At 41.0% G+C, this 46,621-nt stretch carries 40 protein-coding genes, 1 tRNA gene and 1 riboswitch (1 of these 42 running past the window's edge); of the genes, 4 read left to right on the forward strand and 37 right to left on the reverse strand.

From position 1 onward, the window contains the following. A protein-coding gene (locus ACYQ5K_RS01465) for an NBR1-Ig-like domain-containing protein (RefSeq protein WP_459777208.1) crosses the window boundary here: on the reverse strand, nucleotides 1-496 show its beginning. Its footprint begins 770 nt before the window's first position; 496 of the gene's 1,266 nt are visible here — the first part of the coding sequence; the start codon lies at nucleotides 494-496; its stop codon lies off the left edge, out of view. A gap of 365 nt (nucleotides 497-861) precedes the next feature. Here ACYQ5K_RS01465 and ACYQ5K_RS01470 point away from each other — a divergent pair, with 365 nt between their 5' ends. Next, entirely contained in the window at nucleotides 862-1,782 is a 921-nt protein-coding gene (locus ACYQ5K_RS01470) for an aldo/keto reductase (protein ID WP_173689234.1), read from the forward strand. Between the two features lie 100 nt (nucleotides 1,783-1,882). Here the strand turns inward: ACYQ5K_RS01470 and ACYQ5K_RS01475 are convergent, their stop codons facing one another. From ACYQ5K_RS01475 to ilvD, 4 genes are all read right to left on the reverse strand, one after another. Then, nucleotides 1,883-3,226 (reverse strand): MATE family efflux transporter, encoded by a 1,344-nt coding sequence (locus tag ACYQ5K_RS01475; protein ID WP_173689233.1) that lies wholly within the window; start codon nucleotides 3,224-3,226, stop codon nucleotides 1,883-1,885. Beyond that, entirely contained in the window at nucleotides 3,213-4,625 is a 1,413-nt protein-coding gene (locus ACYQ5K_RS01480; protein ID WP_173689232.1) for an alanine/glycine:cation symporter family protein, read from the reverse strand. Before ACYQ5K_RS01480 ends, ACYQ5K_RS01475 begins: the two co-directional genes overlap by 14 nt. A gap of 119 nt (nucleotides 4,626-4,744) precedes the next feature. Continuing rightward, the gene (locus tag ACYQ5K_RS01485) at nucleotides 4,745-5,731 is read right to left on the reverse strand and encodes an ornithine cyclodeaminase family protein (RefSeq protein ID WP_173689231.1); all 987 of its coding nucleotides are present in this window, start codon (nucleotides 5,729-5,731) and stop codon (nucleotides 4,745-4,747) included. A 31-nt stretch (nucleotides 5,732-5,762) separates the two neighbouring features. After that, a complete protein-coding gene (ilvD, locus tag ACYQ5K_RS01490; protein WP_173689230.1) occupies nucleotides 5,763-7,445 on the reverse strand; it encodes a dihydroxy-acid dehydratase in 1,683 nt (560 codons plus the stop codon). 286 nt (nucleotides 7,446-7,731) lie between these two features. On the opposite strand from ilvD, the gene ACYQ5K_RS01495 reads away from it, so the two are divergent. Continuing rightward, entirely contained in the window at nucleotides 7,732-8,607 is an 876-nt protein-coding gene (locus ACYQ5K_RS01495; protein ID WP_008368761.1) for a LysR family transcriptional regulator, read from the forward strand. A gap of 107 nt (nucleotides 8,608-8,714) precedes the next feature. Here ACYQ5K_RS01495 and ACYQ5K_RS01500 read toward each other — a convergent pair whose 3' ends face one another. The 23 genes from ACYQ5K_RS01500 to ACYQ5K_RS01610 all read right to left on the reverse strand — a co-directional run bounded on the left by ACYQ5K_RS01500 (nucleotide 8,715) and on the right by ACYQ5K_RS01610 (nucleotide 35,954). Beyond that, nucleotides 8,715-9,965 (reverse strand): saccharopine dehydrogenase family protein, encoded by a 1,251-nt coding sequence (locus tag ACYQ5K_RS01500; RefSeq protein WP_173689229.1) that lies wholly within the window; start codon nucleotides 9,963-9,965, stop codon nucleotides 8,715-8,717. Nucleotides 9,966-10,378: 413 nt separating this feature from the next. After that, nucleotides 10,379-11,299, reverse strand: coding sequence for a TDT family transporter (locus tag ACYQ5K_RS01505; RefSeq protein WP_173689228.1), 921 nt, complete (start codon nucleotides 11,297-11,299; stop codon nucleotides 10,379-10,381). A gap of 47 nt (nucleotides 11,300-11,346) precedes the next feature. Beyond that, on the reverse strand, nucleotides 11,347-11,871 hold the full coding sequence (locus ACYQ5K_RS01510; protein WP_022220060.1) for a C-GCAxxG-C-C family protein: 525 nt from the start codon (nucleotides 11,869-11,871) through the stop codon (nucleotides 11,347-11,349). Between the two features lie 259 nt (nucleotides 11,872-12,130). Next, nucleotides 12,131-13,039, reverse strand: coding sequence for a LysR family transcriptional regulator (locus tag ACYQ5K_RS01515; protein ID WP_459777209.1), 909 nt, complete (start codon nucleotides 13,037-13,039; stop codon nucleotides 12,131-12,133). Nucleotides 13,040-13,099: 60 nt separating this feature from the next. Then, nucleotides 13,100-13,369, reverse strand: coding sequence for an FmdB family zinc ribbon protein (locus tag ACYQ5K_RS01520; RefSeq protein ID WP_173689225.1), 270 nt, complete (start codon nucleotides 13,367-13,369; stop codon nucleotides 13,100-13,102). A gap of 245 nt (nucleotides 13,370-13,614) precedes the next feature. After that, nucleotides 13,615-14,145, reverse strand: a complete 531-nt coding sequence (locus tag ACYQ5K_RS01525; RefSeq protein WP_173689224.1) for a hypothetical protein — start codon at nucleotides 14,143-14,145, stop codon at nucleotides 13,615-13,617. 21 nt (nucleotides 14,146-14,166) lie between these two features. Next, on the reverse strand, nucleotides 14,167-15,366 hold the full coding sequence (locus tag ACYQ5K_RS01530; protein WP_195231602.1) for a sirohydrochlorin cobaltochelatase: 1,200 nt from the start codon (nucleotides 15,364-15,366) through the stop codon (nucleotides 14,167-14,169). Between the two features lie 203 nt (nucleotides 15,367-15,569). After that, a riboswitch (cobalamin riboswitch) is annotated at nucleotides 15,570-15,762 on the reverse strand. Nucleotides 15,763-15,886: 124 nt separating this feature from the next. Next, nucleotides 15,887-17,221, reverse strand: a complete 1,335-nt coding sequence (locus ACYQ5K_RS01535; RefSeq protein ID WP_459777210.1) for an MATE family efflux transporter — start codon at nucleotides 17,219-17,221, stop codon at nucleotides 15,887-15,889. A 19-nt stretch (nucleotides 17,222-17,240) separates the two neighbouring features. After that, the gene (locus ACYQ5K_RS01540) at nucleotides 17,241-18,548 is read right to left on the reverse strand and encodes a Na+/H+ antiporter NhaC family protein (protein WP_173689221.1); all 1,308 of its coding nucleotides are present in this window, start codon (nucleotides 18,546-18,548) and stop codon (nucleotides 17,241-17,243) included. A 29-nt stretch (nucleotides 18,549-18,577) separates the two neighbouring features. After that, complete coding sequence (locus tag ACYQ5K_RS01545) at nucleotides 18,578-19,768, reverse strand: MalY/PatB family protein (RefSeq protein ID WP_459777211.1); 1,191 nt, start codon at nucleotides 19,766-19,768, stop codon at nucleotides 18,578-18,580. A gap of 287 nt (nucleotides 19,769-20,055) precedes the next feature. Next, entirely contained in the window at nucleotides 20,056-21,030 is a 975-nt protein-coding gene (locus ACYQ5K_RS01550) for a calcium/sodium antiporter (RefSeq protein ID WP_459777212.1), read from the reverse strand. A gap of 137 nt (nucleotides 21,031-21,167) precedes the next feature. Next, nucleotides 21,168-22,064, reverse strand: a complete 897-nt coding sequence (locus tag ACYQ5K_RS01555; RefSeq protein WP_173689511.1) for a putative ABC transporter permease — start codon at nucleotides 22,062-22,064, stop codon at nucleotides 21,168-21,170. A 36-nt stretch (nucleotides 22,065-22,100) separates the two neighbouring features. Then, nucleotides 22,101-22,730, reverse strand: coding sequence for a flavodoxin family protein (locus ACYQ5K_RS01560; protein ID WP_173689510.1), 630 nt, complete (start codon nucleotides 22,728-22,730; stop codon nucleotides 22,101-22,103). A gap of 230 nt (nucleotides 22,731-22,960) precedes the next feature. Next, a complete protein-coding gene (locus tag ACYQ5K_RS01565; protein WP_334298987.1) occupies nucleotides 22,961-23,521 on the reverse strand; it encodes a GtrA family protein in 561 nt (186 codons plus the stop codon). Between the two features lie 27 nt (nucleotides 23,522-23,548). Then, nucleotides 23,549-26,449, reverse strand: coding sequence for a glycoside hydrolase family 3 C-terminal domain-containing protein (locus ACYQ5K_RS01570; RefSeq protein ID WP_459777213.1), 2,901 nt, complete (start codon nucleotides 26,447-26,449; stop codon nucleotides 23,549-23,551). A gap of 206 nt (nucleotides 26,450-26,655) precedes the next feature. Then, nucleotides 26,656-27,978, reverse strand: coding sequence for a GHKL domain-containing protein (locus tag ACYQ5K_RS01575; RefSeq protein ID WP_459777214.1), 1,323 nt, complete (start codon nucleotides 27,976-27,978; stop codon nucleotides 26,656-26,658). Beyond that, nucleotides 27,978-28,688: a LytR/AlgR family response regulator transcription factor gene (locus tag ACYQ5K_RS01580; protein ID WP_195231613.1), complete on the reverse strand. Its 711-nt coding sequence runs from the start codon at nucleotides 28,686-28,688 to the stop codon at nucleotides 27,978-27,980. Before ACYQ5K_RS01580 ends, ACYQ5K_RS01575 begins: the two co-directional genes overlap by 1 nt. An 88-nt stretch (nucleotides 28,689-28,776) precedes the next feature. Next, nucleotides 28,777-31,173: a glycoside hydrolase family 3 C-terminal domain-containing protein gene (locus tag ACYQ5K_RS01585; protein WP_195231614.1), complete on the reverse strand. Its 2,397-nt coding sequence runs from the start codon at nucleotides 31,171-31,173 to the stop codon at nucleotides 28,777-28,779. A 94-nt stretch (nucleotides 31,174-31,267) separates the two neighbouring features. Next, nucleotides 31,268-31,438 carry a hypothetical protein gene (locus ACYQ5K_RS01590; RefSeq protein WP_173689490.1) on the reverse strand — a complete coding sequence of 57 codons (171 nt, stop codon included), beginning with the start codon at nucleotides 31,436-31,438 and terminating at the stop codon, nucleotides 31,268-31,270. A 391-nt stretch (nucleotides 31,439-31,829) separates the two neighbouring features. Continuing rightward, a tRNA-Ala gene (locus ACYQ5K_RS01595) sits at nucleotides 31,830-31,902 on the reverse strand. Nucleotides 31,903-31,982: 80 nt separating this feature from the next. Beyond that, nucleotides 31,983-34,070 carry a polyphosphate kinase 1 gene (ppk1, locus tag ACYQ5K_RS01600; RefSeq protein WP_195231615.1) on the reverse strand — a complete coding sequence of 696 codons (2,088 nt, stop codon included), beginning with the start codon at nucleotides 34,068-34,070 and terminating at the stop codon, nucleotides 31,983-31,985. A gap of 112 nt (nucleotides 34,071-34,182) precedes the next feature. Continuing rightward, nucleotides 34,183-34,992 carry a helix-turn-helix domain-containing protein gene (locus ACYQ5K_RS01605; RefSeq protein ID WP_195231616.1) on the reverse strand — a complete coding sequence of 270 codons (810 nt, stop codon included), beginning with the start codon at nucleotides 34,990-34,992 and terminating at the stop codon, nucleotides 34,183-34,185. Between the two features lie 455 nt (nucleotides 34,993-35,447). Then, nucleotides 35,448-35,954, reverse strand: coding sequence for a phosphatase PAP2 family protein (locus tag ACYQ5K_RS01610; protein WP_195231617.1), 507 nt, complete (start codon nucleotides 35,952-35,954; stop codon nucleotides 35,448-35,450). A gap of 181 nt (nucleotides 35,955-36,135) precedes the next feature. Here ACYQ5K_RS01610 and ACYQ5K_RS01615 point away from each other — a divergent pair, with 181 nt between their 5' ends. Further along, nucleotides 36,136-36,771, forward strand: a complete 636-nt coding sequence (locus tag ACYQ5K_RS01615; protein ID WP_173689496.1) for a hypothetical protein — start codon at nucleotides 36,136-36,138, stop codon at nucleotides 36,769-36,771. A 305-nt stretch (nucleotides 36,772-37,076) separates the two neighbouring features. Here the strand turns inward: ACYQ5K_RS01615 and ACYQ5K_RS01620 are convergent, their stop codons facing one another. Both ACYQ5K_RS01620 and ACYQ5K_RS01625 read right to left on the reverse strand, forming a co-directional pair. After that, nucleotides 37,077-37,520, reverse strand: coding sequence for a GNAT family N-acetyltransferase (locus ACYQ5K_RS01620; RefSeq protein WP_173689495.1), 444 nt, complete (start codon nucleotides 37,518-37,520; stop codon nucleotides 37,077-37,079). 51 nt (nucleotides 37,521-37,571) lie between these two features. Then, nucleotides 37,572-37,748: a YccF domain-containing protein gene (locus ACYQ5K_RS01625; RefSeq protein WP_173689494.1), complete on the reverse strand. Its 177-nt coding sequence runs from the start codon at nucleotides 37,746-37,748 to the stop codon at nucleotides 37,572-37,574. Between the two features lie 113 nt (nucleotides 37,749-37,861). Here ACYQ5K_RS01625 and ACYQ5K_RS01630 point away from each other — a divergent pair, with 113 nt between their 5' ends. Beyond that, the gene (locus tag ACYQ5K_RS01630) at nucleotides 37,862-38,014 is read left to right on the forward strand and encodes a hypothetical protein (protein ID WP_459777219.1); all 153 of its coding nucleotides are present in this window, start codon (nucleotides 37,862-37,864) and stop codon (nucleotides 38,012-38,014) included. Here ACYQ5K_RS01630 and ACYQ5K_RS01635 read toward each other — a convergent pair. The 7 genes from ACYQ5K_RS01635 to ACYQ5K_RS01665 form a co-directional block, all read right to left on the reverse strand. Further along, complete coding sequence (locus tag ACYQ5K_RS01635; protein ID WP_201856680.1) at nucleotides 37,952-38,320, reverse strand: virulence RhuM family protein; 369 nt, start codon at nucleotides 38,318-38,320, stop codon at nucleotides 37,952-37,954. The genes ACYQ5K_RS01630 and ACYQ5K_RS01635 overlap by 63 nt on opposite strands. A gap of 634 nt (nucleotides 38,321-38,954) precedes the next feature. Next, nucleotides 38,955-40,049 carry an ABC transporter permease gene (locus tag ACYQ5K_RS01640; RefSeq protein WP_459777215.1) on the reverse strand — a complete coding sequence of 365 codons (1,095 nt, stop codon included), beginning with the start codon at nucleotides 40,047-40,049 and terminating at the stop codon, nucleotides 38,955-38,957. A 62-nt stretch (nucleotides 40,050-40,111) separates the two neighbouring features. Then, complete coding sequence (locus ACYQ5K_RS01645) at nucleotides 40,112-41,398, reverse strand: ABC transporter permease (protein WP_459777216.1); 1,287 nt, start codon at nucleotides 41,396-41,398, stop codon at nucleotides 40,112-40,114. Further along, on the reverse strand, nucleotides 41,395-42,069 hold the full coding sequence (locus tag ACYQ5K_RS01650; protein ID WP_006426335.1) for an ABC transporter ATP-binding protein: 675 nt from the start codon (nucleotides 42,067-42,069) through the stop codon (nucleotides 41,395-41,397). Before ACYQ5K_RS01650 ends, ACYQ5K_RS01645 begins: the two co-directional genes overlap by 4 nt. Nucleotides 42,070-42,246: 177 nt before the next feature. After that, on the reverse strand, nucleotides 42,247-43,512 hold the full coding sequence (locus ACYQ5K_RS01655) for a sensor histidine kinase (protein ID WP_459777217.1): 1,266 nt from the start codon (nucleotides 43,510-43,512) through the stop codon (nucleotides 42,247-42,249). Continuing rightward, a complete protein-coding gene (locus tag ACYQ5K_RS01660) occupies nucleotides 43,488-44,177 on the reverse strand; it encodes a response regulator transcription factor (RefSeq protein ID WP_117494501.1) in 690 nt (229 codons plus the stop codon). Before ACYQ5K_RS01660 ends, ACYQ5K_RS01655 begins: the two co-directional genes overlap by 25 nt. Nucleotides 44,178-44,439: 262 nt before the next feature. After that, a partial coding sequence (locus ACYQ5K_RS01665; RefSeq protein WP_459777218.1) for a hypothetical protein occupies nucleotides 44,440-46,621 on the reverse strand: 2,182 nt, incomplete at its 5' end.

A 46,621-nucleotide genomic window follows, 5' to 3' on the forward strand; every position in this document is an offset into this window, starting at 1 on the left:
ACAAATACTGTACGTAAATCTGATTAATTTCTTCCGGTAAAATAGCCAGTAGAACATAAAACATCAGTACGTTCCCCATTTTTGTTTTCAACTGATTTGTCTCGTCATCAAACAAATATGATCTAAGCTTCCTCGAAATCTCGATTCCTTCTTTCTCTACAATTTGTAAAAAGCTTTCATTCATAGCCTTTTCAGAAATCTGACCACTCAAAAGCTCATTCGCTTTTCCTTCTATCCTCGAAATAGTCCATGGTTGTTCGAATAAAAATGTGCGCAATGATGCAATATATCGGGTTTCTCCTTTACAATCCGAAAAAAATCTGCTTCTTCGCGCTTTATCATTCCAGATTTTACAATTGATCCATCGTATTTCCATCGGGAGAAGTTCTTCAAAAAAATCTTTTTTCGAACGGTATTTTGGGGGAACATTCCACACAGATGGATTTTCTTTACATTTGCCCGGATAAAAAATCTCGTAAACTTCTTTTAAATTCATTCCGGCTGTCCCTCCTTTATTCAAGCACCATTATTTTTCAACAAATTTGTTGAATATGCATATTTATTTTAACATTATAAGGTTGTATTTACATTGATTTTCAGGTTGTAATTTTTTCCAAAAAAATTCCTACAAACTGCTTAACTTCACAGTTCGTAGGAATTTCGTTTTTATCACTTTTTCATTGACTCTCAAGTGCGCTTCTATGATATGATGATACCATGGTCAAAAGGTCAGAAAACCGATGCAAGCTTGCTTGTGTCAAAAGTATAACAATTATTATTTCTTTACTTCCGGACTTCTTCCATACTTGCTTTACGGAAAAATTCCGCGAATATCAAATCATTACAAAGGAGATTTTTATCATGAGAGAAACTATTTTAGGCAATCATTTGCAAAAAATTCCTTCCATTGCAGTCGGATGCATGCGACTTTCTGAGAAATCGAAAGAGGAAATGAACCATTTCATTCACTCTGCGTTGGAACAGGGCGCATATTTCTTCGATCATGCGGATATCTACGGCGGCGGTATGAGCGAGACCGTGTTCGGCGAAGCCTTTGCCGGCGATCCATCCCTGAAACGGGAAGATATTTTCCTGCAGTCAAAATGCGGCATCCGTCAAGGTTATTATGACCTCTCAAAAGAGCACATTTTGAAATCTGTCGATGGTATTTTAAAACGGCTTCAGACAGATTATCTCGATCTTCTGCTGCTCCACCGTCCGGATGCACTCGTAGAACCGGAAGAGGTTGCTGCCGCATTTGATACTCTGTTTGAGAGCGGAAAGGTTCGCCATTTTGGTGTTTCAAACCACAAACCGATGCAGATTGCACTGCTACAGAAGTATGTCCGCCAACCGCTCGTTGTCAACCAGGTTCAATTCAGCATTCCGGTTTCCAATCTTGTTGCAAATGGCATGGAAGTCAATATGGAAACCCCTGGTTCAATTGACCACGACGGAAGTCTGCTCGACTACTGCCGCCTCCACGATATCACCCTCCAGGCCTGGTCACCATTTCAGATGCCGGCATGGAAAGGATGCTTTCTCGGAAGTGACCAATACCCGGAACTGAATCAAAAGCTTCATGTACTGGCTGAAAAATATAATGTCAGCGACACTACCATTGCGGCTGCGTGGATTTTACGCCACCCGGCAAATATGCAAATCATTACCGGAACCGCAAGCGAAAGTCGCCTGAAAGAAATTATTGCAGCATGCGAGATAACACTGACTCGCGAAGAATGGTATGAGCTGTACCTGGCTGCAGGTCATCCGCTTCCATAAGGATTTTCGGCATTATATTTCTGATTTTATATTCTTGCTAACTTATGCTATTACCCGCACCGTTGGTGCGGGTAATTCTATTTCCGGAATAAACAGACAGTTAACAAACTGAAGCTGCTTTATCAGTTGGCCACGATTTTCTAAGTGCCACATAGGAAATCACAAAATTGGCAAACCAGCCAGCCGGTACGGCAAGCCAGACAAATGCGATACCAAAACGAGGTGCAAAAATCAAAGCAACTGCCAGGCGGATCGCAAGGTTTACCATATTGGCGACGAGAAACGGGCGCATGACTCCCAGTCCACGGAGGACTCCATCTGTTGCCATTTTGATACCCATAAAGATGAAAAAGAAACCAAGCCATCTCATATAATCCCCGGACACCTGATATGCCAGAGCGGTTCCGTCTTTCCCCAGGAATAACGAGGAAATCTGCGTATGAAGCGTTTCAATGACTATAAAAGCAAGAATTGCAAAACATAAATCCAACACCAGTGCCGCATGATATCCTTTTTTGATACGTTCCAATTTCTTTGCGCCAAGATTCTGGGAAACATACGGTGAAACTGCATTTCCAATGGATACAAAGATCAGTGAAAAAACGTTCTCTACCCGCATCGTTGCCGAATAACCGGCAAGTGCCTGTGTACCGAACGGATTTACAACTGCCTGTACGATCATCATGCCAATCGACACTGTAGACTGCTGAAGAACAGATGGTACAGCGATCCGAAGCATGGAATGCAATTCCTTCCCATCAAACCAGTCAAAGCGACTTTTATATCGGCGCATCCGGCTAAAGAAAATGAAAAGTGAAAACACTGCTGAAATCCCCTGTGCAATGAGGGTTGCAAGGGCTGCACCAAATACCCCCAAACCAAGTCCGGCCACCATCCAGAGATCCATAATAATATTCAAAATAGAAGAAAATATCAACAGTCCCAACGGAATCTTTGACTCACCGATCGAGGTAAACATCGTTGAAAGGATGTTATACATAAACAAAAACGGAAATCCCACAAAATAAACACGAAGGTACAGTACTGCTTCCTCCAGTATATCAGCAGGTGTCTGCAATAAACTCATCATCGAATGGGAAAAACAAAAGCCAAATACACCCAGAAGTACGCTTAGAATCAGGAAGCTGATCAGTGATGTTGACACAATTGTTTTCATTTTACTATAATCTCTGGCTCCAAAATAACGGCTCACGAGCACTCCTGCACCGACACCGGCACCCAATGCTATACAAATGAAGACATTCGTAAGTGCAGCACAGGCACCGACTGCCGCCAGCGCAGACGAACCAACAAACTGACCCACAATAATAGAATCAGCCATATTATATACTTGTTGAAAAAAGCTGCCTAAAATCATAGGCATTGCAAAAACAGTCAACGCTTTAAGCGGCGCATCTGTAATTAAATATTCATCTTTTGACATCCTCCAGTTCCTCCTGCTGTTTATTTTTTTCGTACTTCCTCAATTCTTCCAATGCCTCTCCACCCATAGGATACAAAGTCACAATATTAAAAATCGTCATAAGTCCGATTCCCACATCACCAAGATCCCATACAATATGGTAAGCCGCAATTCCTCCGATAAAGAGCATCACAAGTGCGAGGATTTTATATGCTGTCTGCCAGCACCACTTATCCCCTAAAAGATATGCCACATTTCCTCTTGCATAAAACAGGATTCCAAGAAACGTTGAAAAGCTGAAAAGGAACAACGTAACCGCAATAAAGATCACGCCAAATTTACCGAGATGATAATTCATTGCTGTCTGCAAAAGCTCCATTCCTTCCAGTCCTGCTATCATCTTTTCCGGCACAAGAAGCATGATCATCGCCGTACAGCTGCAGATCACAATTGTATCTATAAATACACCAAGTGCCTGTATAAGTCCTGCTTTTACAGGCGTATCACATTCTGCAGCTGCAGCTGCGCACGGAGCAGATCCGGAACCTGCCTCATTTGAAAATAACCCTCTTTTTACACCATTCATAAGAACTGCGCCGAACCCACCGGCGGCTGCCTGACGGATCCCAAACGCTTCCTGGATAATCCGCTCAAATACCCCCGGCAGGCTTCGGATATTCAACAAGATAATGACTATCGTAATCACAAAATAGCAGACTGCCATGATTGGGACCAGAATATCCAGCACCTTTACTGTGGCATTTTTTCGCAGTACGATCACTGCCGCAACGGCTACCAGAATCACCGTCGTAAAAATTGGCGGAATCCCAAATGCATTTTCAAAAGAAGATGCAACCGAATTACTGATCACCTGACTGATCCCGGCCCAGCAGATGAGCCCTGAGATTGCAAAGAGCACCGCAATACAGACATGTTTCTTTGTCTTTCCTGTCCGTCTCTCTGCATAATGATGCATATAGTATGCCGGACCTCCGCGGTAGCCTCCGTAAAGCGGATCTTTCTCTTTATAAAGCTGTGCAAGCGTTGCCTCGATAAATGCGGTTGAAGAACCGATAATCGCTGTGATCCACATCCAAAAAACCGCACCGGCACCACCTGCGGAAACGGCAGCAACTACTCCAACCAGATTCCCCATTCCGACTCTTGTTGCAGTTGAGACGATCAATGTCTGAAAGGTTGACAAACTGTCATCCTCCTTCTTTTTCCCGGTAAGTGCGCGAACCATATCGCCAAAAAGACGAACCGGCAAAAATCTTGTTCTGATCGTGAAATAAATTCCTGTGGGGATCAGCAAAATAATAAGCAGTGATACACCAAAAGAGGAGTCTCCCGGAAGTGGTATCCTCAAAAGATCTCCCCATAAAAATTGGTATACTGCCTGAATCCATGTAGTTATCATTTCTCTCGTTTCCTTTTCTTTAAATTAATGTTCTCGTCTATTTTATCACAAAGCTATTCTTTAGAATACAAAAAACACGGAAAATTCCGTGTTTTTTGTACTTACATCCTCTTCTTGGATTATTCTCCCCAACGAAGTCCTTTTCCGGCTTCTACCGCTTTATCATAAATCACCTTCGCTGCTACCAGATCCTGTGCAGCAACTCCTACGGTTTCATATACGATAATTTCTTCGTCATTTTCACGTCCTTTGATCTTTCCATTGATCACATCTCCAAGGCTTCCAAGCACATCCTCTTCTGTAATGATTCCGTCTGCGATCGGAATCAGAAGGTCCCCCGTCTCTGAAAGTGCTGCCTCTTTTGAATCACAGATGATCTTAGATGCTCTCGGTAAAACCGCCGGATCCAGCTCATGCTTATGAGGTTCATAAGTACCTACGCAGCTGATAGTTGCACCGGCCTTTACCTTTGTTCCGTCAAATACCGGTTTTGCGGAAGGAGTAACAGTAATAATAAGATCTGCATCTTCGATACAGTCATCTGAATCCTTAGCCGGTATGATTTTCGCGCCATATTTTGCCAGTTCCTTCTGCATTTCTTCGGCAAATGCTTTGCATCTTTCTTCATTCAGGTCAAAGATCTTTACTTCTTCCAGCTTTCTTGCTGCGAGCATTGCCTCAAGCTGAGCTGCTGCCTGTCCCCCTGTACCGATCATTGCACCTTTTTTACATTCCTTTTTCCCAAGCAGATCAAATGCTGCACCGGAAGACGCCCCCGTACGAAGCTGTGTCACATAAGTTCCATCCAGCATCGCAATCACATATCCTGTCTTTCCGTCGATCAGCATAGTCTGCGCCGGTGATGTCATCAGATTGTTATCGATATTGTGTGGAAAAATGTTGATCACCTTCATGGCTGCTGCATCTAATTCCGGAGCATAGGCCGGCATAAACAGAAATGCACCGTCATACTTTCCGTTGATGACTGTACGAAGCGGTGTATCTACCGTACCATCGACAACCATTTTAAATGCCTGCTTGTCCGCTTCGATCATGTCTTTCATTGTAATTACACTTTTAATATCCTCTTTTGAAAGCAATAACATACCCGTTCTCTCCTTATCCTTATCAATACTTTTATTCGTGATGATATCCGTAATCTGCATCCAGTGCCCATGGCTGCATTGCACCGCCTTCTTCTGCCGGTCTGCAGTTCTGTGCGTAAATATTTAAAACACCCTTCTGCTGCTTAAGTGGCGGACGTACCCAGGATTTTCTTCTTTCTGCTAAAATCTCATCGGATACGAGAAGATTGACGGTTCCCCCTGCAATGTCCATCTCAATTTCATCACCATTTTCGATCAAAGCGATCACACCGCCGTCATAGGCTTCCGGAGAAACATGTCCGACGATTGCTCCGTAGTTGAATCCGGAGAAACGTGCGTCTGTGATAAGCCCGACCTTTTTATCAAGTCCAAGTCCGATCAGAGCATCGATACTAAGCATCAGCTCTTTCATACCCGGTGCTCCTTTACAGCCTTCATAGCGGATAACAAGAATGTCCCCCGCGACAATCTCGCCTGCCATAATGGCTTTATACGCATCCTGATCGCATTCATACACTTTTGCCGCACCTTTGATGTATTTTACTTCTTCATATACTGCTGTCGGACGTACAATCGCTCCTGCCGGTGAAATATTTCCCCGCATGATTTTAAGTCCCGGTTCTTTTGCTACAGGATCTTCCAGCGAATGAATGACTTTATTTGGCGCGCTTTTCACAGAATCGAGGAGTTCACCCCAAGTTGTATCCCCGTAAATCGTCGGCGCGTCAGTGTGGATTTTACCGGCAAGCTGCTTCATGACCTGCTTTACACCGCCGGCATAATGAAAATCTACAACTGTATACGGTCCGCTTGGAATCACTGCATTGATGCAGTAAATTTCCTTCGCATACTTTTCAAACTCTGCCAGTGTAAGCTTAATACCAAGTTCATATGCGTATGCCAGGATATGAAGTACCGCATTGGTAGATCCTGCAACTGCCATATCAAACATGATCGCATTTTCCAGAACATCTTTGGTGATCAGATCTTTTGGTGTCTTTCCGGACCTGGCAAGCTGTACCATGTATTTTCCTGCTGTTCTTGCAGCACGAAGTCTTGCATTATCTGATGCAGGAATCGTAGATGTTCCCGGCATAACAAGGTTCAATACCTCACCTAACATCTGCATCGTGTTCGCTGTTCCCATGGAAGGGCAGGCACCAAATGAAGGGCAGACACTTTCTTCCATTTCAAATAATTCTGCCTCAGAAGCATCTGAGAATCTTGCTGCATCCAGATCTGCCTCTACAACTGTCTTACCGCAGTAATTTCCGGCCTGCATTGATCCCCCGGTCACTACCAGGGCCGGAATATCCAGTCTGCATGCTGCCAGATAACATCCGGCAATAATCAGATCACAGGATGCCACACAGCAGATCGCATCGAAATTATGTATTCTGGATACAAATTCGATGGACATTGCCACGATATCTCTTCCTACCTGCTCATACTTCATCTCATCCGCACCATTTGCCACATTTCCGCAAGTAGCCGGGATTCCGAATTCTACCGGGATTCCTCCTGCTGCCCAGATTCCCTCTTTTACAGCCTCTGTCACCTGGCGAAGATGCGCAGTTCCGGGAGAACCTGCCATGTAAGAATTCGGTATTCCGATATGCGGTTTCTGGCGGATATCCTCATCCGAATATCCTGCCGCCTTCATCATAACACGGCGGTGTGCCGCTTCTGTTCCGTTCCAGTAATCGTATCCCATTATTCTTCTCCTTTAATTCATGATACATGTTAAAAGCCTTTGAATTTCATTCCCCTCCTCTATGCTATTCCAGTTTCCGGTCATTGAAAAGTCTGTAAAACTGATATCAGATTTCACTTTTTCTTAATACAATATTAACTCTTTGATTTGCGCTTATATTTTCACTTTTTCTTATGTTTGATTTTAAAAAAATTTATAATAAAATCCCGCGGATATTGATTATCTTCCTTATATTAAGTAAGATAGTAAAAGAGCATTGTTTATCAACACCACGGGAGGTTACATCATGTCTAAATACGATGTGATTCTTGATGTCTATGAGAATCAGAGCATCTCAAAAGCTGCTCAAAAACACAACTACACACAGTCAGCTGTCAGCCAGACCATTCGCAATTATGAAAAAGAGATTGGTCTCAAGCTGTTCAAGCGTTCAAAAAACGGAATGGAAGCACTTCCCGGGACAGAACCCATCTTTGAAGAACTTATGCATATCCGCTCCGCCAATACACGGATCGATCAGATTGTCTCAAATATCAACAATCTGGACAGTGGCTTTATCCGCATCGGAACGGTGCAAAGCATTGCCTATAACTGGCTCCCCGGAGTACTGAAAAATTTTTCCGCCGAATACCCGAATATCACCTTTCGGCTCTATGTTGACGGATTTCAGAACCTGACGGAAAAACTTCGAAAAAAAGAACTGGACTGTATTTTTGTTTCGCAATATGTTGCAAAGGATTTTCCAAATCTGCCTGTCGGCACCGATGAACTGGTTCTGGTTACTTCCCTGGACCATCCTCTTGCCGATCAGCTGACGGTATCTTTTGCCGATATTGACGGACAGGATTTTGTTCTCTCCGCCGATGATTTTGATTATGAAACCGGAAAATTATTCCGCTTAAACCATATCACCCCTAACGTAAGATTCCGGATCAATGAGGACTATACTGCGATTAAAATGGTGGAACAGGGCTTTGGCATCACTGTACTTCCCAAACTTCTGCTCCATAATATTCCATTCAATGTCTGTGTCCGTTCCTTTACCGAACACTTCCGCAGGAATCTGTCCGTGGCCTATCTGGATACACCTGAACTCTCTCCTGCACTTGATAAGTTTCTTACCTTTGTTACTAAATGGGCCAAAGAATGTAAGCTGATCTGATTTCCTGTCACACGCAAAACGGCACAAAGTTCTGCTATGACTTTGTGCCGTTTTGCGCGTAACTTTATTTTGTTTATTTTCTCAGACCATCTCTGAGCGCATCCAGATTATTTCTCTATAATTCCGTATTTATAACCACTTTCTTTCATTAATTCAAGGTATGGTTTCGGATCAAAATATTCCGGTGCATAGACCCCAGCTTCTTTCCAGATTCCTCTTCCGATCAGCTCCAGTGCAAGTGCTGCTCCAAATCCTGTCTGGGCGGTAACAGCCTGGGTTCCCCATCTTTCGATAGACTCCTGATTATCAAATGGCTGATACAGGAAATATTCTTTTTCCTTTCCATCTTTCTTTCCGATACACTGTACTCCGACCAGCATTTTTCCAGTCATCTCATCTCCGATATCTTTTGGCTGCGGCGCACACGCTGCAACCACATCTCGTGGAACTACTTTCACATCCCCTACCTGCATCGGCTTGATACTGCGAAGTCCCAGCTTATCCAGCACCTTAAGTGCCGTGATCAGATTCTCATCAAGACTGATCTTGAAGGTTGCCTTTTTCAATCCATACTGGCTTAAGTAGCGTGCCATCGTCACGACTTCCTCATGCTCAACTTTGACCAGCGTATTTGCGCCAACTCCTTCCGGCATCTCATATACTTCCTGTCCGGCAAACGCTTTTTCTACGATAAATCCGCCCTTTTCCTCATCATACTCAACATTCGGGTTCATTACCTCATCCAGCACAGTCCACACGTTGAATCCAAACATGATATCATCCGGATCTGCGCCCGGAACAGACAGATTTCCGCCGTCTTTTACATGAACCTCTGTAATCTCATCCAAAAGTTCTGTCGCTGCGTATTTTGCAAATACATTTACAACACCCGGATCTATCCCCATACAGATCACAGCCATATTCCCCTGCTTCTTCCAGGCTTCATGGCGGTCAAAATTATATTTTGTCATTGGTTCTGTATAGCTGTTCTCGATTCCGAGACCATACGCAGGATGTTCCATCGGAACAGACCAGGTTCCCATACTTCCGTAGTCTGCACCTGTTTTAAACGCAGCGTCAAAAATCATATTACTTGCAAAGGGCGGCGCCGCATCCATCACAAAATCAATTTTATGCTCCCGGATCATTTCTGCCATTTCCTCTGTATTTGTCGCATCGATCTTAGAGGCTTCAAAACGGGTATCCCCCTTCATCATAGTAACAACTTCTTCTGCCCTTTTTAGATCATAATCACAGACCAGGACATATTCCAGCCATTCTCCCTTCGGATCTCTCCACTGCATTACTTTTAAAATACTTTCACCGACAGCACCGGCTCCTACAAGCATCATTCTCATCTTTTTTCCTCCTGCTTTTCCTTTTCTTCTGTCAAATTTTTTTCAAAAAATGCCCTTTCCTTTCTTCCTCAGATAATACTTTTGTATACCACCACATACCGCCTGCTAACAGTCTCATCTCATATAAGTGCCCATATAAAAAGGACAGAAAAAAACAGATGCACGAAAAAATCGTTCATCTGTTTTCTCTGTCCTTTTACCAGTTGGTTCTAGCCTCGTAGGTGGTGCTTTCTTTGCACACTCTCCAAAGATTCGTCAGGTCGCCTTCCTTTTTGCCTGTCAGTTTCCACGAAAGGAAGATGTTTACCTTACGCTTTGCTTCTTCGGCCCCTTGCGGTGTCTAGGACGTCCCTCATCCGACATATTCTTGATAAACTTAAGTTTACCCTTTTTTGTCCATCCGGTCAAATCTTTTATTTCTTTCCTCCGAAAATAGCTCCCATGAAACGGATATATGTGTAAACAACAAGTGCTACCGCAATGATCGTCTCGATCAGAACTACATACTGAAGGAACGGCATTGGATGTCCCATATTTGCTGCGCATGCCATCGTCTGTTTACTTGCGATTGCGCTGATAACAAATGGGAATGTGAATGCTGCATAGCTTGGGAAGAATGGCATCTTCAGATAGCCAACTGCTTTTACCAGTGCGAAAATGTAAATAACAGTTGCCACTACAAACATTGCCATCAAAAATCCGTATGATTTCGGTGTTACGGACTGTACATAACCTGCAATACACAGGCTGGTCGGTGCTGCGTAGATACAGATCAGCGGTTTTGCCGGATCCGGCACTTCTTTAAACTTCACATAACGATAGGTTACAAGTACAAGAAGTACGATCAGTGTTACAAATCCAAACCAGAATGCTGCGGTTCCGATTCCAAGCTGCTCATAAGCCGGTGCTGTAACAGCCGCTACAGCGATTCCTACATATACAATATAATAGCTTGCAAATACTTTCGGCATCTGAAGTTTCAGAACAAACTTCACCGTAAAGTATATGATCAGAATGATGTGAAGAATGATTGCCAGAAGCCATATGTAATAAGCTGCCTTTCCGATAAACGGTTTTACATAAGTACTGAGAATCATAAGTGCCATCGGAAATGTTCCGGATACGCTTGCCATGATCGGATTTCCCATATCTTCTTTCACTGCTCCCGGGAACATGATCAGCTTCAAAAGCACCAGTATCAGAAGAAATGCTGCGAATATACCGCATACATAACGGATTCCTTCTGAATAGCTCTGAAGTAAATTTCCAAGTGCTGCCGCGCCAAGCATGACTCCACAAAGCGGAATCGGTACTTTCTTAATTACGTCTTTCATTGTTTCTTTCCCTTTCTCTCATCAAGCGGCTGTCGTTACCACTTCATTTAGATATCTGCAATTTTTCTTCTTTCGCACGGTTCATCAATTTCATCCAGATTCTTGATGCCGAGCTCACGACAGACGATCTGTGCTACCTTCCAAGCACAAAGTCCTGTGAAATAAATGCACTGTTCTTTGTGTTCGCCCTGTCCCATATTGAATTCCTTTGTCAGAACTCTGCAGCAGATCGCATTTTTACCATTTGCCTTCTTGAACCAGTCATGAAGTTCGTGTGTAAGCTCCATACATTTGATACTCTTCGGGTTAGTCGGTCCATCCTGCTCGGTACGTCCAAAGAACATTCCAAGTGCAAGAATTCCTCCATTAAATGCACCACAGACACATCCGGATTTTCCTGCTCCTACTGCCATTCCGGATGCCATAGCTACAACTTCTTTCGGCACATCCAGTTTGAATTCATCACGGATTGTGCTGACCAGAGCTTCACAGCAGTAATATCCATCTTTAAAACATTTTTCTGCCTTTCTCTGTACCTCTCTTGGACTGATTTCTGTTACCCCAATATTCATTTTCAAAACCTCCTGTAAAATTATATTTGTGCCGGCGCGATTATTTGTATATTCTGCCAGCATCCATGTATTATTATTATATTCTTTTGTGCATTTTATTCAAATTCATTTTTTCTATAAATATTCCATTATTATAGTTACTTTCTATTTAAGCGAAAATGTCGACAAAAAAATCACAAACTATACTCTGCTTTTTCATGCATTCTGTATAGTTTGTGACTCGCCTGCAACTTTTCGTTACTTCTTAGCAACTTTTTTCTTATCGTATAATCTCTCCGGAGCGGATCTTCTGCAGCCATTCCTGCACATGCTTCCGAAAACACTGTACGCCTTCGTTCTCTTCTTCATCCCGTCTGGTAAGCATGCAGGCCTTCCACTCATAATTTCCATCCGAAAACGGAATCAGTTTCAAACCATCTTCCCGCATATCATCAAAGACAAAATCTACCGCAACCGAGATTCCTTTGTTTGCTTTCACCATCTTATGGCACAAACTGAAACCGCTGGTCTGGAAAATAATATCCGGTTCAAATCCTGCCTCCTCACATCTTTCCGTGATCAAGTGATAGATATGGAACTGACTGCTCTCAATAAACATCGGCTCTCCCTGCAGATCTTCAATTGTGACACTTTCTCGCTGTGCAAGAGGATGCTTTTCATTAACCAGAAGCTTGATTGGAAATGTTTCCAGCGGCACAACCTGATATAAATGCTCATCAAAATCTCCGATGGAAAATGCCACATTTCCTTCATTACCGGCAAAAAGCTGTTCGACTGGAAGATCCGGATATTCCCGGTAATGGAATTCGATATCCGAATACTTTTCCCTAAATGCCACAAGACAGTCCGGCGTAAGCAGACGCAAGATTCCATATGCTGACAGAAGATCAACAACCTTCTTCTGCCTCTGCTCGATATGCAGGATATCTTTCTTTACCTGATAGTAATCGTCTACATCCTTCAGCGCATACTCGCGAAATCTTTCTCCGCTCTCTGTAAGCTTCATCCCTGACTTATCCCGGATAAACAGCTGGCATCCCATTTCTGTTTCAAGGTTTTTCAGTACCTTACTTGTTCCCTGCGGTGTCATATAAAGAAGTTTGGATGCTTTGGAAACACTGCCTTCCTGCGCGATCGTCAGAAATATTTTCAAATCATGAATATCCATCTATTTTCTTCCTCTTTTACTATTCATCCTGACCACCATTCAACAATTTTACCTAAAAAATTAAATCCAGTTGCAATCTCCATCGGTAATCGCAAGACTGAGAAGTCCGTCCATCTTCTCAACCTCTTCTTCACCAACGATCTTTTCCAGTAATTCTGCCGTATCAAAAACATCTTCCATGGATTCGTCCGGTCCGATTTCATAGTCGATCTCTGCCTCACATTCCGGACAAGGGATTCTTTTCATTGTCTGTAAAGACAAAAAACGATTGCCACATTTCTTACATTCATAAAATCCGCACTCTTTCGTGCCGTCTGGTACATAGTACATTGTATTTTAACTTCCTTTCTGTGTCTTATTTCCTTTACGATATACAAAATGTTTTGCCTCTTTCGCATTCCCCTTCACCGCTTAGTATACACTATTTGACATATAAAAGTATAGATTTGTCCTGATTCATATACAAACTCATAATGTTCTCTGGCACATTCCTGATTTCCGTGAAAAATACCTTATAAAAATAAAAAGAAAGAACTATTTTCCATTTCAGGAAAACAGTCCTTTCACTCATCCATTTATTCTTCAACTTTCACCGGATCTGTCACACTTACTTTGTGATCATACCAGACACCTTTGGTTCCGATAAGAGCAACATCAAACTCTTTGTCCAACTCCGGAACCGGAATATCAAATCCATAGACCTCTTCGGTATCACCATTACTGTATGTCACCGTATCTGTGGTAGGTTCCAGCAGCTCTGCTCCGTCTTTTTTCGCATCCTTTGCTTTTCCAACAAACAGATTTACGATATGTTTGGAATGAAGACTGACATGAATCGTCATTTTACCGTCTTTTACCGTAAGTGTTCCTTTTCCGTCATTCGCTTCATTTACATGAAACATTCCACTGTCAGTCTTGAACTCTGCTGTGTAAGTTCCATCTTCCAGTTCACACTTTGGTGTCTCTTCCTTTTTGTCTTCCTTTGAAGAAGCTTCCTGTTCCACCTTTGCTTCCCCATCCGATGTGTCTGACTTCGCACCGCATCCACTCATCATTCCCACTGCCATTACAGCAGAAAGTACCAATACTAACAGTTTTTTCTTCATATTCTAATTCCCTCTTTTATATTATTCTGCATCAATTGCAGCCTGTGTATGTGCTACATAGATCTGCTGGATTGCATCGATTCCACCAAGACCTGCGATCTGTGTATCAATGCTGTTAAATGCTCCCGATGCTTCAAACTGGCTCTTCCAGGAATCGTCATCATCGCCTGCCATATCGTTGTTTGCATGGTCTCCTGCTACAACCATCAGAGGACGAAGGATTACTTTCTTGTATCCTGCAGCTTTAAGCTTTCCGATGACTGCTTCACAAGATGTATCTTCCGGTTCACCTTCTACAGTTCCGATAAATACATTGTCATAACCAAGATCATTCATCTGGGTCTGCATCTGAGAGTAACTGATCTTTGCTGTATGAGAAGTTCCATGTCCCATGAATACAAAAGCTGTTCCATCTTCCTTAGCTGCATCGAGGCTGTCAAATCCAGCTGTCTTAACAGCTTCTGAAGTGATTGCTTCTGCAACTTCTGCTTTATCTTCATTAACTGCTGTCTCATCTGTTCCTACTTCACCAAGAAGCGGTTCTGCAATTTTTACAGATTCAAATTTATCTTTGTAACTCTCAACTGCTTCTGTCAGCTCATCATACTCTGCGCCATGCATCAGATGTGTCGGCTGTACGACCAGGTTCTTAACCCCGTTGTCGATTGCTCTTTCCAGTGCCTGATCCATGTTATCGATCTTTTCATCATCACGGGCCTGTACATGATTGATGATGATCTGTGCTGTAAATGCTCTTCTTACAGACCAGTCCGGATATGCTGCCTGAAGTGCTTTTTCGATACCGCCGATATCCTTTGCACGGCTGTCATTGAAGGATGTACCAAAGCTTACAACCAGAATTTCATTTTCTCCAATATTATCTTCGTTCAGCGGATCATCTTTCGATGCATCACCTGTATCTCTTCCGAAATAATCCGGGTCAGCGTTCTCGCCTTCTACCAGCTCTTTCTGTGCATCGGTAAGCTTATCCCATGCTTCTTTTGCAGCTTTGCACTGTTCATCTGTCTTATCTGTTCTTTCCTGTACATAAATGTCATCGATCAGCTTTGCCACTTTGTCTGCCGCCTCCTGATCGCTGTCCTTTGAAGTTTCCTCTGTTTTTGCAGAAGAAGTATCTTCGGTCTTTTTGTTTCCGCATCCAGCCATCATGGATACAGTAAGTGCTGTTGCAAGTAATGCAACTAATACTCGTTTTTTCATCTTGATCCTCCCTGACTTTTGTCATACATTCAGGAATCAAAAATTTCCACGCACACTTTACAGCATATTTTTCGCAAACACAAAAAATCCCCCGTATTCTATAACGAGGGCGTACAAAAAAGAAACTGACCTTCTGCTCTGTGCAGAATCAGTCCAAAGTCTCTGTCTTTCGTACTGCCAGTTACTCGTGGCATGAACTTTCCGTTCCCGTACTGCGAAAGGCAGGTCTCCCGACTGATTGCTCAGACGCTTGTGGCTTTCCTTCCCGGTTTCCCAGTGGTACAACAGCCAAAGCTTGCAAATTACGGTGACGAGTTCGCACAGGACTTGCACCTGTTTCCCTTTTCACCAATCCAGACATTCTGCCTGATTGACACCTTACGCATCTGTATGTATTTTTTTGAAACAAGCCTATTCTAGCACAGGCTTATGAGCAGTGTCAAGAAACTTACTCTCCCGAAATGTCAAGAGGAGTTTTGCATTACACAAAACTCCTCTTCTTCATTATCATAAAACAAATCTATCCGTTTGCCTTCTTCAGCACCGGCATCCGGAAAATCTGCACGATCAACGGGATTACCATAATAAACCACACGATCGGCTCTGCAATGATAACACCCGTATATCCAAGATGCGGGACCAGTGTAAATGCGATCACAATTTTCCCAAGCATCTCCAGTGTACTGGATACGATCGGTGTAATATGGCCATCCAATCCCTGCATGGCATTTCTCACCACACAGATCACGGCTGTTACATAATAAAATAACGTATCAAATTTCAGATATCTGGTCGCATTTAAGATCACATTCTCATTATGTGTCCCTGTTACCAGATAGACCAGCTTGTCTCCGATCGTGTAACTTGCCACGATCACAAGGGTACACCAGATACAGGTATAAAAAATCGCAAGCCAGATCCCTTTTTTGATCCGGTCAATCTTTCCGGCACCCAGATTCTGTCCACAGTAGGTCGCCATGGTATTTCCAAATACGGTAAACATGATCATGAACATTTCGGTCAGTTTTCTTGCTGCTGTCTGTGCCACAATATAATCGGTTCCCAGCTTATTGATCGCAGTCTGAAGTGTCAGAGATCCAATATTGATCAGAGAACTCATAAATCCCATAGACATTCCCGCACCAAGCATATTTTTCACCATTGTTGGATTTGGATCTCTAAAATCCTCCCGGCCAAGTCTTAATAATTCATATCTCTTTACCATGTAGATCCAGCAGACAACAAATGCAATCGCCTGTGCAAGTACCGTTGCGATTGCAGCTCCCTGTACGCCGCTTTTCAGTACTACAACAAAAAACAAATCTCCGATAATATTCAGTGCAACTGAAATTGCCAGGATCACCAGCGGTGTTACCGTGTCACCCAGTGAGCGGAGCGCAGCTGCACAGGCATCATAGAGAAAGGTCGCCACAAGTCCTGCGATGATTACGAAAATATAGCTTTTTGCTGTTCCCATCAGATTTGCCGGAACATTCAGTATGTTCAAAATCGGCTGTAGAAAAATCAGCCCGAATACTGTAAAAAATAACGCAATTCCTGTACCCATGGTCAGCGACATTGCGAATGATTTCTTAACACTTTTATAATCCTTTGCACCGAATTTCTGTGCGATAATAATGGCGAACCCACCAGAAAGTCCCTGCAGAAATCCTATGATCAGATTGCTCAGGGTTGTGGTCGCGCCGACAGCTGCCAGCGCGTCCTCTCCCAGGAAAGTTCCGACAATTCTGGTATCCACAAGACTGTATGTAAGCTGCAGAAGATTTGCGAAAAAGATCGGCAGCGCAAAAGCCAGTATCAGTGTGGACGGTTTTCCCTTTGTAAGATCTTTCATATTCTAAATTTCATCCTGTCTAATTCTTCTTGTCCATCAATCCGAACTGTATCGTAACGCAGGTCGCAATGATCAGTCCAAACATATAGAACGAATATTTCAGTACATTAAGTGGTGATACATCAGCAAGTGCCGTAATCATCAGCATACCACCATCATGTGGCATCAGTGCAATAAATGCGCAGGCAAAGATATCCACCAGACTGGCAAGTCTCTTCGGTGCGATCTTATATTTTTCCCCGATTTCTTTTGCGATCGGACAGGTAACAATGATCGCGATCGTATTATTTACCATAGCTGCGGAAAGGATACCTGACATCAGTCCGATTCCATATTCCGCACCACGTCTGCTCTTGATCTTGCCGCTAATCGCGCCCACCAGCCATTCAACACCGCCATATTCACGTACAAGACCGATAATACCAGATACTAAAATCGCAACGATACTGATGCTGAACATATCGCTCATACCACTTCCAATTGCCTGGATCCATTCAAAAAGTCCACAGCTTCCAACACAAAGTCCAATGATACCGGATGCAAGTATTCCTACAAAAAGGACTACCGCAACATTAACTCCCATAAGTGCCGCAATCAGAACAATGAAATAAGGAAGGACTTCGATGATACTATAGCTTCCTGCTTCGATTGCTCCGCTTCCGACTCCGCCAAAAATCGAGTACAGGATTATTGCCACAATTGCCGCCGGAAGAGCAATGAAAAAGTTCATTTTAAATTTGTCTTTCATCTCAGAACCACATCCTTCTGCTGCCGAAATGGTTGTATCTGAAATCATGGAAAGGTTATCTCCAAAATAAGATCCTCCGATCACTGCCGCACCGACTACCGCAACATTTAAATGCGCTCCCTGTGCCACATTGATCGCAATCGGAGCCATCGCTGCAATCGTTCCCATGGATGTTCCGATCGATGTAGAAATAAAACAGCACATCAAAAATACACCCGGAACTAAAAGCTTCACCGGAATAAAATGCAGACAGAGATTCACAACCGAATCTTTTCCGCCCATTGCCGCTGCTGCTCCCTGGAATCCACCAGCCATCAGGTAGATCAGAACGATCATCATAACTCCTGAATTTCCCATGTTCGTTGTCATAATATTCAGCTTATCCTGTACACCCATGCCACGGTTAAGGAGAAGTGCTACCGCACAACCTGCAAGAAGTGCGACGTGACGCGGAAACTTTCCGAACGGTTCGTCTGCTCCAAGCAGTGTAAATGTAATCCCACACCCTACATAACATACCAGAAATACGATCAATGGGAGAAATGCCACTGCCCCCATATTTTTCTTTTGTCTGTCCATCTTTTTTTCCTCTCAATCCTTTTTTTATATTATTTTGCTGCCAGATGCTTATCCAGTGCGTCTTTCAGCTGTGTCAGTGCCTGCTCTACCGTTGCACGCGGACACGCTACATTAAATCTTTCAAACTGTGCAGTCTCCGGTCCGAAGATAATTCCGGAATCCAGCCACAATTTCGCTTCCTCCAGCATCAGATGTTCCAGCTCTTCATTGCTGAATCCGTACCCGGAGAAATCAACCCATACCAGATAGGTTCCTTCCGGCTCTACCATCTTCGCCTTCGGGAAATTCTCTTTCACGAACTTGCTCATATACTGTACATTTTCGTAAATATACTGTACCAGTTCATCTACCCATTCGGCACCTTTTGTATAACATACCTTGACAGCAAGCTGTCCCATCAGGCTTCCCTGACTGTAAGCTGCCTGGGTATTCGCCCACTGGTATTTTTTTCGCAGCTCTTCGTTTGGAATGATGATATTTGCCGGCTGAAGTCCTGCCACGTTGAATGTCTTTCCCGGTGAGCTGTAGAGCGCAAGAATCTGACGGTATTTTTCATCCAGATTCATACAGCTTGTGAAGGTATGTCCCGGGAAAATGAAATCACAGTGCATCTCGTCCACCATCCAGGTCACATTGTATTTCAGGCAGATCTCTGCAACTCTTTCCAGTTCTTCTCTTGTCCAGACTCTTCCGACCGGATTGTGCGGATTACAGAAGATCAATGCTTTTACGCCCTCTTCCAGGATCATTCTCTCCATCTTCTCAAAGTCGATCGAATAATGATTGTCCTCATAACGCAGCTGGCAGTTCACCAGTCTTCTTCCGTCATTCTTGATAACTTCACTAAACGGATAGTATACCGGCTGCATCACCATCATGGCATCTCCCTCTTCGGTAAATGCTCTTACACTGGTTCCCAGCGCATAGACGATTCCGGCGCCAAGCGTTACCCATTCCGGTTCGATCGTGTAGCCATAGCGTGTTGAGAACCAATGGTTCATTGCCGCAAAATATTCATCAAGCGGATCTGTATAACCAAATATTCCATGGCCAATTCTCTTGTGAAATTCATCCAGGATTTCATCCGGCAGGCGGAAATCCATGTCTGCCACCCAGAGCGGAAGCAGATCATCTCTTCCCTTTCTCTTCATTCCGAAATCATATTTCAGGCAGTCCGTTCCATGTCTGTCGATCACTTCATCAAAATTGTATTTTCCCATCTGTATACTCCTTTGTATTCTTTCACCGTCTCTTATACCGCATTTTCTATGGTATGTCAATATTTTCCTACTTATAAAGTATGCTGTTCATCATTGCTCACAGAACGCGCTTTGAGCAGTAGTGTTTCTCCACTTTATTACAATAGTCAGCTTCTTCTATTATATAATAAAAATAACTGCGAACAAAGTATCCACAGTTATTTTTCCATTATAAATATTCTTTTACCTCATCTCCAACACGTAATGCGTGAAAAAACCGACTCCCATAACAAACAGCCGATTCTCTGTCACCGGATGCAGATATATACCATATACACGGCATACATGCAAAGCATTGCAATTCCTTCTTTGCGGTTAATGACCTTAGATGTCCATGCAAATACCAGAACGACCAGACTCATCACGATCAATACAACCGTATCAATGATGTTGTCCATAAGGAACACAACCGGACTGATTGCACCTGCGACACCAAGTACCAGAAGAATATTGAAAATATTGGAACCAATTACATTTCCAAGTGCCATATCCACTTCGTTCTTCCTTGCCGCAACGATGGATGTCATCAGCTCCGGAAGGCTGGTTCCCATCGCAACGATCGTAAGTCCGATCAGTGTCTGGCTGAAACCAAATGCCAGCGCTATCGCTGAAGCACTGTCTACAACAAAATCACCGCCAAATTTGATTGCGATCATTCCTCCAACAATAAAGATTACACATTTCCACATCGGAAGAATCTTGATCTCTTCGTCAACAAATTCTCCCTCTTCTTGCATCAGTTTGTCTTCTTGATGTGCTGCTCTCGCCTTCTTTGCAGAATTGATCATCCACAGAAGATAACATACAAAAAGAATCAAAAAGATAAAGCCATCTACATGTCCAAGAATCATTCCGATGTACCCAAGTACCATCAACAGTGCCGCACAAAAAATAGACAGTGGAAATTCTTTTTTCAGTGTATCTTTTTCAATCGTAAGCGGTGCAAATAAAGCACAGGCGCCACAGACAACCATCAGGTTAAAGATGTTTGATCCGACAACATTACTTACCGCAAGAGTATTATTGCCAGTCAGGGATGCCGTTACACTGACCGCACATTCCGGAAGGCTGGTTCCCATCGCAACGATCGTCATACCGATGATCATCGATGGAATCCGAAGCTGTCTGGCAACGGAAGAGCTGCCCTCTACGAAGTAGTCCGCTCCTTTTAACAAAAGTACAAATCCTATGACAAGGATAATGACTGATTTTATTAGTTCCATAGTAAAAGTCCTCTCTTTTAAATAACATGTTTTAAATAGCAACTTTCACTATAGAACAAGAAGGACAGACTGTCAACAAACTCCTCCTATTTATTTTATTACCTCCTATTTATTTTATTACCCGGTCAACAACCTCTTTACTTGTCTTCAAATTTTTTTCTTAATTCCTGAATCAGTTCATAGTAATACCGGTGCTTCATCTCCGGAAATGCCTTAATAATTCTTCCCTGTCCAACAATTGTATGATTGGTTATAGAATTAGAAAGTTCATCAAATTCTCTTTGAAGTTCCATTTTCTTTTTGCGGAGTTTCTCAATGGACTGGTCTTTTTTCGTTCCAGCAGCTTCACGCAATTCCGCTTTTGCAAGAGCTGTCTGCACCTTTCCTTTTTCTATAACCTGTGCTGTATCTATTGTTGTATTTGCAACGGTATCACTGATTTTATCACTCACAATCCGCATATCTGAACGGATTTTATTCAATCTGGTAAGTTTCTTATTCAGTCCTTGTATAACAGCTACTGTTACGATAACATCTGCCAGATACACACAATATAAAATTGCCAGTACGATCCAGCCAAAAATCGAATCTGAATGTGCCGATGTATGGTTTTCCACATATTTCTGAAAAACTTTCACAACAAGCACAATTGCCAGTCCCCATATCAATGAAAATTCCAAACAGATATACCCATGAAAATTTAAAGGTTTATCTGAATAATCCCACCATCTCGCATGAAAACATACATCTAACAGCCATCCGGCTATTAACTCCACTACAGTCGCCAGAATAACTCCGAATAGAAATATCATGCCATCATTCATCTGATAACCACTGCTTTGCAGTGTATTTATCATAGCAAAAACAGATATTACTCCAAATCCATATACCGGGCATACAGGGCCATTCAGGAATCCTCTGTTTATAACCTTTCCCAAAGCTACTGCATGAAAGATTACTTCAACAATCCAGCCCCCAAAGGAATATATCAGAAAATACCAGCATATCTGATAGTATGTCATTCCACAAATCATGATTTTCCTCCCTTATAAGAAAAAGTAAAACTGCCATCAGCGGATAAAATGTGTCGCGATCCGCTCTTCCTTTTCCGGCAGTCCAAACTGTTCTTTACCAAGTGCAATGCTCTTCATCAGGAATGTCATATTTCTTGCAAGTGCACGCATCGTCTGCTTTCCTTCTCCATCCTGCTCGGCTTCTCCCGGTGTTCTTCCGTGGATACTGTTCCAGTACTGGCTGGATGCGACCGGCATTCCGGAAATGGTGAAGTATTTGTTCAGCTCATCAAATGTTGCAGAACATCCGCCACGTCTTGCACAGACAACGCTTGCTCCGACCTTCATGGTCTTGTCAAAATGACTGCTGCAGAATAACCGGTCAAGACAGGCGATCAGGGTTGCATTTGCAGATGCATAGTAAACCGGGCTTGCGACTACAAGACCATCTGCCGCTTCAAACTTCGGAGCCAGTTCATTGACTACATCATCAAAGACGCATTTGCCTTTTTCATAACAGGATCCACATGCGATACATCCACGGACTGCTTTATTCCCGATAACAACTGTCTCAACTTCTATTCCGTTTTCTTTGAAAATATTTTCCATTTCTTTTAATGCAACAGCTGTATTGCCATTTGCTTTCGGGCTTCCATTGATCATAAGTACTTTTAAATTCTCTTTCATGATAATCATTCTCCTTTTCTGACAATTTTCTGCGAGATTTATTATATCATCCTTTTTCCGCCTGTGATATACTTTCCATCGAATTTTGAAAAATAAGCTGTATTTACTGAAAGGAAAAATTTATTTATGAATCAGCATTCACTTTCTTACATAAAGGGGATTTCCTTTGCCACATTTTCTGATAACGAACTAATCGGGATGATCCGCTATGCAAACCATCCCGAAAACGCTTACTTTCCTTCCCCTTCAGGGAAAATAATCTTATTTACGAAGAAGAATACCACCATCGATACCCCTCCGTTCAACACTGTCGTTCCGATATTGTATAACCATCCCGGTACAAACATCCCGGCTACCGCAACCCAGATACAGTTGATCGAGTTTACGATACAGGTAACAATACAGAATGCGATCAGATACCAGAATGCCTGATACCATACTTTTCCTTTACTGCGGAATACGAAATTTCTCTGGATCGGGAAGTTGATGCACTCTCCGACTACCATTGCGATCATGTATGCGCAAAAATAAGGAAGTCCGCCATGTGCGGCGTCATATCCGATGATATTCCACTTGAAAGTCTCACCGAATAGAGTAATGTCGATTCCCGGAAATCCGAAATCCACTTTTGGAAGTCCTGCAAATGCCAACGGCAGGAACAACAAGAGTAAATATTTGAGCACTGTGATCAGGTTGCTGACGATCACGAACAGACCGCCCTCCCGGATCCATTTAGAGGCTCCGGGATGCTTGTCTGCGAAGTGCTGCCATGAATTTTTAATACTGTTTATCATATGCAGTCTCCACTTTTTTTAATTCTATTCTTCCTCTGCTACTTTAGCTGCTTCGAGTTCCTTTGCTGCTTTATCTGCCTGACTTCTCACACGGAATCTCTTAATTGTTACAACTTCAAGGAAGATGATCAGTGCTGCGAGAAGTACATCTACAACGATCAGGATGATCTGCCATAACAGTAATCCTGTAGTGAGATTCTTTTCATCATATGCACGGCTGTTTACAACGGTGTATAAAATGTTGTGTGCTGCACGTCTCATATTGGTAACAGTTGTTGCTGAATCTGTGTTTTTAATATAGTTTGTTCCAGCATCATAGTTTGAAAGGCATGCATCTCCACCATTATAGATTGAACGCTCTGCATCCATATATCCAAATCCTGCAAAGTAGTCTGTCAGAACAAATCCTTCAAATCCCCACTCATCTCTGAGGACCATATTAAGAAGAGAATTGCAGGCTCCTGCCCACTGTGTTCCAATGTAGTTGTAAGATGACATAACTGCTTTCGCATTGCCTTCTTTTACAGCGATTTCAAATGGCTTCAGATAAATTTCACGGATTGCCTGTTCATTTGCCCAGTCCATACTTGTAAGCCATCTTCCAGTTTCCTGGCTGTTCATTGCGAAATGCTTGATATAAGCATATACACCATGATCTGCTGCCCCCTGTACTGCCTGTGCTGCAATCTTTCCTGACAGAAGGCCATCTTCTGAATAATACTCAAAGTTACGTCCTGCAAATGCATTTCTGTGAATGTTCATAGCTGGTGCATACCATCCGGATACATTCATCTCATCAGCCATCTGACCGATGCTGTCACCAAATGCTTTTGCAATATCTTCGTTAAATGAGTTGGCGATCATAACTCCACAAGGGAAACCAATTGATCCAACACCGGTAAAGTTGTTGTTGATTGACGCCGGTCCGTCACAGTCTGTTGTGTTTGTCTTTCCAACACTCTTTGCAGCTGCTGTCTGATATCCACCTAATGCAACCAGATCCACCATATCAGATACGCTTAATTCATCAAGAAGCTCATCCCACTTGGCATCATCATAATCAAGACCTCTCATATCAACCAGTTCCAGACCATTCTTCGCATCTGTGGTTGGCATTACAGCATCTTTATCTTCCTCAGCCTTCCAGTTTGAGTTATTGGTAAATTCTGCTTTGGCTTCATCTGAAATACTGCAATTTGTCGGTGCTGCAAAAGCTTCTTCCATATTTGCAAACTGATCTGCTCTTGATAAGTATGTAATGTCACCCTCTGCAAAGTCAAATGCATTGGTTGCTGCAACTTCATCTGTTGAACGTTTGTTGTCACTGTTATAAACAACTTCATCATCTACTGTATAAGTATCAGTATCAACGATTATATGCGAATCTGTCTGGAGACTAACCTCATAATCACCGGCTTCCAGTACATATGCCTTTTCATTCTGATAATCATAAGATGCCATATCTTCTACGTTGAAGCTTAATGTCAGAGTCTGTGACTCACCCGGCTCCAGTAAATCTGTCTTGTCAAATGCTGCAAGATTTGTAGAAGCCTTTTCAATTCCACCATTGATATACGGCGGATTATAGTATAATTCTGCAACCTGTTTTCCTGCCACGTCGCCAGTGTTTGTAATGGTAACATCTACAGAAATCTTTCCATCCTCTTCTTTCAGATCTCCCATTGTCTCATCAAAAGTAGTGTAGGATAATCCGTATCCGAATGGATATACAACTTCTTTGTCATAATCAATTGCACCTTCTGCTGCGGCTGTTTCGTAGAAACGATATCCCACATAAATGCTCTCTGTATAATTTACAAAATGCGGAACAGCACCTGCAACAAACGGGTCGTCTTTGTCAATTGTGAATTCGTCCATATTGTCATATGCGAAATCACCAAAGTTATTGAAAGTCGGTGTCTGTGTAAGGTCTGCCACAAATGTATCTGCTGTCTTTCCTGAAGGATTTACTTCTCCGTCAAGAATTCTTCCAAGAGATTCAAATCCGTTCTGACCAGTTCCCGGACACCACAGAGCTGCCTTAATCTGCTCGTATTCATTTACGAATCCAAGTTCCATTGTGTTTGCACCATTGTAAACAACGATAACATTATCAAAGTTCTCACATACCATATCCAGCATGTTACGTTCACTCTGGCTTAATTCCAGATAATGAGATCCTTCCGGGAAATCCTGATAATCTTCCGAATTATCGGTGTAATTAACCTTTGATACGTCTGTCGGAAGATCGATGTGTTCTCCACCTACACGTGTAAGTACCACCATTGCTGTATCAGAAAAATCTTTTGCATTTTCAATCATGCTGTCAGAATATTTATCAACAGATGGCTCCGGTAATGTCCAGTCCTGTTCCCACATTCCAACTTCCGGTCTGTCTGCACGATAATCTTTATAGAAATCAGAGATTTCATCATTCAGCTTAAAGCCTGCATCCTTTAATCCAGTTAAAAGATCTACCGTATCATATGCATCTGAAAGAGCTCCTGAACCTGTACCACCATAGCAAGGATTGGTAGATGCCCATCCAAATACATTCAGGTTTTTGTTCTTATCCAGCGGAAGTAATCCACCATTATTTTTCAGAAGAACAATTCCCTCATCTGCAATCTGGATTCCTAAATCCTCTGCATCATTCTGTGTCTTATCTGTAATCGTTCCTTTTCCACTTACCAGTGTTAAAAGAGTGGACATCGGTCCTGTACAAATAAGGTTTGCTACAATTGTAATTGCAAGAAGTGCTGCCAGTCCAACTTCTGAACGGATGATTTTCCTTCTTGTCTTTGACACTTTCATCACTGCGATTACTGCAACAAGCGCAACCACAACGATAACAGCTAATGCGATAAGATATGGCTTCAATGTATTTAAAATATTTACCACATCACTCCAGTTAACACTTAACATCGCTGCTTCCTCCCAACCTTTATTTTTTGTTCCTTTGAACTTGATAGCTATATCCTACCACATCATTTTCTCCCTGGTGAAAATCTGCATAATCTGCACTTTTTATGCACAAACGGTTTTTGTCCCTGTGAAACTTAGATAAAATGAACGCCATGTTTTTATGCATTTCGCACAATCATGGCGTTCTTATTCTTTTCAGTCTCTTTTTAATTTTCCGGTTTACTCTCCTTCATCGGAATCAGGATTTTCAGATTAAACCAGTTGTCCTTCGTGTCAATGCTGACTGCACCTTCGTACTTATTGACCGTATACCGGATACTTTTCAGCCCATATCCATGATACTCTTTTTCCTTCTTTGTCGTGACCAGAGAACCTTCTTTATACTGCAATTCCTCTTCATAATAATTCTCAAACCGGAGGATCAGGAAACTCTTCTGCCTTGATACCGTCACATGGATCAGACGCTTCTCCTTTTCCGGAATCTTCATTTCACACTCGATCGCATTGTCCAGCGCATTTCCAAAAATACTGCAGATGTCCATGACATCCATAAATTCCAGAAGCGTTCCGTCTGCCACACAGGTAAATGTAATCCCGTGCTTGTTACAGTACAGGCTTTTCGTCGTAAGTACCGTATCCAGGACTTTATTTCCGGTCTTATTCTGCGCTTCATACTGACGGATCTCTTCTTCCATCCGGTTCAGAAATTCTTCTCGTTTTTTCGGATCTTCCTCACTTCTGAGTACCGCAATCTGATGCTTCAGATCATGATATTTATAATTGATCAGATCAATACTTTCTCTGGACTGCTTATACTGTACATATTGATTCTGCAGAACATTCTGCACTGCCTCCAGTTCTTTTTTCACACGCAGTTCCCCGCACTGGATCAGGTGCGCATACAAAATGGCAATTCCTCCCACATCAACCAGCGTCCGGATATTTCCGATTTCAAAGGAATAAGATCCGGAAAACGGCGTATTACTTGTCAAGAAGCTTAAATTACTCACAGCAAACACAGCAATACCGATCAACACCGCCGAGAATAATTCTTTGGGACTGATATTCATTTTCCCATCTTTCGGCAGATGTGTATGCAGAATTTTCAGCAAAACGCATGCGATGCATCCATAAATTCCAATAAGCAGTAATGCCCGAATCCAAATTTCCGGCATCTTCCCTTTCCAGAAGAAACATACAACCTGCCACTCGATTGATGCCAGAAACTCCGCCACTACAAATGCGATCATGCCAAAGTAAACTGCATCCGTCCTGCCCACATCACAGCACCCGTAAATAAATCCAATCATCAAAATCACCGCAATGACCATACACGGAATCCAGAAATAAATCAGCAAATTCCCTGTCGCCACAAGAAATATACTCTGAACTGCCAGTGCCCCTGTCATCATCAGAAGAGTTCTCGTCTTATCCATTCGTTTCTTCAGTGGCAAAATAAAAATCATGCACGCAAGCCATTCGGCAAGTGCGGTGTAAAATTGCGGTATATCCGGCATAAAATCATTCATTACTTTATAACCTCTCCCCAGTATTTTGTCAGCTCTTCCATAAATTCTTTTTTCCTGGCACGGCTCAGTACCAGCTGTTCCCCTTTTACCATCGCACATCCATCCTGAATTCCGTCCACATGCTGCAGGTTGATCAGATAGCCTTTATTTCCACGGCAAAAATTCATCCCCTTCAGCTTTTCTTCCATTTCCTTCATCGTTCCGTTGGTCTCATAATCTCCCAGGATCGTATGCAAGATCAGAGTATGTCCCTGACTTTCTATATAGTAAATATTAGCGATATTGACGCGCACAGCACCGCCTTTGATATTCACCATGATCACTTTCTGTTCTCTCTTTTTCATCCGTCCGATCGCCCGGTTCAGACGCTGTGAAAAGGCAAAATAAGAAACCGGCTTTAACACATAATCCAGCGCATCCACTGCATATCCACGAATCGCATACTGTGCCATGTTCGTGATAAAAATAATAACAACCTCTGTATCCATCTTACGGATCTCTTCCGCAGCTGACATACCATCCATAAACTTCATTTCCACATCCATCAGGATCAGATCATACTGAGACTGATATTTGTGTACGATCTGATCCCCATCGGTATAAACTGTAATATCAAATAATTCCCCGTTCTCTTTTTCATACTGATGCAGAAAATCCTGCAACTGCTGTGCATACATCATTTCATCTTCCACGATCGCAATCTTTATCATTGGTTTCTTCTTCTCCTTCCCACGCCAAAATAGGACTTATACTTAAAAATATTTTAGTACAAGTCCTTTGTTATTTCTACATTTTCTTTTAGTCTCTCTTTATTGCAGCCCGTATCAGATGTCCCGTTCCCTTGATCCTATGTCCGTTTGCCATTTCTGTCAGTGCTTCTGCCATTTCCATTGTCACAAAGCCACCTGTCATCTTTGCATAACCACGGATCGGCATATTATAGTTAAACAGCACATTTAAACTTGGTTTTCCCCGCCATTCACTGATTTTCAAAAGAATTTTAAGTATGCCACACAAAAGCTTTCCAAGAATTCCTTTTCCATAATACAGCTGACACACTGCATCATTCATCTGGATCTCACCACTCCAGCTTCCATCCGGAATCTCTTTTCCGTAAAGGCGGGCAAATTCTTCATCTGAAATCTCTTTGATCTGACCACTGAAATATTCCGGCATTTCTTCTTTGTTATAGCCACCATTTTCTACAGTTCCCGTGGCTTCCAGAGTTCCTTCCAGAAGCATATGTTCTGCATTTTCACCGATCATGATCTGATAGGTTCCGGATTCAATTTCCCAGCTGTCCGTTCTGGTATCATAAAAACGGAAGCTCTTATCATCGAATGAGATCCAGACCTCCTTTTCCTCTCCCGGTTCCAGTTCTACTCGCTTAAATCCTTTCAGTTCGCGGACCGGACGGAAAATAGTATCTGACTGTTTACCAACATAAAGCTGCGCAATCTCAGTCCCTGCCATATTTCCCGTATTTTTAACAGTAAATTTTACACCTTCGGAATTTACTTTCAGATTGTTATACTCAAATGTAGTATAGCTAAGTCCAAATCCAAATGGAAAACGTGTCATTTTTCCAGCTGTTGTATAATAGCGATATCCCACGTATACAGATTCTCTATACTCACTGCTGCGTTCTTTACTCGGATAATACGCATAAGCCGGTGTATCTTTATAATGAAGCGGGTAAGTTTCATTTAACTTCCCTGACGGATTTACTTTTCCTGTCAGCACATTCATCATTGCCGAAGCTCCTGCCTGTCCTCCCAGATATCCATGCACGATTCCTTTTACATAAGAATACCACGGCATCTCAATTGCGGAACCTGCTGAAAGCACTACAACTACATTAGAATTGACCGTTGTCAGTTCGTCCAGAAGAGTATCCTGTGCATATGGCATTTCCATGTGACTACGGTCGAGTCCTTCGGACTCACTGATCTCATCCAGACCACCGAAGAACAGGACAACATCTGCTTTTCTCGCGGCTTCCACTGCTGCCTTCATCAATTTTTTATCCGGTTTTCTGTTGCGGATATATCCCTGCTCGTAAGCAATGACATCCACACCGCTCTCACCGATCACATCCATGATCGCCTCTGGCTGTTTTGTCGGATTTACAAGTGATGATCCCGCGCCCTGATATCTTGGTGTCTTTGCAAAATCTCCAATCACGGCAACTTTTTTTCCCGGTTTTAATGGAAGGATCTGATCCTCATTTTTCAGAAGAACAATGCTTTCCTCCGCTGCTTTTCTTGCGAGCTTATGATGTGCTTCTACATCAAACTGCTTTCCTTTTGCCTCCTCAGTTGCCTGGTGGGTTGCAAAGATTACGTTTAACAGCTCGTCCAGTCTCTGATCCAGCACGGACTCTTCCAGATCTCCGTTCTCTACTGCACGGATGATATCACGCATACCGGATTTCCCGGTTCCCGGCATTTCCAGATGACTTCCATTCTTTACGCCCAGTGCATGGTCATTACTTCCACCCCAGTCCGAAACCACATAGCCATCAAATCCCCATTCATCTACGAGAATTTCCTGCAGCATATGACTGTTCTCATTTGCATATACGCCATTCACTTCATTATAAGAAGACATGATGGATTTTGCTTTTCCTTCTTTGACTGCGATCTCAAATCCAGTGGTGTAAATCTCGCGGAATGTTCTCTCGTCTACTACGGAATCATTTGCCATGCGGCGAAGTTCCTGACTGTTCGCAGCGAAATGCTTCGGACATGCCGCAATTCCTTTGCTCTGGATCCCGCGCACATAGGCTGCTGCCATCTTTCCTGCGTGATACGGATCCTCTGAAAAATATTCAAAGTTTCTTCCGCACAGCGGACTTCTCTTGATATTCAGTCCAGGGCCAAGAATTACATTGACTCCCATAGTGACCGCTTCTTCTGCAAGCGCCTCACCGATCTCTTCCCCCAGTGCTTCATCCCAGCTGTTTGCCACGCCTGCTGCCGTCGGAAAACAGGTTGCCGGAAGACTGGCGTTAAGTCCTAAATGATCCCCTGCACCCGCCTGTCTTCTCAGTCCGTGAGGTCCGTCCGACATGGTCATCGACGGAATCCCGTATTTTTCAAAATCAACTGTTTCCCACGTATTCTTCCCGGACATCATCTGTGCTTTCTCTGCTAATGTCATTTGTTTTATGATCTGTTCATACTTTAAACTCATTTCGAAACCTACCTTACCTTTATTCTATCTGCTTTTTTCTACCTGTTGCAAGTCTCTTTTTTGTTGAGCCTATCATAGCACAGAAAGCAGACTGTCAAAGCCTGCTTTCATAAATGGTTGAAATTTCTGCACGAACTGCATTTTCCAGTGTAAAATCGATTTGAAAATTACTTCTTCTCATGGTTCCTGCTTTTCCGAAACTCATACAGCCGATACAGAGTCTGGATACTTCGATGTCTGTATTGCCGATTTTTGTATATTCCATGAAAAAAGAACCTCCTCTTTTTGCTTTACTATATCACCGGAAAATGATAATATTTTTCAATATAATACATTTAACCGGGAAGTCGGGGGACGTGCTGCACCCGCTCCGAGCCTGTCGGAGGTGGTGCTAATGAGTACATATGAAGAATTACAACTCATCGTATCCATTGCGGTGCTTATTGTTGCAATACTTAATTATACACATAAAAAATAGCCGTCCAGACTTTGGCGAGTTGACGGCTATTCTTTATAACTTGTAAATAAATTCGCCGGAGTGGGTAAGTTGCGGTTACCTTCCGACTTTCCTGTTAAGTGTATTATAAGACACACTCACACATTTGTCAAATACGCAAAAATAGTGCAACAGCAACGCTGCTACACTATCCATAAAGTGGAGAATACGAGATTCGAACTCGTGACCTCCTGCTTGCAAGGCAGGCGCTCTCCCAACTGAGCTAATCCCCCATATGACGTTTATGACTTATTTAAATTATCACAAACGTCCGTTTTTGTCAACTGTATCCGGCAATTTTATAACAGATCCATTAAACATTCTTCTTTTCCGCATTTTTATATGCCGTCTCATAGAACAATTCCTGTGAATCCAGCTTTTCTTCATTGATATCACGATCTACATAATCGCCATCTGCAATCAGCTCTTTTCCTTTTTCGTCATCCTTCATCATTGTATCGAACATTTCATCCAGTCGTGCACGCAGGGTATCGTCCAGGACCGGAGCTGCAACCTCCACACGTCTGATGGTATTTCTTGTCATGAAATCAGCGGATGCGATGTAGATTTTTTCTCTCTCCGGCGTTCCGAAACGATAAATACGGGAATGCTCCAGGAATCTTCCTACGATGCTGACTATCTTGATATTTTCTGTATATCCCGGAATTCCCGGAATCAGACAGCAGATTCCACGTACTACCATCTCAATCTTCACACCAGCCTGTGACGCTTCTACCAGTTTTTCAATGATGACTTTATCCGTCAGGGAATTGATCTTGATTCCAACATAAGCATCTTCCCCCTTCTTCGCATGGCAAATCTCATCATCGATCATAGCAAGTACTTTATTCTGAAGACACTTCGGTGCCACCAGAAGGACATGTGTTTCTTCGATGGTTTCACCGCGCAGCAGACATGCAAATACTTCTGCCGCTTCTTTTCCGATTTCCTGCTTTGCTGTAATCAGTGACAGGTCTGTATATAAAGTAGAAGTCTTTTCATTATAGTTACCGGTTCCGATCTGCGTAATATATTCCAGACCTTTCTCTGTCTTTCTGGTGATCAGGCAAAGTTTTGAATGTACCTTGAATCCATTCAGTCCATAAATTACACGGCATCCGGCTTCTTCCAGCTTTCTGGAGTATTCAATATTGCTTTCCTCATCAAATCTTGCTCGAAGTTCTACAAGTACTACAACCTCTTTTCCATTTTCTGCCGCTTCAACCAGTGCATCCACAACCTGACTACGGACAGCCAGACGATACAACGTCATTTTAATGGATACGACAGAATCATCTCTTGCTGCCTCATAAAGCAGATTAGTGAAAGATTTGATATTTTCAAAAGGATAAGATAAAAGTACATCTTTCTGCTCGATCTGGGCAATCAGGCTCTGTTTATCATTCAACTGCGGTGTCATTCGAGGGCTTCTTTTCTGATAGAAAAGATTCTCTTTTGCTGTTCCCTGCATTCTCAGATAATTCTGAATTGCAAATACAAAGGATAAATCCAACGGTACTCTTGATAAGAATACATGCTCTTTATCCATATGGATATATTTGCAGATTTCCGCAATCAGCTTTTTATTGATCTTTCTGGAGAATTCCATGCGGACAGGATTCATACGTTTTCTCTGCTTTACCAGATTTTCCATGGCGTCTCTGTAATCCATGTCTTCATCATAAATGGTTTCTGTATCAATATCCGCATTTCTCGTAATTCGCAGGAGAGATTTTTCTTTGATTTCATATTTTTTAAATAATTTCGGCAGGAAATGAAGGATCAGTTCTTCCGAAAGCATAAAGGTTCCCGGTCTGGTCGGGATATCGATCAGGCGCTTAAACACGTTATTACTGCACGGAATGATCGCAGTTTTTGTCTTTCCACCCTTCGTTGCAAGCAGTGCAACCGCATAGATCTCTTTATTCTGTAAGAATGGAAACGGCTGCTGTTTGCTGATGATATTCGCAGACAGATATGGTGCAATTTCATTATCAAAGTAAGTTTCCAGTAATTCCCCTTCTTTTCCGGAAAGCTTGTTGAAATTGATAATCCGGATCCCCTGCGGCTCCAATTCGCCCATGAGCTGTTCATAGATCATTGCTTTTTTTATATCCAGCTCCCTCGTAGCTTCAATAATTGCTTTCACCTGCTCTTCGCTGGTCATATTTGTTTTATTTTCACGTACAACTTCAGAAGATTCCATCTGATCCATCAAGGTTCCCACCCGCACCATATAGAATTCATCCAGATTAGACTGGTAAATTGATGCAAAGGTAAGACGCTCTGCAAGCGGTACTCTTGGATTTCCTGCTTCATTCAGCACTCTTTCATTAAATTTTAACCACGACAATTCACGATTCATCATATATGGTTCTGATTTCATTGTTTTCTTCTTCATTTGGTATCTCCTTTTCGTGATTTCTGTTAGTTTCTTTTTCTTAGCATTTAGTTCCGATTATACATCTGCGGTTCGGATCTATCTATCATTGCCATGTGTTTTCTTTGTAAAATCAATGTAAAATCTGCGTGCCCTGTTCCTTCATCTTTTTGCGATATACACTTGGTGACATCCGGTACCGCTCCTTAAATACCCGGTTAAATGTCCGCTGACTTTCAAATCCGCTGTCCAGACAAATCTCAATAATTGAATCCGTTGTATTTTCCAGCTTCGCACAGGCATAACGAAGTCTGGTATCATTCAGATACTGATTGAAATTACTGTGAAATGTCCCGGAAAAAACTCTCGAAACTGCATACTTGCTGACTCCGATCTCCTGTGCCATCTTATCCAGTGTCACATTTTCCCGGAAATGCCCGGATATATATGCCACCGTCTGATAAATCAGATCGTCACTTCCGATTTTGGATTTTTCATCCAATTCCAAAAGCGGAATACAACGCGCCAGAACGATCTGTAAATAAGCCTGCAGGATCAGAAATTCTTCCTCATTAGTAAGCATCATCCGGCACAAGGCATATGCAACCTCTTCATCTAATTCTCTGCCTTTAAGGACGGGATAGACCGGTGCATATTTCTGCAGTGCCTCACTGAAAAATCCAAGATTATCCGGAATCAAATTCACACAATACACCTTATGTGCGTCCTCTCCAAATACCTGATAGTGATGGATCACATCCGGAAATACAATTCCCAGATCCCCTGTTTCCAGATGATACAATTCCTGTCCAATCCCAAGCTCTAAAGTGCCTTCTGTCACATAGATCATCTCCAAGGTGCTGTGCAGATGCGGTCCTGCATGCCTGGCTCTTTTTTGTACGGTCTGTATTTTCCGATTCGTATTTTTATAATGTAAATACATAGCCTTTCCTCTTTGAACAAGTGCTTTTTTTATTTTATTATATAGCATTTTTACAAGATTTGTCTACTTTTTCATCAGATTTGGCAAGCATATCTCCGCTTTTCAATCTATAATGACCACATAAAGAAAAGAAAGGAGAGAACAAATCATGAAAGAAAGAATGATTAAAAAAATCAAAGATTATATGCATGAAGTGATCGAATTTTATGCTGCGAATTATCTGTATCTCGAAGCAATGAACCGTCACTAAAAAAGGACCTGCGGGCTTGCAAGGTCCTTTTTTTGTATCTAAATTTATCATTTTGTAATGGATGATATTTTCTATTTTACAGAAAAGCTTACTTCCTCATAATCTCGCCAAAGATGCATTCTTGTAGGAGTCATCATCTGTTACTTCTTTGATCACTTTCAGGAATTTCGGCATATGATTCCCGATCGGCAATCTTTGGTCATCTTCATTTCAATACTTTACGATATCCCAAATATCCTGAAATCACACCGAACAAAATTCCTCCAAGAACATCTGTCGGATAATGTACATACAGGTATAACCTCGATATTGCGATCAGACATGCCAGCACAAGCGCAAATTTCCAAAGCTTCTTTTCACCTGCCAGGTACAAAGCTGTTACCGAAGCAAACGAAGCTGCCGTATGTCCGGACGGAAAAGAATAATCATGAAGCTTTGCTACCAGAAGGTGTACTCCTGTATTCACATCATACGGTCTTGTCCGTGCTACAAGATTTTTCAGGACAATATTGCAGAGTAATACATCTACTACTAAAGCAGCCACCATAACCACGCCGCTTTTTCTCGTTTTAGGAAGCAGAAGCAATACTATGCTCAACACAATCCATATAATTCCTGCATCCCCAAGTCTTGTAATAAATACCATGATTTTATCCAGAAAAGGCGTATGCAACGTCTGGATCCAATCCAAAATACTTAATTCAATGTTCATAAGTTTTTTCCTGCTTTCTTCATCAGTATTTTTACTTTTCTATAGAATAACATAGATTACTGAGAAAAAGTCATTTTAAAAAATATTTCTTGGTCAGTAACAGCATATTAACTTTTTTCTCATAGTTGCTTGTGATAAACTATAATTAAGTATCATGCGAATGCTTACAGGGAGGCAATATATGAATTATAAATTTATACCGGATTCCATTAAAATTGATGATAGTATTCCTTTAAATTACAGTTTAGACGAATTTTTAGAATTACAAATTTCTTACAAACAATCTTTTGAAAAAATTCTAACGGACATTGTTGATTTTGCATATTTTGACAATTGGGTAAAAAATAATATTAATGATTTACCTATAGTTAATGATAAAGAAGCAAATTTTTATCGTAAATTTTCAACCTTAAATAGTGATTATATATACTTAAGAAATAATATTCACATTGAAAAACTTGATTTTAAAGAATTAAATGAACTTAGAAGTAACGTCAATAAAGATTTTTTGCTTAGAACATATAAAAAAGTTTTGTTTGAAGATGGCAATTACACTTTCTTTGGTTCTGCTACAGAAATGAATTTAGTTGCATCCAAAAGCCTGGTTTTTGAATTTGCATTTGACGCAAAAGAATGTGTTACATTAGACATATACAACTTTTACAACCACTATAAAGAAAACATATTGGAATTTATTGCAAAACTAATAGCAGATGCTCTTAATTGTAATGTTTCGCTGCATAGATATTCAGCAATTCCTGAATTATTTTCTACCGAAGATAATAAAGAGAGCATAAAATCATCATATCTCGGATAGCCGGACTTGCCTATCCACCTGTCAGTATATGGTTCAATTATAGGATTCAAAATGATTTTATGAAAGAATAGATTCTCAGAAAAGAAGAATTGAAATTCGACGGTTTTCAATTCTTTTTTTCCATATCCATGCAGATTGATTACAGCATACAAAAAGTCCCTGCAAATATTACACATGCAACGATCGTGCCACTGAAAAATTCCTTCACTGTATGCCTTTTTTCAACTCAACAGATGCCCAGAATTCTGCCAGATATAACAGCAGACAGATTAGCGTCACATAGCTACTAAATTAGATATCAAAAGTTATAAGCATCTTTGTAGATATATCATATCAATAAGTTGAATACCACACTCAAATATTGGATGATCATAATGATCGATGAAGAAATTAGGGATGCAATGAGAGCGTGTAAAACCACATTTCTCATAAAACGGAACAGTCAATGCACTATCTCCTGTTCCTACTTGCATAACAGAGTATTTACCAGTATATCTGCGAATCAAAAAGTCAATTAGAGCTTTTCCGTATCCGCAGCCTTGATATTCTGGCTTTACTGCAATATTCTTGATTTCAAGAATCCTATTTCCCTCATTGGTAACGACGCACTCTGCTTTCACGCCATTATCATCAAGCACATACATGATTCCTTTTTCAAGATAGCGACGAATCATATCTTCCTGCTCATCTGCCAGAAATAATAAGTCTATATAATGCATCTTATCGTCAATGATCTCTTTGATTACCATATTTCGCCTCCATAACTTCTTCAGCCATTTCGATTAACGCTTTATTATATTCTACCCTATCACGCTCGCACCAAATGGCATGAAAGAGAGTCTTGCCATCTTGAAAAACTGCTTTCCAAATGGAATTCCGATAATTGTAATACACCATATGCGTCCTGCAAAAACCCAAGCCAGACCGCCCAGTAATCCTCCAAATATAAACCAAAGGATATTACCTATAGTTCTCATGACAACACCTCTCCTTATCCAATGTCTAATATTCTTTTGCAATTTTCTCTGTTACCATACCGGAACGACTGAAAGATTTGAGAGTCGCAGAAAAAAGAATATCATTACATGAATTGTCTGATGCTACTGGCATCCCGAGTTTCACACTCGGCAATTATGAGAAAGATAAAAATGTAGATATGTCACTTGGCAATCTACTGACGCTAGCAGACTTCTATCATGTAAGCACCGATTGCCCACTGCCTGAATCTTGTTGCAATCACTGATTTAATTCGGTATCCAAGAGATATAATCATATCTAAATTGTAATAAGTAACATTATATGTTTTTCCATCATCTGCAGTTGTTCGGAATTTCCGAACAACTGAATCCTTATCCAATTCCCCTTCTTCGAATATATGCTTTATATGTTCACTTATATTTGATTTACTGCATTGATATAATTCAGTAAGCTGCTGTTGTGTCAGCCACACTGTATCATCTTCTATTTTAACTTCTATATTTGTCTGCCCATCATCAGTCTGATATATAAGTATTTCCCCATATTCATCAGTTCCAATTTTATCTGCCATAAGCACCTCTCCAATCCATTACTTCTTAGTTATGAAATGTGAACACATATGTTCACTATTGTCTCAACCAAATCTTATCATCATTCCAACTGCTGTTCAATCAAAACTTTTTCCATTACACAGTGCAAAATAAAAGAGACTCCACTCGCCATGAATGAAGCCTCCTGATATATGTATACATCCTGCAGCATATTATCCGCAGGATGCCGGCTGCCTATGCAGCCTTTTTGTCCAGAAGCTGTTTTACTCCGCCTAAGTAATAACAGAACCTTCAAATATTTCTATCTATCGCAAATCAATTCTTTCAAAGCACATATCCTGCGATATAACCAGAGTCTTCTATGTCTTTTCCTGCTCAAACAATATTCCTTCTTGTATATTAGTCCCCGGCGACGGCTAGATACGCATTAGAGATGTCTCCATCCAAATGCTGTTCTAGCAAGGGATTTTTCCCTTGAACCCTTTGTTTATTATATGTGGGGCGCTTTTTGTCCCCATTTTATCATTTTGGTGGCACTTTCTGCCCCCACTCAGGAAATATTGCTAAAATACAGTTTAGATTTACCATAAATACAAATCTGGAAGTTATCTATTTCTCCTCTTCGTTAAGACCTAGTTCATTACATATTACTTGCTATCCCTGATACCTTATTCTTTCAACCAGCGTTTCCTTTTTCAGATTACTGCTTAAAACGCAGGAAAGTACAATCTGCAACAGACCGACCAAAAAAATCATAATAAAAATTGGTACGATTGGAACATGATAGATATTCATTCCAAATACTCCATTATGTTTTGCATAGGAAAAAAGTGCATAGCCGAGCGGCAGACCAATGATCAAAGCTACGCATATGGTACCAACCGTAAACATCAGTCCCTGTAACTGCAGGCATAAATTTAATTGTTTATTTGTCATACCCACAGCCTGTAATATACCATATTCCTGCTTTTTTGTCGTAATATTCATGATCATGGTATTCGCCATATTCATAAACCCGATGAGTCCTACAATAGCCATAAACAGATAACAGCCAAGCTTCATCATGCTGCTTGCAAATTCGGCAGATTGTAACTGCGCATGATAAGTATCCATTTTTATATGCGAAGTATTAGAAATCAAAGTATTCAGACTTTGTTCTACAGATGCCACATCTTTTTTATCACAGTCCACCCACAGATAGCCATAGGCTGTTCCTCTCGGATTCATGGAACGATATACACCTTCCGGAATGACAAGATAAGTGTCCGCACTTACAAAAGATCCTGCAATCTTTCCCTGATAGGTATAGGTTCCACTTCCATTCTCAAAGTCAAATGCAATGGATTCACCCGGAGCATATCCATCTTGTTCCATCCACGTTGACCAGCCAAAGAAAATATCACCATTCTTTACCGCCTGATCATAGTCCATAGAGCCAATATCCCCTTCTTGGCGCATAAAATCAAAATCCTTTTCACTCACAATATCAGCCGGAAATCTTGTTCCGTTCAGATTTACAGAGACAATCTCTCTCGTCATGACATCTGTTACTCCCGGAATGCTTTTGATTTCTTCAATCAGCGAATCATTCAATGGATCATCCGTCAGAATCGTATCCAGATTATTCTCCGGATATCTTTCATCATACTCAGCAGAATAGTCAAGCTGCAGTTCAAATTGTCCATGATTAACGGAAAGACGTGCTTCATGCTCCGTGTCAATATTTCCCACATAATTAGAGATAATCACAAACAATACGCAAGAAAAACCCATTGTGAGGATAGTACCAATAGTTCTTTTGGGATTACCCGTTACATTTGCCATTGCCATAGAAAACACGGTGACATTTTTTCTGCCATTTCGTTTTCCTTTTTTTGTGTTTCTGCATTTTCTAAATACCGTGTTGCTTCGATAGGTGAAATCCGTGAAACAATTTTCATTGGTTTACGCAGTGCCAAAGCAACGGTAAGAAATGATACGAAAATACAGAGAAGCATAACAGGCAGGGAAAACAGAGGAACCTGCTGATTTTGAACTCCCATAGAGCCAGTTCCGGTTGATACAAGGTTCCCCTGTTCTACCAGCCAGTTAAAACCGCATTTTGCAATCAGAAAGCCAAAAAGCAATCCAACTGGTATTGAAAAAAATGTCAAAAAAATGCCCTCTCTGAAGATCAGTTGTTTCATCTGCTTTTTTGTCGCTCCCAGAGCCTTGATTTTTCCATACTCCTGTATCTTGTTGGCAATACCGACCTGAAAAATATTATAAATAACCACAACAGAGAAAAGTACAATTGCAAGAATCAAAACCCCGCATACCGCAATCGTTTCATAACTCGGCTGCAAGACCCATTGCAGGTAGAGGTCATTGATGATCACGTTTTTCTGGTCAATGCCGCAGGAATCCGCGATTTCTTTTATAACAGGCGCAACATTATTCATAGATGCATTTGCAGAATCGCTCAAGGTAAAATAGATATTATATTGCCTATCACCCTCCGCAACACGCTCATTATAAAAATCCTGCGAACCGAATACAACATAGGAAGCCTCGATGGTATATTCATCCCGGTCATATAAAATCCCGCTGACAATAAATTCCACCGGTGCGTATTCCGACTGCATGCCGGAACGGTACTCCAATGTTACGGTGTCTCCGACCTTTACATCATGGTATCCCACTGCATCAAAGAAAGCGCGTCCTGCGGCAATTTCCTGCGCCTTTTCCGGATAGGTACCTTCCTTCAACACATATTCCTGATTATAGGGAAGCATTTTCCTGACCGTTTCATCCGCACTGACAAAGCCGCCATTTTCATTTCCTTTCAGGATGCCCTCCGTACACATGATGCCGATATCAGATATCTCAGCTCTGCGTTCCACTTCTTTTAATTGTGTACCATTTGCGGCGATAAACAGGCCGTAGTTGCTTCCATATGAGCCTGCCGCCTGACTTTTCTGTAAACGGATCATTCCATTTCCCATAGTACTGATAATCACAAGCAGCATCGTAGTCAGACATATGGACATCATAATCAGTATACTTCTTGTCTTGTTCTTTTTGTCATTGCTATATGCAATCCTGCTTATTGTCTTCATCTAAAATCCACCACCTGTCCATCCTCAATTACCAGAATACGATCAGCGACCTGTGCAATTTCGTCATCATGGGTAATCATTACAATTGTCTGTCCATATTTTTTTGCTGTCATCTTAAGCAGAGCGATTACCTCATCACTGGTCTTAGAATCAAGATTGCCTGTCGGCTCATCTGCAAATATAATTTCCGGACGATTCACCAGTGCTCTTGCAATTGCTACTCTCTGCTGCTGTCCTCCGGATAACTGATTTGGCAGATTATAAATCCGGTTTTCAATCCCCAGAGTTGCAATAATATCATTTACATACGCTTCATCCACTTTTCTTCCATCCAGCCCCAGTGGCAGTACAATATTTTCCCAGACATTAACAGATGAAACCAGATTAAATGCCTGAAAAACAAATCCGATTTTTCTTCTGCGGAAAACAGCAAGGGCATCTTCCTTCATCCTGTATAAATCTTTCCCTGCTAAAGTAACACTGCCTTTTGTCGGGGTGTCTAGCCCTCCAAGCATATGAAGTAATGTACTTTTACCGGAACCTGACTTTCCAACAATTGCAACAAATTCTCCCTGCTCAATCTGAATGTCCACCTGATTGACCGCTTTGACCTGATTCTCACCTGCGCCATAAAACTTACAAAGCTGCTTGGTTTCTAATATCACACTCATGTATTGCCTCCTTTTCAATTCTGTAAAGCGTACCTTTTCAGCACGCTTTCTTTGCCTGTTTATATATTTGGTCATTTTTCAACCTACATCCAAATTGTATCAGGACAATCTTTCATTTCACTTTCAAAAAACGAGCAGAAATCTTACAGAATTGTAAAATTTCTGCTCACTTAAAATTTAACCAACATATGGTAATTGAATCACAAACGTGCTTCCTTTTTTCTTTTTGCCGGAGGTTACCGTAATCGTACCTGCGTGTTTTTCAATAATTTCTCTCGATAGAAAAAGTCCGATTCCTGTACCACTCTTTTCCATGACCTCCTTGGAACTTCCTCTGTAAAATCGTTGAAAAATTTTGTGATACTCATTCTGCGGAATACCAATTCCCTGATCCTCAATTTCCATTCTTACAAGATCGTTTCTCTTTTGTAACCGGATAAATATTTTTGAACCACACGGACTGTACTTGACCGCATTATCCAGAACGTTGATCACAGCTTCACCAAGCCACCTTTTATCCTGCATAATCGTGCATGTTTCCAGCTCTTTTTCATAGTCAAAAACGAATTCAATTTCTTTCTCATCCGCTTTAGGATAAGTGCGGTTCACAGCAGATATGACAGTATCCATAAGCGGAAGTTTTTTCTTATTAATCTGAATCAGTCCAGTTTCCATCTTGGATATTTCAAGAAGCGACTGCAATAATGTCTCCAGTCCATCCAGAGCACTCCGACAACGGATACGAAACTCCTCCTGTTCTGTGGCACTTAAGTCGTTCTGCATCAGCACACTAAAACATGTATCCAAAGCTGCAACCGGTGTCTTTAACTGGTGAGAAATATCAGAAACCATTTCTTTCGTGTTCTCCTTTTCTGCCCTTGCTTCTTCCTTTATCAACTGAATATGATGTCCGATTGCTTCAAGCTGGTCATTCAATTTTTCCAGTTCTGCATGATTTTCCGTTTTCAGTAAATCATCAAATTTATTTTCACGGAATCTGATCAGAATTTCTTCCAACTGGTCTAAAATTTTCTGATGACACGCATCTTCTTTTTTCTTCCAATAAAGTAAAAAAGTCAAAAGAAGCACGCATATCACAGTGCTTACAGCACCGGTCACCATAACCTGATGCCGGAATTGCGAATAAAATGCATTCCCTTTATTCCCCCAGTATCCATATTGCTCCAATAATCGCCTTCCCTGTTCGTCAGTTTCAATATCCTTATCCTTAAGCAATTCCGAAACAGCATCCAGCCCGGAAAATTCTTCCTTTGCAGCAATCTCTGTCATAAGATTCATTTTATATTTATAATCTTCATAAAACACATACGTGGTAAAGCAATTTAATATTGCAAACAATAATATGACAGGTAATACCAAGGAGAGCACTACTGTAATCTTCTTGCGATATCTCTTTGTCACTGCCTTACCTCCTGATTCCATATATACCCAAGACCTCTGATATTCTTTATATAGACCGGTGCAGCCGGATTGTCTTCGATTTTCTCACGGAGTCTTCTGATATTGACAGCGATTGTATTTTCATCCACAAAATCCCCTTCCAGATCAAACACATTTTCCAATATTTGTGTTTTTGAAAGAATCTGTTTCGGATTCTGAAGAAAAAAAGTCAGCATTTTCAACTCCGTTTTTGTCAGACTGATTTCACGACTCTTTATCAGGACTTTCATTTCTCCTGCGATAAATACGATATCTCCCGAAATCATCTTTCCGGCTTCCGTTTTCTCCTGTCTGCGACGGAAATATGCTTCTATTTTCAAAAGAAGTACCGAAAGGCTAAACGGTTTTGTAATATAATCATCTGCCCCTGCTTCATATCCCATAACCTGATCCATCTCCTGGTCCAGTGCTGTAAGGCAAATAATGTATGTATTATAATTGCATCTCATCCACCTTACAAATTCCAGCCCATTCCCATCCGGAAGATTCACATCACAAATGGTAACATCCACATTATTATCACTTGCAATTCTTTTCGCTTTTTTCACTGATTCTGCTGAAAAAACCTCATATCCGGATTTTTTCAGTGAAAATGTAATTCCACGATTTAAATTTTCATCATCTTCAACCACGAGTATACCTGGCATAGCATATGCACCTCTCTTTATTAACTATTTCTCCTCTTCGTTGCCTTAGTCTCTGCCGATGTTATATCCACATCATCAAGTTCAATCGTGACATTAGTGTAATCATCCGGCTTTTGTTTTAGTTTGGACAAAAGAACAACTGTCTCAACTGTATTACCACTTTCCCACAAAATCTAACCTTGACGATACCATCCACAAATATCATTTAGCGAACATGCATCTCTTATTATATTTATTTCAGATGAATAATAACCTGCATCCATTAATGAATCCTAAACTCATCCAAAATAACCGCCGCCTGCTCATAATTTAAATTGATCAATATTTCAAGTATATCTTCATATGCTTCAATAAGTTCTTGATCCTGTTTAATTTTATCACTATATGTAATAAAGGATTTAAGGATAATCAACTGTACTATTGCTTCTTGTTCTCTTATTGATTTTTTAAATTTATTTACCTCAGATTTTGCATTTTGAAAGCTATTTCTAATAGAAATTAATATTTCTGGCAGCAATTCATCCATATGCATTTGGTAAATCGTTCTCAACAGTTCCTTTATGTGATATTCTCCATACTTTGTAAATTGCTTATTCAAAAATTGCTTATCTACGTATGAATAATTTGTTTTGATTTTACTCCAGTCTCCCGTGCAATATCTCGTTACAGAAAGCATAAGAGATTTATATAACTGTATTCGAACATACTCCTCATCAATGTCATTTACTTTTTTCTCAATATATAGAATTTTCTTTTTACATATATTTCTTCTTTTTGAGTCAACATATGAGTCAAAAAATTCACATAAAAAATTGCCAAAGATATCTTGATAGAACTCAATTGTATCTGTTGTAAATTTTGTAAAATCAATCTCTTCAAATAATATATCGATTGCCATTTTTGCATCATCTTGGGTTTGAATCATTTCCCGCTGAAACAGCTCTATGATTTCATGTTCTTGGTAAACATCAAAAATTTCGTGAGCATTATAATTTCTTTTAGTATATTTCCAAATATCAATCACACATAGCAAAATTTCATGAATAACCATTCTAAAAGATTCATTCGTAAAATTTAGGCCGCAATTTGCAACATGGCATATTGTAGATATATCATAGTTACTCATATCAAAAACATCTATCTCTAAAGATTCTTCCTGCAGCAGATACCTATCTATTATCTCCTCTTCGCGACTAGTATAACAATTTCCATCATCATCTTTGATATAACGATCTATTCCTGACAACTTAGGTTGCATATTAGGATTAAATATAAACTCCTTATCTTTCTTACTCACTTTCAAATAATTAGCATTATATTTTTGATGTTCCATCTGATCTTCAGATAATTTAATAATTGTATTAAATACCGCTTGTGCCAAAGTCTCGTGATTAGCTAAATATCTCTTCACGTATTTAGCCATTTCATCAATAACACCATGTTGCCCCTTATACATCAAACAATCCAACACAATTTTCTTTATTTTATTTTTTATCCCAATAGCAACATCATTTTCCAATTGATTCAATAAAACTGGCATAAGTGCAGTATCTGCCAAAAAGCTTCCATTAAAAAACAATTTCTCTATTCCGTTAATCCATATTGTGCAAAACTTTTCCCTTTTCTCATTTTCTAATTCTTGATGATTTATTGCACTAGCAATTAAAAGTATCAAAAGATTTTCATATTGAAATGCCATATCAGTATCCTTCATCAATTCTAAAATAACTTTAATTGCATCAAGAGTTGATGGCAAGTCAATCTGCCCAGGCACCATATTATCATTACACTTTTTAATCGCCGCATTTAATCTCTGCTTAGGTTTATTGAATTCTTCTTGTCTTAGAACAATTTTTTCTGCTTCCCCTGATATTTGGGGTTCTAACATAATTATATTGTCGGTTATCTTGGTTGCTTTTGCACCACGCATATCCATTTTTTGAATCTGTAAATAGTCCTGTGCATTTTCTGCATCATTTTTTATAATTGAATATAAATAATCAAGAATTCCATAGCATTTATCCTGAACCATTGAATCAAAATATATCTGTGTATGAGATACATATTCTTGTATACTCAAATCACATTTTTTATCCAACTCATATCTATCTTTAAGCTCAGGTATCCCCATGGTCTTAAGAATTTGCCTTTCGAGCAACTCTTTTGTCGGATTTTTTTTGTACAACATATATCTTGTGGTATCCCAATGAACAAGTTCTATGCTTGTAGCCAAATCCAAAGCATAACCCGGTAATTCGTTTTCAAAGTGCATTCCTATACTCTCAATGATTGTAAGCAATACTATATTATTTGATTTTGAATAAATAGTTTCTTTGACATAATTTGCAAATGCAACAGTGAATTCATGATCCTTTTTACAAATCTCCAAACTGCTTATTATAGCCTCTTTAAGACAAAAAATAACATCTCCTGTTATGAAGTGA

Source organism: Allocoprococcus similis (assembly GCF_054660775.1).

Bases quoted from the DNA above. Each gene is read 5' to 3' on its own strand.
- ACYQ5K_RS01470 (WP_173689234.1), top strand. From the start codon at position 862: ATGAGAGAAACTATTTTAGGCAATCATTTGCAAAAAATTCCTTCCATT.
- ACYQ5K_RS01475 (WP_173689233.1), bottom strand. From the start codon at position 3,226: ATGTCAAAAGATGAATATTTAATTACAGATGCGCCGCTTAAAGCGTTG.
- ACYQ5K_RS01480 (WP_173689232.1), bottom strand. From the start codon at position 4,625: ATGATAACTACATGGATTCAGGCAGTATACCAATTTTTATGGGGAGAT.
- ACYQ5K_RS01485 (WP_173689231.1), bottom strand. From the start codon at position 5,731: ATGTTATTGCTTTCAAAAGAGGATATTAAAAGTGTAATTACAATGAAA.
- ilvD (WP_173689230.1), bottom strand. From the start codon at position 7,445: ATGGGATACGATTACTGGAACGGAACAGAAGCGGCACACCGCCGTGTT.
- ACYQ5K_RS01495 (WP_008368761.1), top strand. From the start codon at position 7,732: ATGTCTAAATACGATGTGATTCTTGATGTCTATGAGAATCAGAGCATC.
- ACYQ5K_RS01500 (WP_173689229.1), bottom strand. From the start codon at position 9,965: ATGAGAATGATGCTTGTAGGAGCCGGTGCTGTCGGTGAAAGTATTTTA.
- ACYQ5K_RS01505 (WP_173689228.1), bottom strand. From the start codon at position 11,299: ATGAAAGACGTAATTAAGAAAGTACCGATTCCGCTTTGTGGAGTCATG.
- ACYQ5K_RS01510 (WP_022220060.1), bottom strand. From the start codon at position 11,871: ATGAATATTGGGGTAACAGAAATCAGTCCAAGAGAGGTACAGAGAAAG.
- ACYQ5K_RS01515 (WP_459777209.1), bottom strand. From the start codon at position 13,039: ATGGATATTCATGATTTGAAAATATTTCTGACGATCGCGCAGGAAGGC.
- ACYQ5K_RS01520 (WP_173689225.1), bottom strand. From the start codon at position 13,369: ATGTACTATGTACCAGACGGCACGAAAGAGTGCGGATTTTATGAATGT.
- ACYQ5K_RS01525 (WP_173689224.1), bottom strand. From the start codon at position 14,145: ATGAAGAAAAAACTGTTAGTATTGGTACTTTCTGCTGTAATGGCAGTG.
- ACYQ5K_RS01530 (WP_195231602.1), bottom strand. From the start codon at position 15,366: ATGAAAAAACGAGTATTAGTTGCATTACTTGCAACAGCACTTACTGTA.
- ACYQ5K_RS01535 (WP_459777210.1), bottom strand. From the start codon at position 17,221: ATGAAAGATCTTACAAAGGGAAAACCGTCCACACTGATACTGGCTTTT.
- ACYQ5K_RS01540 (WP_173689221.1), bottom strand. From the start codon at position 18,548: ATGGACAGACAAAAGAAAAATATGGGGGCAGTGGCATTTCTCCCATTG.
- ACYQ5K_RS01545 (WP_459777211.1), bottom strand. From the start codon at position 19,768: ATGGGAAAATACAATTTTGATGAAGTGATCGACAGACATGGAACGGAC.
- ACYQ5K_RS01550 (WP_459777212.1), bottom strand. From the start codon at position 21,030: ATGGAACTAATAAAATCAGTCATTATCCTTGTCATAGGATTTGTACTT.
- ACYQ5K_RS01555 (WP_173689511.1), bottom strand. From the start codon at position 22,064: ATGATTTGTGGAATGACATACTATCAGATATGCTGGTATTTTCTGATA.
- ACYQ5K_RS01560 (WP_173689510.1), bottom strand. From the start codon at position 22,730: ATGAAAGAGAATTTAAAAGTACTTATGATCAATGGAAGCCCGAAAGCA.
- ACYQ5K_RS01570 (WP_459777213.1), bottom strand. From the start codon at position 26,449: ATGTTAAGTGTTAACTGGAGTGATGTGGTAAATATTTTAAATACATTG.
- ACYQ5K_RS01575 (WP_459777214.1), bottom strand. From the start codon at position 27,978: ATGAATGATTTTATGCCGGATATACCGCAATTTTACACCGCACTTGCC.
- ACYQ5K_RS01580 (WP_195231613.1), bottom strand. From the start codon at position 28,688: ATGATAAAGATTGCGATCGTGGAAGATGAAATGATGTATGCACAGCAG.
- ACYQ5K_RS01585 (WP_195231614.1), bottom strand. From the start codon at position 31,173: ATGAGTTTAAAGTATGAACAGATCATAAAACAAATGACATTAGCAGAG.
- ACYQ5K_RS01590 (WP_173689490.1), bottom strand. From the start codon at position 31,438: ATGGAATATACAAAAATCGGCAATACAGACATCGAAGTATCCAGACTC.
- ppk1 (WP_195231615.1), bottom strand. From the start codon at position 34,070: ATGAAGAAGAAAACAATGAAATCAGAACCATATATGATGAATCGTGAA.
- ACYQ5K_RS01605 (WP_195231616.1), bottom strand. From the start codon at position 34,992: ATGTATTTACATTATAAAAATACGAATCGGAAAATACAGACCGTACAA.
- ACYQ5K_RS01610 (WP_195231617.1), bottom strand. From the start codon at position 35,954: ATGAACATTGAATTAAGTATTTTGGATTGGATCCAGACGTTGCATACG.
- ACYQ5K_RS01615 (WP_173689496.1), top strand. From the start codon at position 36,136: ATGAATTATAAATTTATACCGGATTCCATTAAAATTGATGATAGTATT.
- ACYQ5K_RS01620 (WP_173689495.1), bottom strand. From the start codon at position 37,520: ATGGTAATCAAAGAGATCATTGACGATAAGATGCATTATATAGACTTA.
- ACYQ5K_RS01625 (WP_173689494.1), bottom strand. From the start codon at position 37,748: ATGAGAACTATAGGTAATATCCTTTGGTTTATATTTGGAGGATTACTG.
- ACYQ5K_RS01635 (WP_201856680.1), bottom strand. From the start codon at position 38,320: ATGGCAGATAAAATTGGAACTGATGAATATGGGGAAATACTTATATAT.
- ACYQ5K_RS01645 (WP_459777216.1), bottom strand. From the start codon at position 41,398: ATGAAGACAATAAGCAGGATTGCATATAGCAATGACAAAAAGAACAAG.
- ACYQ5K_RS01650 (WP_006426335.1), bottom strand. From the start codon at position 42,069: ATGAGTGTGATATTAGAAACCAAGCAGCTTTGTAAGTTTTATGGCGCA.
- ACYQ5K_RS01655 (WP_459777217.1), bottom strand. From the start codon at position 43,512: ATGGAATCAGGAGGTAAGGCAGTGACAAAGAGATATCGCAAGAAGATT.
- ACYQ5K_RS01660 (WP_117494501.1), bottom strand. From the start codon at position 44,177: ATGCCAGGTATACTCGTGGTTGAAGATGATGAAAATTTAAATCGTGGA.